Source organism: Streptomyces sp. NPDC049887, from assembly GCF_040656535.1.
Classification (GTDB): Bacteria; Actinomycetota; Actinomycetes; order Streptomycetales; family Streptomycetaceae; genus Streptomyces.
In genome coordinates, this window is the sequence record NZ_JBFAMM010000012.1 from 171,507 (window position 1) to 212,716 (window position 41,210).

A 41,210-nucleotide genomic window follows, 5' to 3' on the forward strand; every position below is an offset into this window, starting at 1 on the left:
TGGCCTGCTGCTCGCTGTCGATCAGCATGATCTGACGCGGCGGCAGCCCGCTGAGGTCCTTGATCCCGCTCGCGTCGGTGGTCTCGTCCGCCATGAGCCGGCCCGTGACGGTGACCTGGCCCTTCGGTGCCGGCGGCACGGCGGGGTACGCGGTCTGGTCGGCCGCCGCGGGCACCCAGCCCCGGTTGACCAGGACGGCACGGCCGTCGGCGAGGACCAGCGGGGTGAGGACGTGCACCCCGACGCGCTCGTCGTTGTCGGTGCGGCGGCGCACGACGACCTCGTGGGCGGTGTCGTAGGTGCCCGTGGCCGTGGCGTGCCGCCAGTAGTCCGTGCGTGGGACGGTGTGCCCCGGGGAGGTCAGCTCGGTGACGGGTACCGGCCGAGCGGCGAGGTTGTCCGCGATCAGCTCGTTCTGCGCGACGCGGCGCTCGTGCCGGTGCAGCTGCCAGTAGCCCAGCTCGACCATCACGGGGATGAGGACGAGGCTGACGAGGGTGAGGATCACCCACTGCCGGGACAACAGGAAGCGGTACACCCCACGACGGTACAACTCGGTCGTGGGGTGTCCGGCGGCAGGGTCCCGGGCGTGGCCGGGGAACGTGCCTGCAGTGGAGGAGGGGGAGCGGGGCGGGTGCCGGGAAGCCGGCGTCACACCTTGTCGACGATGCCCGTCCTCCCCTCGGCGCGGGCGCAGTGCCCGCCGCAGTACCAGTGTCCCTGGACCTCGACGCCCTGGCCGATGATCTGGACCCTGCAGTGCTCGCAGATGGGGGCCATCCGGTGGATGGCGCAGGAGAAGCAGTCGAAGACGTGCACCGCGCCCTGCGCGTGCACCTCGAAGGACATGCCGTAGTCGTTTCCGCAGACCTCGCAACGTGCCATGGGCCGCATGGTCCGGAGGGCGGCGGACCGGAGCAAGATCCCTCCGGGCGGGTCGGGGCGGCTGCACCCGACCGGCGCACGGGCCCGGACGGTGGCGGGGGCGGCCCGGCCCGTGCGCCCGGGGTCCGTCCGCCGCGGGAGGTCCGGTCGGCCGAAGGCCGCCGGCGGGGCGTCACCCCTCGGCCGGCGCGACGTCCCTGAGGAGCTGGGTGAACGCGGCCTCGTCGATGATCGGCGTCCCGTACGACCTCGCCCTGACCGTCTTCGAGGTGGGGGCCTCCGGGTCATTGGTCACCAGGAGGCTCGTCAGCCGGGAGACGCTCGTCGCGACATGGAGCCCGGCCTCGACGGCACGGTCCTCCAGCAGTTCGCGCTCGACCGAGGTGTCGCCCGAGAAGGCCACCCGCATGCCCTGTACGAGTGGCTTGTCGGCCTGGTAGCGCCCCGGATTCGGGTAGGGGCACGGCGGTCGCTTGCGTGACGGGCGCCAGCCGTTCGGCCGGTACGAGGGCCTCGACGCCTGCCGGCCGATCCGCGGCGCGGAGGGGGCCGTGGACCACTCCGTGAGCGGACGGCACTCCAGCAGCGGCAGCCGCACGCCCCGCTCGGCCGCCGTGTGCAGACTCGGCCGGAACGCCTCCGCCAGCACCCGGGCGTCGTCCAGGGCGTTGTGCGCATGGCGCTGGACCACACCGAAGTGTGCCGCGAGCGACTCCAGCTTGTGGTTGGGCAGGGGCAGCGACAGCTCCTTGGACAGCGCGATCGTGCACAGCCGCTGGCGCACGGGTGCGACGTGCTCCGCCCGCGCGTACTCCCTGGCGATCATGGACCAGTCGAAGACGGCGTTGTGCGCGACGAGCACCCGGCCGTCCAGCCGGTGCGCGAACTCCTGGGCGATGTCCCCGAAGAGCGGCGCGCCCTCCAGCATGTCGCTCGTCAGCCCGTGGATCCACACCGGACCGGGATCCCGCTCGGGGTTGACCAGGGAGTACCAGTGGTCCTCGACGTTTCCCTGTGCGTCCAGGCGGTAGACGGCAGCCGACACTATCCGGTCGTCACGGGCGAGGCCGGTGGTCTCCACGTCGACGACCGCGTACCCCTGTGGATACGCGGCCGGCCACGCCGCTGCTGTCGTACCGTTGTCGAGCATGGTCACAGAGCTTACGGGCCGCCACTGACACGGTGGCTCCGGCCCGTGCGCGCCCCGGCCCGGCCACGGCCGGCGGGACACACATCTGGGGCCCCGTCAGGCCCGCACCGGAGCGGTGGAATTCACCATGACCGGCTGGTGCGGATCTGCCGGACATGTGCGGAATTCTCCGACGGGCGGTGTGCGGCCCGCTCGGGCCTCAGGGGTTCCCCTGGGCCAGCAGGGACTTGACCAGCGCCCGCAGGGACGCGGCGAACAGCCGCTCGGGGTCGGCGGGGCGCGCCAGCGCACGGGCCAGGGCCGGGTCCTTGCGCGCGCTCACGGTCTTCCGCGGCCGCTCCCGGCCGGGTTCCTCCGCCGGCGCCAGCCCCCGCGCGCACTCGACCAGGACGAAGCCGACCACCTGGAACTGCACCGCACGGACCGCCTCGGCGGCCCGTGCTCCCCGCAGTCCGGCGGTGTGCACCTCGCGGACGAGGGCACGCTGCGCGGGCAGGAACACCCGCTCGGTCAGGCCGCGTTCATGGACCATGGCGATCAGATGGGGCCGGGCGTGCAGTTCGCCGCGCAGCCGTCGGGCGACCGAGGCGATCCGGGTGGCCGGGGTGCGTCCGGTCGGCTGTATCGCCCCCATCTCCTCCACCGTCCGATCCACGAGCGCGTCGAGCAGCGACTCGCGATTGCCGACGTGCCAGTAGATGGACGTCACGGCCGTACCGAGCCGGGCGGCGAGCCCCCGCATGGTGAGTGCGTCGGGGCCGTGCTGTTTCACGAGGTCGTCCGCCGCCTCCAGCACTTGCTCGCGGGTCAGTACCGTACGTGACATGTAACCCCCATCTGCGGTCAACCCCGTTGAGGAAACGGCTTCTTGTTCTCCATCGGCCGACGGTGTAACCGTGTTACAGGCGGGCGCCGGGCGGTACGCCCCGCACCGGCACTGCCTCCGGCGCGCGTGTGGCGTCCGCCTCCGCGGCGCCGGGAGTGAGACCCTCCCTGGCGTGACGCAATCGACACCCCAGCACGAGCCCCACGACACGTCCATGGGCACCCGCCTCAACTGGCTCCGCGCCGCGGTCCTCGGCGCCAACGACGGCATCGTGTCGACCGCGGGCCTCGTGGTCGGCGTGGCCGGTGCGACGAGCGACCGCGCGGTGCTGCTGACCGCCGGACTCGCCGGTCTCCTCGCCGGATCCATGTCGATGGCCGCGGGCGAGTACGTCTCGGTCTCGACCCAGCGCGACTCGGAGAAGGCCGCCCTGGCCCTGGAGAAGCGGGAGCTCAGCGAACAGCCCGCGGCCGAACTCGACGAACTGACCGATCTGCTGGCGGCCCGCGGCCTCTCCCGCGAGGTCGCCCGCGCGGCGGCGGAGCAGCTCACCGCACGCGACGCGCTCCGCGCCCACGCCCGGGTCGAGCTCGGCATCAACCCCGACGAACTCGCCAACCCCTGGCACGCGGCAGGCGCCAGCTTCCTGGCCTTCACCGTGGGGGCCCTGCTGCCCCTGCTGGCCATCGTCCTGCCACCGGCCACCGCCCGGCTGCCGGTGACGGTCGTGTCGGTGCTGTTCGCCCTCGCCCTCACCGGCTGGTGGAGCGCCCGCCTCGGAGCGGCACCGGCCGGGCGGGCGATGGTGCGCAACGTGTGCGGGGGCGCGCTGGCGATGGGGGTCACCTACGCGGCGGGCTCGCTGCTGGGAGCCGCGGGAATCTGACGCCGCCGTCCGGGCGGCGGAGGTGACGCCGCGTCGCCGCGCGTCCCCGCACACTTGGTGGAAGTCGCCGAAACCTCCTGACAACCCGTCTCGCGAACTTGTCGGTGACACCATCTGGCCGCGCCGCCGCACCCGCCTCTACGGTGCCCGCATGCCGTCCAACCTGCCTGATGTCGTGCTGTGGTCGATCCCCGCCTTCATCCTGCTCACCGTCGTGGAGATGGTGAGCTACCGGCTCCGTCCCGACGACGAGGCCGCCGGCTACGCCCCGAGGGACACCGCCACCAGCATCGGCATGGGACTGGGCAGCCTCTTCTTCGACCTGCTGTGGAAGATCCCGGTCCTCGCGATGTACACCGCCGCGTACGAACTCACGCCGCTGCGGGTGCCAGTCCTGTGGTGGACCGTACTGCCGATGCTGCTCGTACAGGACTTCTGCTACTACTGGTCCCACCGCGGCCACCACGTCGTCCGCGTCCTGTGGGCCTGCCACGTGGTGCACCACTCCAGCCGGAAGTTCAACCTCAGCACCGCGCTCCGCCAGCCGTGGACCGCCTTCAGCTCCTGGCCGTTCTACCTCCCGATGGTCGTGTGCGGGGTGCACCCGGCGGCCCTGGCGTTCTGCTCCTCGGTGAACCTCGTGTACCAGTTCTGGATCCACACCGAGCGGATCGGCAAACTTCCGCGCCCCGTCGAGTACCTGCTCAACACCCCGTCCCACCACCGGGTCCACCACGCCTCCCAAGGCGGATACCTGGACCGGAACTTCGGCGGGATCCTCATCGTCTGGGACCGCCTCTTCGGGTCCTTCGCGGCCGAGACCGAGCGACCGGTGTACGGACTCACCAAGAACATCGAGACGTACAACCCGCTGCGGGTCGCCACGCACGAGTACCTGGGGATCGCCCGTGACGTACGGTCGGCGGCCGACTGGCGCGAGCGGGCCGGGCGGTTGTTCCGCGGGCCCGGCTGGCAGCCGCAGGGCGCCTCCCCGGTGGCGGCCGCCGACGCTCCGGGACCCGCCGGTGCCACCGGGCCCGCGGGCACGACCGGTGCCCCCGCCGCCGCGCAGCGCCTCGCGTGAGCACCGCCGACCGCGCGCTCGGCGGCCGCTTCCGGCCTCGCCGCCCGGCCCCGGCTCCCGGCCGCCGACTTCCGGATCATCCTCAGCCATGCCGTGGCGCAGTGCCTGCTCACGCCGGGTGCCCTCGGGCGGCGTCCGTCCGGGACGGGGCGTACGGTGAGGCGCGTACCGACGTACGAGTAGTGAGGATCCGCCCGACATGCGCGCCACCACCATCCACGCCCCCTTCGACATGCGTGTGGAGGAGGTGCCCGACGCCCGGGTCCGGGAGCCGGGCGACGTGGTGGTACGGGTGGTGCGTGCCTGCATCTGCGGCAGCGACCTCTGGGCCTACCGCGGCGAGGCCGAGCGGCAGCCCGGCCAGCGCATCGGCCACGAGTTCCTGGGCGTCGTCGAGGAGGCAGGCGCCGAGGTGAGCGCCTTCGCACCCGGCGACCTCGTCGTCGCGCCCTTCGTCTGGTCCGACGGCACCTGCCGGTTCTGCGCCGAGGGGCTGCAGACGTCCTGCCCGCGGGGCGGCTTCTGGGGATCGCCCGGCAGCGACGGCGGCCAGGGCGAGGCCGTGCGCGTCCCGTTCGCCGACGCCACCCTGGTCGGGCTCCCCGCCGCGGCGCTCTCCGACGAACGGCTGCTGACCGCGCTCCTCGCGCTCTCCGACGTGCTCGGCACGGGCCACCACGCCGCGCTCGGCGCGGGCGTCACCAAGGGCAGCACCGTCGCGGTCGTCGGCGACGGCGCGGTCGGGCTGTGCGGCGTCCTCGCCGCCCGACGTCTCGGCGCCGAGCGGATCGTCGCGCTCGGCCGCCACCGGGTCCGCACCGACATCGCCCGCACCTTCGGCGCCACGGACGTCGTCGCCGCACGCGGCGACGAGGCCGTCGCCGCCGTGCGCGAGCTGACCGGCGGTCACGGCGCGCACGCCGTGATCGAGGCGGTCGGCACGGAGCAGTCGATGCGCACCGCCGTCGGGATCACCCGCGACGGCGGCGCCATCGGCTACGTCGGAGTGCCGCACGGCAGCGGAACCGGACTCGACCTCGGTGTGATGTTCGGCCGCAACATCGCGCTGCGCGGCGGTGTCGCCCCCGTCCGCGCCTACATCCCGGAACTGCTCCCGGACGTCCTGGACGGCACGGTCGACCCGTCGCCCGTCTTCGACATGACGGTCGACCTGGACGGCGTCCCAGAGGGCTACCGGGCCATGGACGGGCGCTCGGCCCTGAAGGTACTCGTCAAGCCCTGAGCCCCGGGGGCCCGCGCCGGACATCCCGGCCGGGCCGTCCGCTGACACCGCCTCAGCCGGGTCGGCAGTCACCGTCCGGCCGCCCGCGCCAAAGGGGCCCGGGCGTCTTGCCACCGCCCGGACCCCCTCGTCCGTGCCCGCGTCGGCCCGGTGGGCGGCGAGCCGCCCACCGGGCCGACGCGACCGGCTACCAGCGCACCGCGTCCAGCGCGTCCGCCATACCGGCTCCGTAGAAGCCGTTCTTGCTCTTGCCGCCCTCGCACACCGCGTCGACCGTGCCGTCGCCGTTGATGTCGTACGGGTTGGTGCACGGACGGTCGTCGGCCTGTGCGTACAGGAGGGCCTTCACTCCGGCCGCCGACATCCTCGGGTGCTTCGACTTGATCAGTGCGACGACGCCCGCGACGTGCGGGGACGCCATGGACGTGCCCGCCTTGTAGTTCCAGGTGTGGCCGCCCCTGAACGTGGTCGAGAGGATCAGCCCGCTGGTGGCGGGGGCCTCCGGCGGCTGGAGGGCGGTGGAGTCGCCGCCCGGTGCCGTGATGTCCACGACCCCGTTGCCGTAGTTCGAGTACGACGACTTGATCCCCTTGGCCCCGGTCGCCGACACCGTGACCACACCCGGCAGCATGGCCGGGATGTCCGGGCACTCGCGCGGGCTGACGACCCGTGAGACCGGCGTGGTGTCGTTCGGGCTCGTCGTGTCGGTGACCTCCTCGGAGGTGAGGTCGGTCCGCGAGTTGCCGGCCGAGGCGACGTTCACCACGCCCTTGCGCTCCGCGTACCGGGTGGCCCGGGTGAGGGTCTCGACCAGGGCCTTCTGGTCCTCGTCGGCCTTGCAGTTGTAGAGCCACGGGTCGACGTAGTAGCTGTTGTTGGTCACGTCGGCACCGTGGTCAGCGGCCCACATGAAGCCGCAGAGGACCGCCTCGGTGTAGAAGAACCCGTCCGGGTTCGCCACCTTCAGGCTGGACACCTTCACGCCGGGCGCGACACCGGTGACGCCGAAGCCGTTCTTCGCGGCGGCGATGGTGCCCGCCACGTGCATTCCGTGGTCGCTCTCGCCCGCCGCCGGACGCCACGCCTCGTTCTCGGTGACCGGTACGCCACTGACGCAGTTCGCGGACGCCCGGCGGTCGAAGTTCTGCTCGATGTCCGGGTGGGTGTCGTCGATCCCCGAGTCCAGGACGGCGACCGTGACCTTGCTGCTGCCCAGGGAGCGCTGGTGGGCCTTGTCGGCCTTGATGGCCGGCAGGTCCCACTGCAGGGGCTCCAGCGGGTCCTGCTCGCCGGTCGCCCTGGCCGCGGCGGCCTTCGCCTGCTCGGCGGTGAGCGGCTGCTCGGCGTCGATGGCGTCGTCCCGCTGGGGGACCAGCGGGTTGGTGCGCGTGGCGCCCGCCGAGGCGACGCCCTTCACCGTGCGGATCTGCTCGGCGAAGTCAGGGTTCTGCGAATGGACGACGACGACGCCGATCCGGTCGTAGGCGATCACCACCGTGCCGCCGGCCTTCGCGATCGCCCGCTTCACCTTGGTGACGGCCGATCGGCCGCCGTCCACGTTGACGACGTACGACAGCTTCGGGCCGTCGGTCGAGACGGCGGCGGGCGTGTCGTCGGCGGGGGCGGCGGTCGCCGCGCCCGCGGGCAGGAATCCGAGCGAGGCCGTGAGCGCCAGACCCGCGGGCAGTGCTATCGCGCGCGTCCGTCTGGGTCGCAGATGAGCCATGGGATCTCCACATCATCCGGTTGGCCGCCCAGACACCCCGTGCGTATGGGCGGGTACATGACGAGTGAAGCTATCGCCGATCATCCGGGCACATCAACGACTTCGGGAACCCGGTTCCGAAAATCGGGCGGAAAAGCGAGCGCGAATGCACCCGGAGGTGAACCACCTCTCGGTGTGCGCCGTGCCGTTGTCAGAGGGAGGGGCGAGCCGCCCCGCACCCCTACGAGACCCCGTCCGTCCATGTCTGCCGCACCCGCGGCGCGAGGAGAGTCCGTGACCACCGAAGCACCGCCGCCCGCTGGGGGCAAGGACCTCGGTCCCGCCCAGCCCACGACCGAAGCGTTCGTCGAGGTGCAGGAGAGCGCGGAATTCGCCGAACTGCGCCGCACCTACCGCTCCTTCGCCTTCCCCCTGACCGTCGCCTTCATCGCCTGGTACCTGCTGTACGTTCTGCTGTCCAACTACGCGGGCGGCTTCATGGGCACCAGGCTCTTCGGCAACATCAACGTGGCCTTCGCCCTCGGCCTCGCCCAGTTCGCCACCACCTTCCTCATCGCCTGGTTCTACGCGCGGCACGCGGCCGAGAAGCTCGACCCCAGGGCGGATGCGCTCAAGTCCCGTATGGAGGCCGACGCATGAGCAGCACCACACTCCAGGCCGTCCGGCTCGCGGCGGCGAGCGACGCCGGTGAGCACCGCCCGCTGATCATCACCTTGTTCGCGGCCTTCGTCGTCGCGACGCTCTTCATCACCGTCTGGGCCGGCCGCCAGACCAAGGACGCCGCCGACTTCTACGCCGGCGGACGCCAGTTCACCGGCTTCCAGAACGGACTCGCCATCTCCGGCGACTACATGTCCGCCGCGTCGTTCCTCGGCATCGCCGGCGCCATCGCCCTCTTCGGGTACGACGGCTTCCTCTACTCCATCGGCTTCCTCGTCGCCTGGCTGGTCGCCCTGCTGCTCGTCGCCGAACCGCTGCGCAACTCGGGCCGGTTCACCATGGGCGACGTCCTCGCGTACCGGATGCGGCAGCGGCCGGTGCGCACCGCCGCCGGCACGTCCACCATCGTCGTCTCGATCTTCTACCTGCTCGCCCAGATGGCCGGCGCCGGCGTGCTCGTCTCGCTGCTGCTCGGCATCACCAGCGACGCCGGGAAGATCGCCATCGTCGGCCTCGTCGGCGTGCTGATGGTCCTTTACGTCACCATCGGCGGGATGAAGGGCACCACCTGGGTGCAGATGGTCAAGGCCGTGCTGCTGATCGCCGGCACCCTGCTCATCACCTTCCTGGTGCTGTGGAAGTTCAACTTCAACATCTCCGACCTGCTCGGCACCGCGGCCGCGCAGAGCGGCAAGGGCGCGGCCTTCCTGGAGCCGGGCCTCAAGTACGGCGCCACCGGCACCTCCAAGCTGGACTTCCTCTCGCTCGGCATCGCCCTGGTGCTCGGCACCGCCGGTCTGCCCCACATCCTGATCCGCTTCTACACCGTGCCCACCGCGAGGGCCGCCCGTAAGTCGGTCATCTGGGCCATCGGCATCATCGGCGGGTTCTACCTGATGACGATCGCGCTGGGCTTCGGCGCGGCCGCCCTGGTCGGTCCGGAGGAGATCACGGCATCCAACAAGGCCGGAAACACCGCGGCACCGCTGCTCGCCCTGCACATCGGCGGCGCCGACTCCGCCGGCGGCGCGGTCCTGCTGGCCGTCATCTCGGCGGTCGCGTTCGCCACCATCCTCGCCGTCGTCGCCGGGCTCACCCTGGCCTCCTCCTCGTCGTTCGCGCACGACATCTACGCCAACGTCATCCGCAAGGGACGGGCCACCGAGAAGGAGGAGGTCCGCGCGGCCCGCTGGGCGACCGTCCTCATCGGCGTCGTCTCCATCGGGCTGGGGGCCATGGCCCGCGATCTGAACGTGGCCGGGCTCGTGGCGCTCGCCTTCGCCGTCGCCGCGTCGGCGAACCTGCCGACGATCCTCTACAGCCTGTTCTGGAAGAGGTTCACGACCTCGGGCGCCCTGTGGTCCATCTACGGCGGTCTGGTCTCGTCGGTGGTGCTCGTGCTGTTCTCCCCGGTCGTCTCCGGAAAGCCCTCGTCCATGTTCCCCTCGGTGGACTTCGCCTGGTTCCCGCTGGAGAACCCCGGACTCGTCTCCATCCCGCTGGGCTTCCTGCTCGGCTGGATCGGCTCCCTGCTGTCCGGGGAGGAGCCGGACCGGGGCAAGTACGCGGAACTCGAGGTCAAGTCCCTCACGGGCGTCGGCGCCCACTGAGGAACCTCACGGGCGCCGGCGCCCGCGGAGGAGGAGAACGTCATGCGCCCGTACGCGGCCGCGTCGTAGGGTCCTACGACGCGGCCGCGTCGTACCTCGTGGCAAACGGCCCCTGCCGTTGTCGGAGGTCTCGCGTAGGCTCGCTGGTAGGACGAGTTCCTCACTCACGAGACGAGTGCACAGTAAGACTTCCGAACACGGGGAGGGGGCCGACAGTGCTCATCGACACCTACGGCCGTGTGGCCACCGACCTGCGGGTCTCGCTCACCGACCGGTGCAATCTCCGGTGTTCGTACTGCATGCCGGAAGAGGGGCTGCAGTGGCTGTCCAAGACCACCCTGCTCACCGACGACGAGATCGTCCGGCTCGTCCGCATCGCGGTGACGCGGCTCGGGATCACCGAGGTCCGCTTCACCGGCGGTGAGCCGCTGCTGCGGCCCGGCCTCGTCGGCATCGTGGAGCGCTGCGCCGCGCTGGAGCCCCGCCCTAAGCTCTCGTTGACCACGAACGGCATAGGACTGAAGCGCACCGCCACGGCCCTGAAGGCCGCCGGGCTGGACCGGGTCAACGTCTCGCTGGACACGCTCCGCCCCGAGGTCTTCAAGACCCTCACCCGCCGCGACCGCCACCACGACGTCGTCGAGGGCCTGGCGGCCGCCCGCGAGGCCGGGCTGACCCCCGTGAAGGTCAACACGGTCCTGATGCCGGGACTCAACGACGACGAGGCCCCCGAACTGCTCGCCTGGGCCGTCGAGCACGCCTACGAGCTGCGCTTCATCGAGCAGATGCCGCTGGACGCCCAGCACGGCTGGAAGCGCGACGGCATGATCACCGCGGGTGACATCCTGCAGTCCCTGCGTACCCGTTTCGAGCTCACTCCCGAGGGCGATCAGGCCCGTGGCTCCGCGCCCGCGGAGCGCTGGCTCGTGGACGGCGGCCCGCACCGCGTCGGGGTCATCGCCTCCGTCACCCGGCCCTTCTGCAGCGCCTGCGACCGCACCCGCCTCACCGCCGACGGGCAGGTCCGCACCTGTCTGTTCGCCCGCGAGGAGACCGATCTGCGCGGCGCGCTGCGCTCCGGCGCTCCGGACGAGGAGATCGCCCGGATCTGGAAGCTCGCGATGTGGGGGAAGAAGGCGGGATCGGGCCTGGACGACCCGGAGTTCCTCCAGCCGCAGCGCCCCATGTCAGCGATCGGCGGCTGAGCCCCGTCCATCGCCGGAGGCCGGGCCCTCCCACTCGTCGAGCGTCACGACGTCCTTCAGGAAGCCACGCACCCCGAGGAAGCCGGACAGGTGCTCGCGGTGCTCCTCGCAGGCCAGCCATGTCTTGCGGCGCTCCGGAGTGTGCAGCTTCGGGTTGTTCCAGGCCAGCACCCACACCGCGGCGGCTCGGCAGCCCTTCGCGGAGCAGACGGGGATTTCGGCGCTCACCGGGTCAGTACTCACCGGATCATTCTCCACAACGAGGCGACGCCGAGCAGCCACGGGGGGAGCTGCCCGGCGTCGGTCCGTCGCTCCGACGGGGGATGCGGAGCGCACTGGCAGTATGTCACGCGGAACGGGCCGCGGTGCACCGGAACTTCATGATTGATCTGAGCTTTTCCTGAGCTTGCCGGCGCGCCTGCCGCCGGCCCCGCCGATCCGCGGCTCAGCCCTGCCGGGATTCCCGCTCCGGGGCGTGATCCGCACGGCCTTCCGCATCGCCCTTCGCCCGCTCCGCCCGCACCGCGCGCCCGGTGTTCGCCGCGTCCTCCGGTGCCGGCCGCGGCGCAGGCGTACCGCTCTCGAGTGCGGGCCTCGTGGGTGCCGGTACGAAGGTGGCGAGCGGCTTCGGGGCGCTCTCCCGGCCCGCGTTGGCGATCACCACGGCGATGTAGGGCAGGACCGCACCCAGCACCAGCGCCACGATCGCCACATGGCGCTCGACGTTCCACAGGACCGCGGCGAGGACCACCGCGAGGGTGCGGACCGACATGGAGATCACGTATCGGCGCTGGCGGCCGCGCACGTCCTCGGCCAGCCCCTGACGGGCGCCGGTGATCCGGAAGACCTCGGTCTCCTTGTGCTTCCGCATGTCGTTCCGCCGCTCAGCCCCCGCGCCGGGCCCTCCCCGGTGCGAACCTGCTTCCACGGTACGCCGCGGCTGGGCCGCATGCGGGACCGGGGCCTGGTGCCGGGCCCGAGGCGGCATCGCGCAGCCCACTGCACCGTTGTCCGACATGCGCTGTATGACGGATGCCTCGAAACTGTCCGTAACTGCTTGCGTCGATCCGAAAGCGGGAGGCAGCGATGGGCTGGTTGTGGGCGATCATCGTCGGATTCGTGCTGGGGCTGATCGCCAAGGCGATCCTGCCGGGGAAGCAGCACAGTCCTCTCTGGCTGATCACGATCTTCGGCATCATCGGCGGCATCGTCGGCAACGCCCTCGCGGGAGCCTTCGGGATCGCGGAGACCCCCGGTGTCGACTGGGGCCGTCACGCCCTCCAGATCATCGCCGCCCTGGTCGTCGTCGCCGTGGGCGACATGCTGTACATCGCCGTCCGCGGCAGGAAGAAGGTGGCCTGAGGGGTCCCGCGCCGCGCGGCCGGACTCCCGCGAGCGCGAGAGCGGTGGACCCGGGCAGCACGGCGGCCGGGCGGGAAGAACCCGCCCGGCCGTCGCCTCGCTTCGCGTACCGCCGTGTGCGTGCGGCGCCGTGCCCGGAGTCCCGGGCACCGGCTCAGCCGCCCGTGACCTCCACCGCGGCCAGGTTCTTCTTGCCGCGCCGCAGCACCAGCCAGCGGCCGTGCAGCAGTTCGTCCGCGGCCGGGACCGCGTCCTCCGCGGCCACCTTCACGTTGTTCACGTAGGCGCCGCCCTCCTTGATGGTGCGGCGGGCGGCCGACTTGCTCGCCACCAGCCCCACCTCCGCGAAGAGGTCGGCCACCGGCGCCGGCTCCGGCACCCGGGCCCGCGGCAGCTCGGACAGTGCCGCCGCCAGGGTCGCCGCGTCCAGGTCCCCGAGCTCGCCCTGGCCGAACAGCGCCTTCGACGCGGCGATGACGGCGGCGCACTGGTCGGCGCCGTGCACCAGCGTCGTCAGCTCCTCGGCCAGCGCACGCTGCGCGGCGCGGGCCTGCGGCCTCTCCTCGGTGAGCTTCTCCAGCTCCTCGAGCTCCTCACGGCTCCGGAAGCTCAGGATCCGCATGTACCCGGAGACGTCGCGGTCGTCCACGTTCAGCCAGAACTGGTAGAACGCGTACGGCGTCGTCATCTCAGGGTCCAGCCAGACCGCGCCGCCCTCGGTCTTGCCGAACTTGGTGCCGTCCGCCTTGGTCATCAGCGGGGTGGCGAGCGCGTGCACGCTCGCGTGCGGCTCCAGGCGGTGGATCAGGTCCAGACCGGCGGTCAGGTTGCCCCACTGGTCGCTGCCGCCCTGCTGCAGGGTGCAGCCGTGGCGGCGGTACAGCTCCAGGAAGTCCATGCCCTGCAGCAGCTGGTAGCTGAACTCGGTGTAGCTGATGCCCTGGTCGGACTCGAGCCGGCGGGCGACCGAGTCCTTGGTCAGCATCTTGTTGACGCGGAAGTGCTTGCCGATGTCCCGGAGGAACTCGATGGCGGACATGCCCGCCGTCCAGTCCAGGTTGTTGACCACGACCGCCGCGTTCTCGCCCTCGAACGACAGGAACGGCTCGATCTGGGCACGGACCCGCTCCACCCAGTCCGCGACGGTCGCCGGGTCGTTCAGGGTGCGCTCGGCCGTCGGCTTGGGGTCGCCGATCTGGCCCGTCGCCCCGCCCACCAGCGCCAGCGGGCGGTGTCCCGCCTGCTGGAGCCGGCGCATGGTGAGCGCCTGCACCAGATGACCGACGTGCAGGCTGGGCGCGGTCGGGTCGAAACCGCAATAGAACGTGACGGGACCGTCCGCGAGCGCCTTGCGCAAAGCGTCCTCGTCGGTGGACAGGGCGAACAGCCCGCGCCACTTCAGCTCGTCGACGATGTCCGTCACGGTTCCGGTTCTCCTCGAACAGTGGAAGGAAGGTGATCCGCCCCGAGGGGCATCCAGCAGTCTATGGCTTCGCCCGAAGGGTCAGACGCCCTGGCTGACGGAGCTCATGTTGAAGTCCGGGACGCGCAGCGCCGGCATGGCCGCCCTGGTGAACCAGTCGCTCCACTCCCGCGGCAGCGTCTTCTCCGTCCGTCCCGCCTCCTGGGCCCGCGACAGCAGGTCGACCGGCGACTCGTTGAAGCGGAAGTTGTTCACCTCCCCGGTGACCTCGCCGTTCTCCACGAGATAGACACCGTCTCTGGTCAGCCCGGTCAGCAGCAGCGTGGCCGGGTCGACCTCCCGGATGTACCACAGGCAGGTCAGCAGCAGCCCCCGCCCGGTCGACGCGACCATCTCCTCCAGCGACCGCTCGCCGCCCGCGTCCATGACCAGGTTGTCGGCGGCGGGGGAGACCGGCAGCCCGGTGAGCCCGGCGCTGTGCCGGGTGGTGATCAGCCGCTCCAGCGCGCCGTCCCGAACCCACTCGGTCGAGGGCACCGCAAGACCGTTGTCGAACACCGACGCGTCGCCGCCGGAGGAGTGCGCGATCACGAACGGTGCGCACTCGAGCCCCGGCTCGTCCGGGTCGCTGCGGAGCGTGAGCGGCAGTTCGGACAGCCGCTCGCCGATGCGGGTGCCGCCGCCGGGCTTGGAGAAGACCGTGCGGCCCTCGACGGCGTCCCGGCCCGAGGAGGACCACAGCTGGTAGATCAGGAGGTCCGCGACGGCCGTCGGCGGCAGCAGCGTCTCGTAGCGGCCCGCGGGCAGTTCGATCCGGCGCTCCGCCCAGCCCAGTCGGGTCGCCAGCTCGGCGTCCAGGGCCGCCGGGTCGACGTCCTTGAAGTCCCGGGTCGAGCGTCCCGCCCAGGCCGAGCGGCTGCGGTCCGGCGACTTGGCGTTGAGTTCCAGCGTCCCGTTGGGCTGGTCGTGACGCAGCCGCACCCCCGTTGACGTGCCGAGGTACGTCGAGGTCAGCTCGTGGTTGGCGAAGCCGTACAGCTCGCGGCCGCCCGCCCGGGCGCGGGCGAAGGACTCGCCCAGCGCGGGCGCGAAGTCGGCGAAGACGGCCGAGGAGGTCTCCGCCGGGGCGTCGGTGAAGTCGCCCGCCGCCGGGACACCGCTCACCAGTGGCTGGGCGTCCTCGGCGGGACCCGCGGCCCGGGCGGCCGCCTCGGCCGCCCGCACCAGCGGCTCCAGGTCCGCGGCCGTCACGGCCGACCGGGACACCACTCCCGACGCGGTGCCCTGAGCCCCGTCCAGGGTCGCGATCACCGTGAGCGTACGGCCCCGGGTCACGCCGTTCGTGGTGAGGGTGTTCCCGGCCCATCGGAGATTGGCCGAAGAGTGCTCGTCGGCGATGACGACGCAGCCGTCTGCGGTGGACAGTTCGAGGGCACGCTCGACGATCTCGTGCGGCTTGCTGACGGGGCTCATCGACCGGCCTCCTGGGTGGTGTTCAAGATGTTGACGCCGCGGAACAGCGCGGACGGGCAGCCGTGCGAGACGGCCGCGACCTGGCCCGGCTGGGCCTTGCCGCAGTTGAAGGCGCCTCCCAGGACATACGTCTGCGGGCCCCCGACCTTCTCCAGCGACCCCCAGAAATCGGTCGTCGTCGCCTGGTAGGCGACATCGCGCAGCTGCCCGGTCAGCCGGCCGTTCTCGATGCGGTAGAAGCGCTGGCCGGTGAACTGGAAGTTGTACCGCTGCATGTCGATCGACCAGGACCGGTCCCCGACGACGTAGATGCCGCGCTCCACCCCGCCGATCAGGTCCTCCGTCGACAGCCCGCCCGGTTCCGGGCGGAGGGACACGTTCGCCATCCGCTGCACCGGGACGTGCGACGGCGAGTCGGCGAAGGCGCAGCCGTTGGAGCGTCCGAGGCCAGTGAGGCGCGCGATCCGGCGGTCGAGCTGGTAGCCGACGAGCGTGCCGTCCCTCACCAGGTCCCAGCTCTGGGCCTGCACGCCCTCGTCGTCGTACCCGACCGTCGCCAGCCCGTGCTCCGCGGTCCGGTCCCCGGTCACGTTCATCACCGGCGAGCCGTAGCGCAGCTTCCCGAGCTTGTCGAAGGTGGCGAAGGACGTGCCCGCGTACGCGGCCTCGTAGCCCAGCGCCCGGTCCAGCTCGGTGGCGTGCCCGATCGACTCGTGGATCGTCAGCCACAGGTTGGACGGGTCCACGACCAGGTCGTACGTCCCCGCCTCGACGCTCGGCGCGCGCATCTTCGCGGCCAGCAGTTCCGGGATCTCCTCCAGCTCGGAGTCCCAGTCCCAGCCGGTCCCGGTCAGATACTCCCAGCCGCGGCCCACCGGCGGCGCGATGGTGCGCATGGAGTCGAACTCGCCGGTGGTCTCGTCCACGGCGACCGCGGTGAGCTGCGGGTGCAGCCGGACCCGCTGCTGGGTGGTGACCGTGCCCGCGGTGTCCGCGTAGAACTTGTTCTCGTGCACGGTCAGCAGCGAGGCGTCCACGTGCGCCACGCCGGCCGCCCGCAGCAGTCGCGCGCTCCAGTCCGCCAGCAGCGCGGACTTGTCCTCGTCCGGGACGGCGAACGGGTCGGTCTCGTACGAGGAGATCCAGGTGCGGTCCGCGTGCACCGGCTCGTCTGCCAGCTCGACCCGCTCGTCCGAGCCGGCGGCCGTGATCACCTTCGCCGACAGCTTCGCCATCGCCACGGCCTGGCCCGCCACCCTGGCGGCACCGTCCATGGTCAGATCGACCCCGGACGCGAACCCCCAGGCCCCGCCGTGCACGACCCGCACCGCGTACCCCAGGTCGGTGGTGTCGGACGAGCCCGCCGGCTTCGCGTCCCGCAGCCGCCATGCGGCACTGCGCACGCGCTCCAGCCGGAAGTCGGCGTGCGCGGCGCCGAGCGCGCGCGCCCGCGCGAGCGCCGCGTCGGCGAGCGCCCGCAGCGGCAACGCCGTGAAGGCTTCGTCGATGGAATGAGCCACGAATGTCTCCTGTCATGGTGGGACCCGTCGGCACAGGACCGGTCGCCCCGATCATGTCGCGCCCGGATGCCCGCTGCCTACCGCTTTCTGTAGGGACCCGACAGTGCATCCGTGACGCCACTGTCAGGGGTCGATCCCCTGCACAGGGGGCTGTACCGATAGGTTTTCGCAGTGTCAGACCGCTATCGAAAGGGTGATCCGTTGAGCCGCTCGGTTCTCGTCACCGGAGGAAACCGGGGCATCGGCCTCGCCATCGCCCGCGCTTTCGCCGAGGCCGGAGACAAGGTCGCGATCACGTACCGGTCGGGTGAGCCGCCGGCGGAGCTGGTGGAGCTGGGCTGCCTGCCCGTCCGCTGCGACATCACCGACGCCGAACAGGTGGAGCAGGCCTACAAGGAGATCGAGGACAGGCACGGTCCCGTGGAGGTGCTCGTCGCCAACGCCGGCGTCACCAAGGACCAGCTGCTGATGCGGATGTCCGAGGAGGACTTCGTCACCGTCCTCGACACCAACCTCACCGGCACCTTCCGCGTCGTGAAGCGCGCCAACCGCGGCATGCTCCGCGCCAAGAGGGGCCGCGTCGTCCTGATCTCGTCCGTGGTCGGTCTGCTCGGCTCGGCCGGCCAGGCCAACTACGCCGCCTCCAAGGCCGGACTGGTGGGCTTCGCCCGGTCCCTCGCCCGCGAGCTGGGTTCGCGGAACATCACCTTCAACGTCGTCGCGCCCGGCTTCGTCGACACCGACATGACCAAGGTGCTCAACGACGAGCAGCGCGCGGGCATCGTCTCGCAGGTCCCGCTCGGCCGTTACGCGCAGCCGGAGGAGATCGCCGCCGCGGTGAGGTTCCTCGCCTCCGACGACGCCTCGTACATCACTGGAGCCGTCATCCCGGTTGACGGCGGATTGGGCATGGGTCACTGATCACATGAGTGGAATCCTCGCCGGAAAGCGCATCCTCATCACCGGTGTGCTGATGGAGTCCTCCATCGCCTTCCACGCCGCGAAGCTGGCCCAGGAGCAGGGTGCGGAGATCATCCTGACGGCCTTCCCCCGGCCCACCCTGACCGAGCGCATCGCCAGGAAGCTCCCGAAGCCCACCAAGGTCATCGAGCTCGACGTCACCAACGAGGAGCACCTCGGGCGTCTGGAGCAGGTCGTGCGCGACGAGCTCGGCGGTCTGGACGGAGTCGTCCACTCCATCGGCTTCGCCCCGCAGGACGCGCTCGGCGGCAACTTCCTGAACACGCCGTTCGAGTCGGTCTCGACCGCGATGCACGTCTCGGCGTTCTCGCTGAAGTCGCTGACCATGGCCTGCCTGCCGCTCTTCCCGCAGGAGGGTGCCTCGGTGGTCGGTCTGACCTTCGACGCCCAGTTCGCGTGGCCGCAGTACGACTGGATGGGTCCGGCGAAGGCGGCGCTGGAGGCCACCTCCCGCTACGTGGCCCGTGACCTGGGCAAGCAGAACGTCCGCTGCAACCTGATCTCCGCGGGCCCGCTCGGTTCGATGGCCGCGAAGTCCATCCCGGGCTTCAGCGACCTCGCGGACGTGTGGAACCACCGCTCCCCGCTGGAGTGGGACATGTCCGACCCGGACCCCGCCGGCCGCGGCATCGTCGCCCTGCTGTCCGACTGGTTCCCGAAGACCACGGGTGAGATCATCCACGTCGACGGTGGCGTGCACATGATGGGTGCATAACGCAGCGTCACCCACGGACGGCTGTCACCCGGTCGCCTTCGATGCCCCGGTCACCCGCTGTGCGCGGGGGGCCGGGGCATCGCCCGTTCGGGTCAACGCAGCGGGCGGGCCGGCGTCCGGCCGGGGGACCCTGGAGTCGCAGTCCCTCCCTTGTGGTGCAGCAGCGGCGCGAGCCGCAGTACGGCCGAGGAGGTCCTGGTTGTGCGTACGTCGTGGCGATCCGCGTCCGTGCTCGGGGTGCTCGGGGTGCTCGGGGTGCTGGTGTGGCCCGCCTCCACGGCGGCCGTCTCCGAGCCGCCGGGCGAGCCCGCGCCCCGGCCCTTCGGGGCCGCCTGCAGCGTCTACGTCGAAGGCTCCAGGGCCACGGCCCACTGCCACAATCCGTACCTGGACACCGACCGGGTGCAACTCCATGTCGAGTGCGAACGCTGGTGGGACGTGGATTCGGACAGCAGGCCCGTCGACCTCGGCCCCACCGGCCGCGCCACGCTCAGCGAACGCTGCTGGAAGGAGATCCGCAGCGTGTGGGTGAGCCATCTGCGGCGCTGAGACGTACGGGCGGCGCCCTCCGGTGCGTCCACGCCGTTCGACCGGCCCGGTGCCTCCCGGGTGGAGGCCGGCGGGCCGGCCGGCTCCGCGCACACTATGCCGCTCGCCCGGCGACGGCCGCGGGGCGGGCGTGCCGTGCATCCCGCCCGTACCGGTTCACGTTCCGCCGCGCAGGCACTGGAACGGATAGCCCGCGGCCTCCGCTGCCGCCGTATCCCCGTCGTGGGCGCGGATCGCCTCGAGCAGCCGGCCGTGGTCCATGTGGTTCTCGGGGCGCAGCTCCCGGCCCACGTCGTCCCGCAGCCAGTCGCGCAGCAGATCGCCCAGGTCGGCGTAGAGCGCGGTCAGCACGTCGTTGTGGGAGGCCGCGACCACGGCCAGATGGAAGGTGGCGTCGGCGGTGACGAACCGCTCGGCGTCGCCCGACTCCCACGCCTCCTCGCGCCTGGCCAGCAGCGCGTCCAGTTGCTTCAGGTCCTTCGCGGTGCGTCGTTCCGCGGCGAGCCGCGCCGCCGAGGACTCCAGCGTGGAGCGCAGCTCGGCGATGTGGCGCGGATCGGCGTCGGCGAATCTGCGGTGCATCACCCCGGCCAGCTCGCTCGTCGCCACCACGTAGGTGCCGGAGCCCTGTCGGATGTCCAGCAGCCCGTTGTGCGCCAGCGCCCGGACCGCCTCACGGACGGTGTTGCGGGCGACGCCCAGCAACTCGACGAGCTCCGGCTCGGTCGGGATCCGTGAGCCCACGGGCCACTCGCCCGAGGTGATCTGGTTCCGCAGCTCGGTGATGACCTGGTCCGAGAGGACGGACCGCCGGGGAGAGGTCAGCGCCATGGTGCTCCTTGTCCGGGGGGAGGGTCCACGGCCCGGCCGTCCCGCGACGGCCCCGGTGCTCCCGCAGCCGGGCCCTCGCGCGATCGTCCGGGATTGGACAACCAATCATCCCATGATTCTATGATGGGGCCATGCCGGACGAGACCCAGACCCTGAGCCCCGCCGCCACGGCGGTCCGTACCACCACCGATTCTTCCGCGTCCCCCGCCGCGAAGCCGCCGGCCTGGGTCCTCCGGCTCGTCGTCGCCGGTCTCGTGCTGGCCGCACTCAACCTCCGGCCCGCCATCACCAGCCTCGGCGCCCTGCTGGAGGAGGTCCAGGAGGGGCTCCGCATGAGCGGCAGCGTGGCCGGAGTGCTCACCTCCGTCCCTCCGCTCTGCTTCGCCGTCTTCGGACTCACCGCACCCGGGCTCGCCCGCCGCTTCGGGCCCGCCGCGGTCGTCTGCGCGGGGATGGCGGCCATCACCGCGGGCCTGGCGCTCCGCCCCCTCGCCGGAGGCACCGCGGCGTTCCTCGCCGCCAGCGCGCTGGCCCTCATGGGCATCGCCGTCAGCAATGTGCTGATGCCGGTGGTCGTCAAGCACTGGTTCCCGGACCGCATCGGCAGCGTCACCGGTCTCTACTCCATGGCGCTCTCCCTCGGCACGGCCGTCGCGGCGGCCGCGACCGTGCCCATGACCCAGGCGTTGGGAGGCGGTTGGCGCACCGGCCTGGCCGTCTGGGCCGCGCTCGCGGCCACCGCCGTACTGCCGTGGGTCCTCCTGGTCCGCGACCGGGGTACGGGCGGCTCCGCGGCCACCGCGCCGAACCCCCGCCCCGCCACCGGATCGCCCGCGCCGGTGCCCGCCGGGCGGCCGGCCCAGGCCGCGCCCGACCGCGCCGGAGCCGGCCGGGCGTCCGCGCCGCGCATCGCCCGCAGCCGTACCGCCTGGGCCCTCGCCTGCTTCTTCGGCCTCCAGGCCACCGGCGCCTACATCACCATGGGCTGGATGCCGCAGATCTTCCGCGACGCCGGCGTCCCGGCCGGCACCGCGGGCGTGCTGCTCGCGCTGACCATGGTCATGGGCGTTCCGCTCGCCTTCGTGATCCCCCGGCTCGCCGCCCGGCTGAGGACACAGGGCCCGATCGTCCTCGTGCTCGGCCTGTGCGGAATGACCGGATACGCGGGCCTGTTCCTCGCCCCCGCCACCGGTGCCTGGGCCTGGGCGCTGCTGCTCGGCATCTCCAACTGCGCCTTCCCTCTCGCGCTCACCATGATCGGTATGCGCTCCCGCACCGGCACCGGGGTCGTCCGGCTGTCGGCCTTCGCGCAGAGCACCGGCTATCTGATCTCCATCCCCGGCCCGCTGCTCGTCGGCGTCCTCCACCAGCACAGCGGTGGCTGGGGCCTGCCGCTGGCGCTGATGGCGGGGCTGATCGTGCCGCAGACGGCGGCCGGTGTACTCGCGGGCCGGGACCGCACGATCGAGGACGAAGCCGGGATGCGACACTGACCCCATGCCTGTGCTCGACCCGAACCCCCCGAACGGCCAGAAGAAGCTCCTGCTCGTCTTCGGCACGATGATCGGCATCACCGTGATCATCGGAATCATCGCCTCGATCGCCTCGCCCTGAGCACGGCGACGGGGGTTCTCCCAGCGCCCCCTAGGGGGCGAGTGTCAGGGGGAAGTGGGTGGCTCACCGGATGGGCGGCCCGGTCCATGATCCGTAGGTTGGAAGCAGCTCAGCAGGAGCCGGGCTTCGGACCTCACGGAGGCGGCCATGTCGGCCCGTACGCACCCCCGCCACCCCACCGCGCACCGGCGCCGGCCGACGGTGGCGATGCCTGCGCGGGGAGCAGTGGCACCGGCCCGCGCAAGGCCGGGATCGGCCGGTGGGGAAGCGTGACCGGTCCGGGGACCACCGGCGGCCCGGAGCAGCGCGTGGGCGTCCGCCCGTGGGGCGCCGGCACCGGGCTCAGGTGGTGGGCCCTCGTCCTGCCGGTGATCGCCTTCTCCGCTCTCTTCCTGCTCGTGACCGGCGCGGGCCAGGCGCAGGCCGCCGCCCATTCGCCGGTGGCGTTCCTCGGCTGGATCCAGCTGGTGCTGAGCGGTCCCTGAACCGGGCGCCACCACCGTCCCGCCTGCCGCCGCGGACGTGTTCCCGCTTCGTGCGGTGACCCCTCAACACCCTGCGCCTGCTGGCTGATTTCATGCGAAGCTGGGGAGCATGAGCGCCGATACACCGCGAAGGATCGTCCTACTCCGCCATGCGAAGGCCGACTGGCCCCAGGTGTCCGACCACGAGCGGCCGCTCGCCGACCGGGGCCGCATCGACGCCCCCGTCGCCGGCCGCAAGCTCGCCGACACCGGCATCCCCTTCGACCTGGCCCTGTGCTCGACCGCCACGAGGACCCGCGAGACCTGGAAGCTCGCCGTCCAGGAGTTGCCCGAGCGGCCCAGGACCGTGTACGAGGAGCGGCTCTACGAGGCATCCCTCGGCGATCTGCTCGCGCTGCTCAACGAGACCCCGGACGAGGTCACCGACCTGCTGCTCATCGGCCACAACCCCGGGATGCACGCCCTCGCCGACGCCCTCGCGGGCACGGCGGAGGGCGACACCCTGCAGCGGATGAGCCGCGGCGGCTTCCCGACCGCGGCGTTCGCCGTGGTCGGCTTCTCCGGTTCCTGGAAGTCCGTCGAGCACGGCGTGGGCACTCTCGTCGACTACTGGGCCCCGCACGACTGACCCGGGCACGCCGCCGGGAAACCGCTCCGGTGCGCGCTCGGCGCACCGGAGCCCGTCCCCCCTGCCACCGGTGTCGACCCTCGATCGGCCCGCACCCTCGGAGGGGGCCGTCGGCGACGGCGGTCCCGGCCGGTCTCAGTCCTCGTGGGCGTCCGCGGCCTCGACCTCTTCGCGGGTGATCCCGAGCAGATACAGCACCGTGTCCAGAAAGGGCACGTTGACGGCCGTGTCGGCGGCCCTGCGCACCACGGGCTTGGCGTTGAAGGCGACGCCGAGCCCGGCCGCGTTCAGCATGTCCAGGTCGTTCGCGCCGTCGCCGATCGCCACGGTCTGGGCGAGCGGCACCCCGGCCTCCGCCGCGAAGCGCCGCAGCAGCCGCGCCTTGCCGGCCCGGTCCACGATCTCGCCGGTGACGCGTCCGGTCAGTCTGCCGTCCACGATCTCCAGGGTGTTGGCCGAGGCGAAGTCGAGACCCAGACGCTCCTTGAGGTCGTCCGTGACCTGGGTGAACCCGCCGGAGACCACGCCCACTTGGAAGCCGAGCCGCTTCAGCGTACGGATCAGGGTGCGCGCACCCGGGGTGAGCCGCACCTCCGTGCGCACCTTGTCCACGACCGACGCGTCCAGCCCCGCCAGCAGCGCGACCCGGGCGTGCAGCGACTGCTCGAAGTCCAGCTCCCCGCGCATCGCGGCCGCCGTGACCTCGGCGACCTCCGCCTCGCAGCCCGCGTGCGCGGCGAACAGCTCGATGACCTCGTCGGTGATCAGGGTCGAGTCGACGTCCATGACCACCAGGCGCTGCGCCCGGCGGTGCAGTCCGGCCGAGACGACGGCGACGTCCACCCCGATCTCCGCCGCCTCGGTCGCCAGCGCGGTCCGCAGCGGTTCCGTCTCGCAGCCCGACACCGCGAACTCCACGGCGGTGACCGGGTACTTGGCGAGCCGGTGAATACGGTCGATGTTGCCGCCCGTGCCGGTGATCCTGGCCGCTATGGCGGCCGTGGACTCCGCGGTCAGCGGATGCCCGAGCACGGTCACATGCGAACGTCCGCTGCCCCGGGGCCGGTTGTCCCCGAGGCCCGAGATGATCTCGGCCTGCAGTCTCAGTGACTCGGCCCAGCTGTGCACGGTGGCCCGCAGTTCGCCCTCGGTGCCGGAGGTCGGCTCGGTGACGAGTGCGCAGAGGGTGATGCGCCCCCGCGTGACGACCTGCTCGATGTCGACCACGTCGACCGAGAAGGCGGCAAGGGTGTCGAAGAGACCGGCCGTGATACCGGGACGGTCCTTCCCGAAGATCTTCACCAGCAGAGTGGGGACGTCGGGCGTCTGCGGGGGCTGCGATGCGCTCATGGTGCTCCCACCGTATCGGGCACTCCGTGCCGGGCGCCGCCCCGTCCCGCGTACCGGACAGCTGCGGCCCTCCCAGGCTACGTGCAGGTGGCGCCTGGGTTGCCGCAGGGCCGACGGAGCCGAACGGGTCGCACGGACGAGCGGTGACCGCGCGCCCGGCGGGGGGCGGGACCGCGCCCGCCGGGGCCGAGGACGGGGCTCCCTCGCACCCCGCGCGGAGCAGCCCGGCCCCGCGGCCCCGTGCGCCGGACCGTGGTGCGCCACCACTCGGGCCGTCCCGTGCGCCGGACCGCCGGTGCGCCACGCGCTTCGGCGGGCACTCCGTGCCCCGGTCCTCGGGGTGCCGCGGTTCCCGTCGGCGACCCGCGCCCGGGCACCCCGTGACGCCCCCGTGCATCCGCCGGCCCCGCATGCCTCGTCGCCCGGAGTCCGCCGGCGCCGGCCCCGCTCCGTTCCGACTTGCCACGTTCCCGCCCGATCCGTGGGTACTCGTGGGCGCATACCACGCTCCGGGCCTTTTCCCCCACCCTCAACGGCGCACGGGCGGAACGGCGGTGGCCGTCGGCGCGCGGCCCGACTTTCGGATACACGACCGTGCCTGGAATAGTTCCTCACGATGTTCGCCATCCCTGGACTCCCGTTGGCGGGGGTAGCTCGGGGGACAACTAGTGGGGCATGGAGTGCCGGAACTCGTACTGGAATTGAACGGAAGGACCTGGACCCTCGATCCGTCCAGGTCGTACACCCTGGGCCGGGATCCCCAGGGTGACGTGGTGATCGACGACGCCAGGGTGTCGTGGCGCCACGCCACGATCAGCTGGGGCGGCCGGGGTTGGGCCATCGAGGACCACGGCAGCACCAACGGCACGTATGTGCAGGGCCGGCGCATCCACCACATGGAGCTCGGCCCCGGCTCCGCGGTGCACCTCGGCAACGCCACCGACGGCCCGCGGTTGAGCCTGTCCGGCACCGAAGCCGGCGGGTACAGCGAGCGGGGAGCCGTGTCGCAGCAGGCCGCCCAGGCCCAGTCGGCTCCGCAGGCGCCCGCCCGGCAGGGCTGGGCCCAGCAGCAGGCGTCCCAGGCCCAGGCCCAGCAGCAGTGGCAGCAGCCGGCCGCCGCCCAGGTGCCGCACCAGCAGGGCCCGCGCGACCACTACGTCCAGAAGACGCCCGGCGGCGCCGCGGGGGCCCCGCCGGTCCACGGCGACCGCAGCCCCACCACGTTCCACCAGCTGTCCCTGGGCCGTGTGATGCGCATCGGCCGCGCGCTGGAGAACGACCTGGTCGTCTCCGACCTCCAGGTCTCCCGCCACCACGCCGAGTTCCACGCGACGCCCGACGGCCGTTTCGAGATCCGCGACCTGGGGTCGCACAACGGCACGTACGTCAACGGACAGCCGCTCGCCAAGTCAGGCACCGCGCTCATCGGCCCGAACGACACCGTCGGTGTCGGTCACTCGACGTTCCGGCTCGTCGGCGACCGCCTCGAGGAGTTCGTCGACACCGGTGAGGTCTCCTTCTCCGCGCGCCACCTGACGGTCACGGTCGACGGTGGCAAGCAGATCCTCAAGGACGTCTCCTTCGGAGTCCCGGAGAAGTCCCTCATCGCGGTCATCGGCCCCTCCGGCTCCGGAAAGTCGACCCTCCTCAAGGCGCTCACGGGCTACCGCCCGGCCAACGAGGGCGATGTGCTCTACGACAACCGGAACCTCTACAAGCAGTTCGCCGAGCTGCGTCAGCGCATCGGTCTGGTCCCGCAGGACGACATCCTGCACAAGGAGCTGACCGTCAAGAAGGCGCTCACGTACGCGGCCAAGCTGCGTTTTCCGGCGGACACCACGGCGGCCGAGCGCGAGGCCCGCATCGACGAGGTGCTGCGCGAGCTCAAGCTCGACATCCACAAGGACAAGAAGGTCACCTCCCTCTCCGGCGGCCAGCGCAAGCGCGTCTCCGTCGCCCTGGAGCTGCTGACCAAGCCGTCGCTGATCTTCCTGGACGAGCCGACCTCCGGCCTCGACCCGGGCATGGACCGCGATGTCATGCAGCTGCTGCGCGGCCTCGCCGACGACGGGCGCACCGTCCTCGTCGTCACGCACTCGGTGGCCGAGCTGGCGCTGTGCGACAAGCTGCTGGTGATGGCCCCCGGTGGCTCGGTGGCCTACTTCGGCCCGCCCGAGGAGGCACTGAACTTCTTCGGCTACGACACCTGGGCCGATGTGTTCTCCGCCTTCGAGAACTACCGCGACTACGACTGGGCGGGCCGCTGGAAGGGCTCGCAGCACTACCAGATGTACGCCGCGGACATCGACGCCGTCGCCCCGCAGTCGGTGCACATGCCGCCGCCGCAGGCGATCAGACCGCCGAAGCCGCAGGGCTGGTTCTCCCAGCTCGGCACGCTGGTCCGGCGCTATGTCTCGGTCATCGCCTCCGACCGGGGCTTCCTCGCGCTGATGGTGGTCCTGCCCGCCGTCCTCGGCGCGGTGAGCCTGCTGATCGACCCGGACAAGGGCCTGCTGCCCAACGGGGTCAACTCGCAGAGCGGGAGGATCATCCCGAACGGCACGGCGACGACCGTGCTGCTGATCCTCGCGGTCGGCGCCTGTTTCGCCGGTGCGGCCAACTCGGTGCGCGAGTTGATCAAGGAACGGGTGATCTACGAGCGGGAGCGGGCGACCGGTCTGTCGCGCTCCGCCTACCTGATGTCCAAGGTGATCGTCCTCGGCATGATCACGGTGTTCCAGGGTGCGCTGGTCGGCGTCATCGGCTTCTCCAGCCGGGAGATCCCGGAGGAGGGCCTGGTCCTGGGTTCGGCCACCCTGCTGGAGCTCTCGCTGCCGATCATGGCGCTCGGGTTCACCTCGATGATGTTCGGCCTGATCATCTCGGCGCTGGTGAAGACCGCCGAGAAGACCATGCCCCTGCTGGTGATGTTCGCGATCGTCCAGGTCGTCTTCACCGGCTGTCTGTTCACCCTGAACGGCACCGTGGGCGTGAACGAGTTCTCGTACCTGATGCCGTCCCGCTGGGCGGTCGCCGCGGCCGGCGCCACCCTGGACTTCAACAGGATCAGCCCCAACCAGGACGACCCCGGCAACACGGACCCTCTCTGGGACCACGAGGTCGGCGCCTGGGGCCTGGACATGGCCGCCCTGCTGGCGCTCGGCGCACTGTGCGGTTTCTTCGTGGCCCGCTTCCTGCGCCGCCACGAGCCGGAGGTCATGCGCAAGTAGCGGCTCCCTCCGCCCGTCCGCCGGGTGGTACGGACGACGCCGGAGGGCGGCACCCGCACGGGGTGCCGCCCTCCGGCGCATGTGTGTCCTGCTCGCCGCGTCCGTCAGTAGGCGCTGTTGACGTTGTCGATCGTGCCGTAGCGGTCGGCCGCGTAGTTGCAGGCGGCGACGATGTTGGCGACCGGGTCGTACTGGTCCTTGGCGGTGCCGGGGACGTGGTAGGCGTCGAAGGTCGGCTTGATGACCTGCAGCAGGCCCTTCGACGGGACGCCGTTGACGGCGTTGATGTCCCAGTTGTTGATCGCGCGCGGGTTGCCGCTGGACTCGCGCATCACGTTCTTGTAAATGCCGTGGTAGGTGCCCGGGATGTTGTGCTTCTTCATGATGTCCAGGGCCTCGCGGATCCAGCCGTCCAGGTTGTTCGCGTAGACGGGCTTGCGGGCGGCGGCGCGGCTGGCGGCCTGCTCGACGGCGCGCTTCTTGGCGGCGGCCTCGGCCTTGGCGGCGGCGACGGCCTTCGCCTTCGCCTGGGCGGCGGCCCGGGCCTTGGCGGCGGCGGCCTTGGCGTTCGCGGCGGCCTGGGTCTTCGCCTGGGCGGCGGCCTTGGCCTGGGCGGCGGTGAAGGCGTTCTGCTCGGCGATGCTGGTCTGCAGCGCGGTGGCCTTCGCGGTGTCGACGGTCGCCGACCAGGCGACCTCGGAGGCGGGCGCGGCCTGCGTCTCGGTACCGGCGACGGCGTTGCCCGGGACGAGCGAGAACGCGAGGGCGGAGGCGCCAACGGCGGCCACACCGGCAATCGAGAACTTGTGGGTCTTGGACATACGGCGGGGGCCGGGGGTGCGGGACGCGGACATGCGAGACGTACCTCTTCGAATAGCGGGAGTCGCTTCGGCCGGGGCGGCGCAGCGCCTGCTCGGCGGCGACGGACGCAATTCTTAGCGGCCGCAAAATGCTGTGGCAAAGGTGTGACATACGATCCTGGGTAGTGGACCGGGAACCCCCAAAATCGGACAAGTCGCTCACCATGGCCTGCTCACATGTCCTTTATGTATCCACTAGCGCGCTTCGTAAGTGATGTGCGTCCTATGTGCGGGCTCACATCCCGCCATCGCAGCGCTCACGATCCGTTGCTTCAGCAATGCACTCGGTGAGTGTCCTGGTCCGGAAGGACGAGGTGGACGTCCCCGAACTCGTGCCAGAGGTAGAGACGCCGTACCGCCTCGGTGTAGCTCCTGCTCAGCGCCTCACGCCCGGCGACCGCCGCCAGCATCAGCAGATGCGAGGCCGCCGGCTCGTGCAGGCCCGTCAGCAGGCCCTCCACCGCGCGCACCCCCCGCGCGGGGGTGACGACGAGATCCGTCCAGCCCGCCGCGGGACGCACCGTCCCGTCCGGTCCCGTCGCCGACTCCAGCGCCCGCACCGCGGTCGTCCCCACCGCCACGATCCGCCCGCCGCCACCGGCCCGGCGGCGAGCACGGGCCGCGTTCACCAGCCACGCCGTGGCCGCCGGTACCTCGAAGCGCTCCGGGTACGGCGGCTCGTGCGCCTCCGACGAGGCCACCCCCGTGTGCAGCGTGACCGGGGCGAAAAGCACCCCGCGCCGCGCAAGCTCCGCCACCAGCGGCTCCGTGAAGGGCCGCGCCGCGCTCGGCATCTCCGCCGAGCCCGCCCCGTCCGGCGCGGGCAGCGCGAACACCGTCTGATACGCGGACAGGGGCTGGTCCCGCTCGGTGTACCCGTACCGGATCGGCCTGCCGTACCGCGCCATCAGCTCCGGCACGTCCACCGACACCGCGGCCCACCACAGCCGGGGCGAGCCCTCCACCAGCGGCTCCTGCGGCACGAGCACTCCGCCCCCGGGGAGCCGTATCCGCGCGCCCGCGGGTCCTCCCGCCCGCGGCAGCGTGCTGCCCGCCCCGTCCGGTGACCGCAGCTCCACCGCCCACAGCCCCCCGCCACCGGACGCCGTCCCGGAGCGTTCCCGGTCCGCGCGTGTGGAGAAGTGGACGACCAGCCGCTCCCCGCCCAGCCGCGCGTTCACGGCCGCCGGCAGGGTCGCGGAGGTGTTCACCACCAGGACGTCCCCGGCCTGCAGCAGCCCCGGCAGCTCACGGAACGCGTGGTGCGCCACGTCCGTACCCCGCGACACCATCAGCCGTACGTCGTCCCGCCCGTCCCCGCGCTCCTCCGCCGGGACCCGGGCCGACAGCCCGTCCGGCACCCGCAGTGTCTCCAGCACGTTCACCGGCCGGCCACCAGCGCCGGCGCGGCGTACCGCCCGCTCGCCGGGCGCTCGTCCAGCAGCCGCAGGAAGCCCGGCACCACCTCGCCGGGCGCCGGCCTCGGGGCGTCGTCGTCCGGCACCGCCGCCGCGTACAGATCCGTGCTCATGTCGCCGGGGTCGACCGCCCACACCCGCAGCTCGGGCTCCTCGACAGCGAGCACCGCCACCAGCCGGTCGAGGGCCGCCTTCGACGCCCCGTAGCCGCCCCACGTCCCGTAGGCCCCGGTCGCCGCGTCCGACGACACCGCGACCACCGCGCCCGGCCCACCGGCCCGCAGCAGCGGCAGCGCCTCCTGCACCAGCCCCAGCGCCGCCACCACATTGGTCTCCAGAGCCACCCGCAGCCCCTCCAGCGGCAGCTCCTCCAGCCGCACCAGCGGCTCCGAGCCGAGCGCGCCGGCATTGCTCACCAGCAGATCGAGGGAACCGCCCAGCGCACGGGCCGCGGCCACCAGCTCGGCGCGGTGCCGGGCGTCCGTGACGTCCCCGGGCAGTGCCCTCACCCTCGTCCCGTACCGGCGCAGCTCCTCCGCCGACGCCTCCAGAACCGGCGCCGTCCGCGCGTCCAGCACCAGATCCCAGCCGCGCCGCGCGAGCGCGGCCCCCAGTGCGTGCCCGAGCCCCTTCGAGGCTCCCGTGATGATCGCGACAGGCATGACGTCCGTCCCCTCTTGCAGTGCGATGCCGTTCCGGACGTGGCCAAGGCTGTCCCCGCGCCGGGGCCCGTCGCCTCGTCCCCGCGCCCGTACCGCGCAGGGCACTTCGACCTAGGCCCCGGGACCGGGTCCGCGGCCGTCCACAGGCCGATACGCACCGTCACCGCACCCCGGTACGGTGATCCCATGAGCCATCGACCGAGATCCGGCCTGGCCGCCGTCAGCACCGCGCTGCTCGCCATGAGCAGGCATCTCGAGGTCCGCGACGTCCTCAAGACGATCGTGGCCTCGGCCCGCGAGCTGCTCGACGCGGAGTACGCGGCGCTCGGTGTGCCCGACGACCACGGGGGCTTCGCCCAGTTCGTGGTCGACGGCGTCAGCGACGAACAGTGGCGGGCGATCGGACCGCTCCCGCGCCAGCACGGCGTCCTCGCCGCGATGCTGAGGGACGCGAGGACGGAGCGGCTCGCGGACGTGCGGAAGGACCCCCGCTTCGAGGGCTGGCCCGCCGCCCACCCGGAAATGGCCGACTTCCTGGGTCTGCCCATCAAGGACGGCGACGAGACGATCGGCGCGCTGTTCCTCGCCAACAAGCGGTGCCCCAAGCCCGACGGGGGCTGCGGATTCACGGAGGCGGACGAGGAACTGCTGTCGATCCTCGCCCAGCACGCCGCCATCGCCCTCACCAACGCCCGGCTGTACGAGCGCAGCCGCGAACTCACCATCGCCGAGGAGCGCTCCCGCCTCGCGCACGAGCTCCACGACGCCGTCAGCCAGAAGCTGTTCTCCCTCCGGCTGACCGCGCAGGCCGCGGCCCGCCTCGTGGACCCCGACCCGGCGCGGGCCAAGGGCGAGCTGCAGCAGGTTGCCGCGCTCGCGGCAGAGGCCGCGGACGAGCTCCGCGCTGCGGTCGTCGAACTGCGCCCCGCTGCCCTGGACGAGGACGGCCTGGTCGACACGCTCCGTACCCAGATCCAGGTCCTCGACCGCGCCCACACCGCACACGTCACCTTCGAAACCTGCGGGGTCCGCGCCCTGCCCGCCGCCCAGGAGGAGGCCCTGCTGAGGGTCGCCCAGGAGGCCCTCCACAACGCGCTGCGGCACTCCGGCGCGCCCCGGGTCGCGGTCAGCCTCACCCGGCGCGGCCAGGGCGCGGTCCTCAGCGTCACCGACGACGGCGGGGGCTTCGAGCCCGAGGCGGTCCGCAGGGCCGGCCGTCACCTCGGCCTGGTCTCCATGCGCGACCGGGCGAGCGGAGTCGGCGGGACACTCACGGTGGAATCGGCGCCCGGCAAGGGCACCACGGTCGAGATGGAGGTTCCCGGTGGCTGAGAGGGGAAGCGGGCGCGCGGAGCGACCCGCCGGCGGGGAGCCGGGGGAGGGGCGGTCGATCCGTGTGCTCCTGGTGGACGACCACCAGGTGGTCCGTCGCGGTCTGCGCACCTTCCTCGAGGTGCAGGACGACATCGAGGTCGTGGGCGAGGCGGGCGACGGGGAGGAAGGAGTCGCCCGTGCCGGGGAACTGCGGCCCGATGTCGTGCTGATGGACGTACGGATGCCCGGCACCGACGGCATCGAGGCCCTGCGCAAGCTGCGCGCGCTCGACAACACCGCGAAGGTCCTGGTCGTCACGAGCTTCACCGAACGGCGCACGGTCGTCCCCGCACTGCGCGCCGGTGCCTCCGGCTATGTCTACAAGGACGTCGACCCCGACGCGCTGGCCGCGGCGATCCGCTCCGTGCACGCGGGCCATGTGCTGCTCCAGCCGGAGGTGGCGGGAGCGCTCCTCGCCCAGGACGAGCCGGGCGGCGGACAGGGGAGGGGCACTTCGCTGACCGAGCGGGAGCGGGAGGTACTGGGCCTGATCGCCGACGGCCGCTCCAACCGGGAGATCGCCCGGGCGCTGGTCCTCTCGGAGAAGACCGTCAAGACCCATGTGTCGAACATCCTGATGAAGCTCGACCTCGCGGACCGCACCCAGGCGGCGCTCTGGGCCGTGCGGCACGGGCTCTCCGGTTGACCTCCGCGCCGCTCGGAACGTTTCGGCAGGTCGTCAGGACACGGAAGCGGATCGGTTCCCTCCGGTATGAGGTTCATACCGTCGTGTGTATGTCGCCCACACGGCGTATCCCCGGCGTGCTCCGGGCGTTCTCCAGGGCGAGCCGCGGCGGTCCCGCCGTGGTGACGCCTAGGAGGATCCTGAAGTGAAGAACCTGAAGAAGGCCCTCGCCGTCTCCATGGTCGCCGGCGGAATCGTCGCCGCCGGCGCCGGTGTCGCGTCCGCCACCAGCGCGCACGCGGACGGCCACGCCACGCACTCCCCGGGCGTCGGCTCCGGCAACCTGATTCAGGCGCCGGTCCACATCCCGGTCAACGCCGTCGGCAACACGGCCAACGTCATCGGCGCCCTGAACCCGGCCTTCGGCAACACGGGCATCAACGGCTGAACGAGCCGCCAGGCCCGCGGCCCGGCGGCACCGAGCGGACCCCGGCCCGTCCCGGGGTCCGCCGGCGTCCCCGGTGGCGTCGCGCAGACCCTCATCGAGCCGGGCGTCGGCGGGGGCGCAGTACGACGGCCCGTGCCGTCCGCGCCGGCGTGGTGGGTGCGGTCCGGGGCGGCGCCGCCGTCCGACGGCGGGCGGCGCGAGCGCGGCCCCCACCGCGGCGGCGCCTCCGGCACTCGCCCTCGGTCCGACCGCGCCCTGGCACCCACGGCGACGCCGGGCCCGCGAGGCGGGACCCAGCCCCCGCCCGGCGCACACGGCGATCCGTGCCGGACCGTCGTGACCCGCTCCGGGAGCGGGACCCGCTCCCGTCAGAGACCCGCGCGGCGCTCCTGGCCCTCCACGTACGCGTTGTACGCCGCCACCTGCGCGCGCCGCGCCACGCGCTCCACCGGCCGCAGCGCCGCCCCGCGGGCCGCCATCTCCGACGCGCTCATCGCCCCGCCGTGGCCGTTCTCGTAGGCCAGCGACAGCAGGAGCCCGATCCGCCGCGCCAGCTCCAGGACGCGCACCGCCCGGGCCGGATACCCGGGCGCCAGCACCTCGCGGGCCGACCTCGCCTCGGCCCGCGCCCGGTACGCGTCAAGCGCGGCCTCGGCCGCCGGCCCGGAAGCCGCCACGTCCAGCCGCGACAGCACCTCCGTCGCCTCCCGAAGCCCCTCCGCGAGTTCCCGTTCCGCCTCGCCGAGGGAGGGGACATCGGCGGGCGGGGCCTCCCGCACCGGCAGACAGCGCCAGACGACCTCGACGTGCACATCGCCGTCCGGCCCCGCCTCGTGCACCTCGGGCACCAGGCCGTAGCCGGCACCGTGGCAGAGGACCGCCTCCTCCGCCTCCAGTGCCCGCGCGTTGAACTCCGGCGGTCCGCTCAGGCCCAGCGGGTGCCCCGGCGCTGGCAGGGCCACCCGGAACCCCCGCGCCCCGGCGGTACGCAGCCGTCCCAGCCCGAGCGTGAGGCCGACCGGACCGTCCTCGCCGGGGAGTCCTTCCACGCGGTGCACCGCGTCGTCCCCGACAATCGCGGTCACGGCGTCATCGGGTGATACAAGTCCGGCCAGAAGGGCATTCCCCCAAGCGGCCAGGCGTCCTGAGCGTGGTTCCGAGAGCATGGACCCAGCCTAGGTACCGGACCCGGGGCGGGAGCACAGGGCGGGTGGCGTAGGTTTAACCGGGGAGCCGCGCCCACAGGCGCGCAGGGCCCGAGACTCGACGACTGCATGGGGAGACAACGCGCTCATGAGCGATGTACTGGAGCTGGTGGACGTATCCGTGGTCCGCGACGGACGTGCTCTGGTGGACGACGTCTCCTGGTCGGTCAAGGAGGGCGAGCGCTGGGTGATCCTCGGCCCGAACGGCGCCGGCAAGACCACGCTCCTCAACATCGCCTCCAGCTATATGTTCCCCACCACCGGCACCGCCACCGTCCTCGGCGACCGGCTCGGCGGGGTCGACGTCTTCGAGCTCCGCCCCCGCATCGGCATGGCCGGCATCGCCATGGCCGAGAAGCTGCCCAAGCGCCAGACGGTCCTGCAGACCGTCCTCACCGCCGCCTACGGCATGACCGCCTCCTGGCACGAGGACTACGACGCCGTCGACGAGCAGCGCGCCCGCGCCTTCCTGGACCGCCTCGGCATGTCCGACTACCTGGAGCGCAAGTTCGGCACCCTCTCGGAGGGCGAGCGCAAGCGCACCCTCATCGCCCGCGCGATGATGACCGACCCCGAACTGCTCCTCCTCGACGAGCCCGCCGCCGGCCTCGACCTGGGCGGTCGCGAGGACCTGGTGCGCCGCCTCGGCAGGCTCGCCCGCGACCCGTACGCACCCTCCATGATCATGGTGACCCACCATGTCGAGGAGATCGCGCCCGGCTTCACCCATGTCCTGATGATCCGTCAGGGCAAGGTGCTCGCCGCGGGCCCGATGGAGACCGAACTCACCTCCCGCAACCTCTCCCTCTGCTTCGGCCTCCCGCTCGTCGTCGAGCGCAACGGTGAGCGCTGGACGGCCCAGGGCCTGCCGCTCGCCTGACCGCCGCCGCTTCCCGATCGCACCCTGTCGGGGCGGCGTTCGCCGCCCTACCATGCCCCTGTGGACATCGACGCATGGGTGTGGTGGCTCGTCGCAGCGGTCGGCCTGGGGATCCCCCTCGTGATCACCGCCATGCCCGAACTCGGCATGCTCTCCGTCGGTGCGGTCGCCGGAGCCGTCACCGCGGGTCTCGGATTCGGCGTGGTCGCGCAAGTGGTGGTGTTCGCCGCCGTCTCGGTCGCGCTCATCGCCGTCGTACGCCCCATCGCGGCGCGTCAGGGCGCTCAGCGACCCCGACTCGCCACCGGAATCGACGCCCTGAGGGGCCGTCAGGCCGTCGTGCTGGAACGGGTCGACGGCGACGGCGGCCGCATCAAGCTCGCCGGCGAGATCTGGTCGGCCCGGGCCCTCGACGCCTCCCGGGTCTTCGAACCGGGGGAGCAGGTGGACGTGGCCGAGATCGACGGTGCGACGGCCGTGGTGATGTGACATACGGGTGACGGTTCGTCATGATCATGTGACGGAACCTCACTCACGACCGGCCGCGGTCTGGGAAACTCGATCATCAGAGACTCATCCGGCAGCGAAGGGCACGGGAAGCACGATGCCATCGATCATCATCGTTCTGGTCATTCTGGTGGTGCTTGTCTTCATCGCCCTGATCAAGACGATCCAGGTCATCCCGCAGGCAAGTGCCGCCATCGTCGAGCGGTTCGGCCGCTACACGCGCACCCTCAACGCCGGGCTGAACATCGTCGTCCCCTTCATCGACTCGATCCGCAACCGGATCGACCTCCGTGAACAGGTCGTCCCTTTCCCGCCCCAGCCGGTGATCACCCAGGACAACCTCGTCGTCAACATCGACACCGTCATCTACTACCAGGTGACCGACGCCCGCGCCGCGACCTACGAAGTGGCCAGCTACATCCAGGCGATCGAGCAGCTCACCGTCACCACCCTGCGCAACATCATCGGCGGCATGGACCTCGAGCGCACCCTCACCTCCCGCGAGGAGATCAACGCCGCCCTCCGCGGCGTCCTCGACGAGGCCACCGGCAAGTGGGGCATCCGCGTCAACCGCGTCGAACTCAAGGCCATCGAGCCCCCGACCTCCATCCAGGACTCGATGGAGAAGCAGATGCGCGCCGATCGCGACAAGCGCGCCGCCATCCTCACCGCCGAGGGCATCCGCCAGTCCCAGATCCTCACGGCCGAGGGCGAGAAGCAGTCCGCCATCCTCCGCGCCGAGGGCGAGGCCAAGGCCGCGGCCCTGCGCGCCGAGGGCGAGGCCCAGGCGATCCGCACGGTCTTCGAGTCCATCCACGCCGGCGACCCCGACCAGAAGCTGCTCTCGTACCAGTACCTCCAGATGCTCCCGAAGATCGCCGAGGGCGACGCCAACAAGCTCTGGATCGTGCCCAGTGAGATCGGTGACGCGCTCAAGGGCCTCTCCGGCGCCATCGGCAGCTTCGGCGGACCCCTGTCCGGCAACGGCGGCAACAACGCGGGCGGGAACAACGGCGGGAACTCCGGGATCCCCCGCCAGAGCGGTGGCACGGAGCGACGCGAGCAGCCCCCGATCGACTGACACCACCACCCGGTCGTGCATGATCGGTGCGGCCCCTCGACCTCGACGGCGGGGAGGCGACGCACCGACCATGTGAGGAGATGGCCTTGTCCGTCTGGGAAGCGGTCGCGATCTTCGTGGCCGGCACGGCAGCGGGCACGATCAACACGATCGTCGGCTCGGGAACCCTCATCACCTTCCCGGTCCTGCTGGCCACCGGACTCCCGCCCGTCACCGCGACCGTCTCGAACGCCCTCGGCCTGATACCGGGGTCGATCAGCGGAGCCATCGGGTACCGCGCCGAACTCACCGGCCAGAAGCGCCGCATCGTCCGTCTCGGCCTCGCCGCCCTCATCGGCGGACTCGCCGGCGCCATGCTCCTGCTCCTGCTGCCCCCGACGGCCTTCGAGACCATCGTCCCGGTCCTCGTGGCGCTCGCCCTCGTCCTCGTCGTCCTCCAGCCCCGGATCTCCGCCGGCGTCCAGCGCCGCCGCGAACGCCGCGGCACCGGCGCACCGCACCCCGACGGAGGACCGCTCCTCTTCACCGCCCTGATGCTCGCCAGCGTCTACGGCGGCTACTTCACCGCGGCCCAGGGGATCATCTACCTGTCCGTCATGGGCATGTTGCTCGACGACAGCCTGCAGCGGCTCAACGCCACGAAGAACGTGCTCGCCGCGATCGTCAACACCGTGGCCGCGCTGTTCTTCCTCTTCGTCGCCCACTTCGACTGGACCGCCGTCCTGCTCATCGCGGTCGGCTCCGCCATCGGCGGCCAGATCGGCGCCAGGATCGGCCGCAGGCTCTCACCCGTGGTGCTGCGGACCTTCATCGTGCTCGTGGGATCGGCCGCCATCGTCCAGCTCGTCCTGCGGTGACGGCCCGACTCCCGCACCCACGGCACACGAAAGGCCCGCCCCACGAGGGAGCGGGCCTCCACGTACATCCACGACTCACCGGCACTGCGGGACACAGCGCGGGCGCCCGCCGGTTCAGGCCGCCGAACGCACCGCGGGCTGCTCACCCGCGTACCCGCCGCCGTGCTGCCCGAGCCACTCCGGCAGTGACGACCGCTCTCCCGCCCGCAGCGCGAGCAGCATGGCGTCCGCCGGCGTCGGCACGAACGGCTCGTGCAGCAGAGGCATCCCGGCCTGCTCCGGCGTACGGTCCGCCTTGCGGTGATTGTCCTCCGCGCACGACGCGACCGTGTTCAGCCAGCTGTCAGCACCACCCCGGGACCGCGGCACCACGTGGTCCACGGTCGTCGCCCGCTTCCCGCAGTAGGCGCACCGGTGCTGGTCCCGCACCAGCACACCCCGTCTCGACCACGGCGCCTGTCTTCGGAACGGCACCCGTACGTATCTGCAGAGCCTGATCACCCGCGGCACCGGTAGTTCCACCGCGGCCGCACGCACACGGAGCGCGGGGTGGGCCTGCTCGACCACGGCCTTGTCCTGAAGCACCAGCACCACCGCACGGTTGAGCGTCACCGTCGAAAGCGGCTCGAAGCTCGCATTCAGTACCAGCGTGTCCCGCATTGTGCCCCACCTCCCGTGTGCCGGCCCGGCCCTAGTGGCGGGCTCTGGGCTGGGATCAACTCTGGCCGGGCACGCCGCGATGGACAACGCAATATCCGCGCAAACGAAAGATGCCCGCTCCTGATCTCTCCAAGACCAGGAGCGGGCAAACAACAGGCGAACTCCGGTAGTGGCTAGCCGCGGTTCTCGTACTCGCCGATCAGCTGCGCCCGCGCCAGCGTGTGGAACCGCAGATTGAAGCCCACGACGGCAGGAGACACGTCGTCACCCGGGCCCAGCTTCTCGGAGTCCACCGCGTACACGGTGAACACATAGCGGTGCGGACCGTCACCGGGCGGCGGCGCGGCTCCGCCGAAGTCCTTCGTCCCGTAGTCGTTGCGGACGTGGACGGCGCCCTCGGGCAGACCCTCGAACTTCCCGCCGCCCGCACCGGCCGGCAACTCGGTCACCGACGCCGGGATGTCGAACAGGACCCAGTGCCAGAACCCGCTGCCCGTCGGGGCATCGGGGTCGAAGCACGTCACGGCGAAGCTCTTCGTCCCCGCCGGGAAGCCCTCCCACCGCAGCTGCGGGGATGTGTTGCCCGCCGAGTGGACCTGGGCGTCGCTCAGGACGCCGCCGTCCTCGACGTCGGTACTCGTCACAGTGAACGACGGCACCTGCGGGTGGAAGTCATGAGGCAGCGGAGCTCTCTTCGCCTCGGACACGTCTGAACCTCCGTAATCGGGAGTGCTGCGCTTACGCTCGCGCGCTTACGGCACCGAGCCTAGAGCCCTACAGCCAGTTACGACGGCCGCCGACCTCTGCGAGCCACTGGTTGAGGTACCCGGCGTAGTCCGTCCGCTGGAAGTCGTGCAGGTCCACCGTGAACGCCCGGTACGAGTCACTGCCCTCGCTGAACAGCCCCGGCTTCTTGTCCATCTCCAGGACCACGTCCATCTCGCGGTCGTCGGCGACGAACGTGACCTCGACCTGGTTCAGCCCCCGGTACTGCTGCGGCGCGAAGAACTCGATCTCCTGGTAGAAGGGCAGCCGCTGGCGCGTCCCGCGGATGTGCCCGCGCTCCATGTCCGCGCTCTTGAAACGGAAGCCCAGTTGGATGAACGCGTCCAGGACCGCCTGCTGCGCCGGCAGCGGGTGCACGTTGATCGGGTCCAGGTCGCCCGAGTCCACGGCGCGGGCGATCTCCAGCTCCGTCGTCACACCGATGTCCATGCCGCGCAGCCGCTGTCCGGCGATCGTCGTGACCGGGGTCTCCCAGGGGATCTCCAGCCCGAACGGCACCACGTGCACCGCGCCGGCCTGAACCTCGAAGGCGCCCCCGAGCCGCTGCTTGACGAACTCGACGTCCTGCTTGACCTCCTGGTCGCCGCCCTCGACCTCGACCCGCGCCTGCAGCCCGACGGACAGCCCCTCGATCTGCTGGTTGACCGAGCCGCCCTGGATGCGCACCTCGCCCTGGACGACTCCGCCCGGCACGACGTTGTCCTCGGTGAGCACCGTCTCGACCGACGCCCCGCCGGCCCCCAGGCTCGCGAGCAGCTTCTTGAAGCCCATGTTCCATCCCTCCTGTGTACTGACCTCTACATACGCGCGACGACGGTAGCCGGTTCCCCCGACGGGACGAGTACCCTCGTACGGCATGATCGAGAGCCCCGACCGTACGCCGCTGTCCCGGGACTTCTTCGACCGGCCCGCCCTGGAGGTCGCCCCCGATCTCCTCGGCCGGACGCTGGTGCGCCGCACCGAGGACGGCGCCATCGAGCTCCGGCTCACCGAGGTGGAGGCATACGCGGGGGAGGCCGACCCCGGCTCGCGTGCCCTCCGCGGCCGCACCGCCCGCAACGGAGTCATGTTCGGGCCGCCCGGACGTGCGTACGTCTACTTCACCTACGGCACGTCAAGGCGGTCAGCATGAACGTCGATGTCCTCGCCCACCCTGCCGAAGAAGTCGCCCCCAAGCTGCTCGGGAGCCTACTCACCTGCAAGACCCCGGAGGGAACGGTGAGCATCGCCATCACGGAGACCGAGGCGTACTCCGGCGCGGCGGACCCGGCTTCCCACGCCTACCGAGGCCGGACACCCCGTAACGCGGTCATGTTCGGACCCGCGGGACACCTGTACGTCTACCGGTCCCACGGCCTCCACTGGTGCGCCAACGTCGTCACCGGGACGGACGGCACCGCCTCGGCCGTCCTCATCCGGGCAGGCAGGGTCGTCGCGGGGGAGGACCTGGCCCGCAAGCGACGAGGGGAGAGGGTCGAGAGCGCCCGGCTCGCCCGAGGCCCGGGAAACTTGTGCCAGGCACTCGGCATCACGGCGGAGCACAACGCCGCAGACCTCCTGACGGGTACCTCGGTCGTGCTGTCCGAGGGCGAGCCGGTGACCACCGCGCTCATCCAGGCCGGCCCTCGGGTAGGCGTGAGCAAGGCTCACGACTGGCAACACCGGTTCTACCTCGCCGGTGATCCGACGGTAACGGCCTACCGGCTGAGCCCGCGAGCCAGACCGACCACCGAAGCCTGAGCCGCTGTGCGCCTTGCTGACGGCCCGCAGGTGGCTCGGTGCGGAGTTGCACATGTGCCGTGATCCGAGCCGGCGAGGACCTCGCCTTCCAACGCCGACTCCCGGCCCGCAACAGCAGAGAACTGGCCGAAGGCCCGGCCCGGCCGGCGACGGCCCTCGGCATCGACAGGACCCTCGACGGCGCGGACGTCTGCTCCGGCGTGAACGGGTCCCCGCGCCGCTCACCGTCCTCCTGGGCACCCCGCCCGTCCGCGACCAGGTACGGAACGGGCCGCGCACCGGCGTCGGCGGGGACGGAGCAACTCACCCTTGGCGCACTGGATCGACGGCGACCCCACAGTGAGTCCGTACCGGCCCCACTCACCACACCGTAGGGCGACTTGACTCGGCGTCGCGAGACGCCTAACGTAGCCCGAGCCGCATGAACAGGGACTGCTGTTCTACAGCCCCCGAAGCGGCCATCCACTACCTACGAGAACCCCAGCGGGTGCGTTTTCGGCATGCCGAAATTCGCCTCGATCGCCTCGATTATGAGTCGCCGGGAGAATCGGTTAACGTAGTGAGCACGCCGAAAGGCGAAAGGCCCTCCAACGGCCACTGGAAATGAATTCCGAACCGGGAACGGAACGGAAATCGGATCTGGTAGGGTTGGAAACACCGAAGGGAAGCGC

The 41,210-nt window shown here is 71.7% G+C and carries 42 protein-coding genes and 2 pseudogenes (1 of these 44 only partly in view); 25 read left to right on the forward strand and 19 right to left on the reverse strand.

Annotated features, from left to right (window positions below; translation table 11 throughout):
• From AB0J10_RS17395 to AB0J10_RS17410, 4 genes are all read right to left on the reverse strand, one after another.
• Positions 1-538: the 5' portion of an SURF1 family protein gene (locus AB0J10_RS17395; RefSeq protein ID WP_363062384.1), read on the reverse strand. It extends 266 nt beyond the left edge of the window; 538 of the gene's 804 nt are visible here — the first part of the coding sequence; it begins with the start codon at positions 536-538; its stop codon lies off the left edge, out of view.
• A 113-nt stretch (positions 539-651) separates the two neighbouring features.
• Positions 652-885, reverse strand: a complete 234-nt coding sequence (locus AB0J10_RS17400) for a hypothetical protein (protein ID WP_017948874.1) — start codon at positions 883-885, stop codon at positions 652-654.
• Positions 886-1,057: 172 nt separating this feature from the next.
• The gene (locus AB0J10_RS17405) at positions 1,058-2,041 is read right to left on the reverse strand and encodes a DEDDh family exonuclease (protein ID WP_363062386.1); all 984 of its coding nucleotides are present in this window, start codon (positions 2,039-2,041) and stop codon (positions 1,058-1,060) included.
• A 193-nt stretch (positions 2,042-2,234) separates the two neighbouring features.
• Positions 2,235-2,861, reverse strand: coding sequence for a TetR family transcriptional regulator (locus AB0J10_RS17410; RefSeq protein ID WP_363062388.1), 627 nt, complete (start codon positions 2,859-2,861; stop codon positions 2,235-2,237).
• A gap of 214 nt (positions 2,862-3,075) precedes the next feature.
• Between AB0J10_RS17410 and AB0J10_RS17415 the strand changes: the two genes are divergently transcribed.
• The 3 genes from AB0J10_RS17415 (at position 3,076) to AB0J10_RS17425 (ending at position 6,074) form a co-directional block, all read left to right on the forward strand.
• Positions 3,076-3,747, forward strand: a complete 672-nt coding sequence (locus AB0J10_RS17415) for a VIT family protein (protein ID WP_363062470.1) — start codon at positions 3,076-3,078, stop codon at positions 3,745-3,747.
• Positions 3,748-3,898: 151 nt separating this feature from the next.
• A complete protein-coding gene (locus AB0J10_RS17420) occupies positions 3,899-4,831 on the forward strand; it encodes a sterol desaturase family protein (RefSeq protein WP_363062390.1) in 933 nt (310 codons plus the stop codon).
• Positions 4,832-5,030: 199 nt separating this feature from the next.
• Positions 5,031-6,074, forward strand: coding sequence for a zinc-dependent alcohol dehydrogenase family protein (locus AB0J10_RS17425; protein ID WP_363062392.1), 1,044 nt, complete (start codon positions 5,031-5,033; stop codon positions 6,072-6,074).
• 187 nt (positions 6,075-6,261) lie between these two features.
• Here the strand turns inward: AB0J10_RS17425 and AB0J10_RS17430 are convergent, their stop codons facing one another.
• Complete coding sequence (locus tag AB0J10_RS17430) at positions 6,262-7,800, reverse strand: S8 family serine peptidase (RefSeq protein WP_363062394.1); 1,539 nt, start codon at positions 7,798-7,800, stop codon at positions 6,262-6,264.
• A 273-nt stretch (positions 7,801-8,073) separates the two neighbouring features.
• Here AB0J10_RS17430 and AB0J10_RS17435 point away from each other — a divergent pair, with 273 nt between their 5' ends.
• From AB0J10_RS17435 to moaA, 3 genes are all read left to right on the forward strand, one after another.
• Entirely contained in the window at positions 8,074-8,439 is a 366-nt protein-coding gene (locus AB0J10_RS17435) for a DUF485 domain-containing protein (protein WP_363062396.1), read from the forward strand.
• Entirely contained in the window at positions 8,436-10,070 is a 1,635-nt protein-coding gene (locus tag AB0J10_RS17440) for a cation acetate symporter (protein ID WP_363062398.1), read from the forward strand. Before AB0J10_RS17435 ends, AB0J10_RS17440 begins: the two co-directional genes overlap by 4 nt.
• A 215-nt stretch (positions 10,071-10,285) precedes the next feature.
• Complete coding sequence (gene moaA, locus AB0J10_RS17445; protein WP_363062400.1) at positions 10,286-11,275, forward strand: GTP 3',8-cyclase MoaA; 990 nt, start codon at positions 10,286-10,288, stop codon at positions 11,273-11,275.
• Here moaA and AB0J10_RS17450 read toward each other — a convergent pair.
• Both AB0J10_RS17450 and AB0J10_RS17455 read right to left on the reverse strand, forming a co-directional pair.
• On the reverse strand, positions 11,258-11,518 hold the full coding sequence (locus tag AB0J10_RS17450; RefSeq protein ID WP_363062402.1) for a hypothetical protein: 261 nt from the start codon (positions 11,516-11,518) through the stop codon (positions 11,258-11,260). The two genes, moaA and AB0J10_RS17450, sit on opposite strands and share 18 nt — an antisense overlap.
• A gap of 202 nt (positions 11,519-11,720) precedes the next feature.
• Entirely contained in the window at positions 11,721-12,146 is a 426-nt protein-coding gene (locus tag AB0J10_RS17455; RefSeq protein WP_363062404.1) for a DUF3099 domain-containing protein, read from the reverse strand.
• Between the two features lie 215 nt (positions 12,147-12,361).
• Between AB0J10_RS17455 and AB0J10_RS17460 the strand changes: the two genes are divergently transcribed.
• Positions 12,362-12,637: a GlsB/YeaQ/YmgE family stress response membrane protein gene (locus AB0J10_RS17460; RefSeq protein ID WP_363062406.1), complete on the forward strand. Its 276-nt coding sequence runs from the start codon at positions 12,362-12,364 to the stop codon at positions 12,635-12,637.
• A gap of 154 nt (positions 12,638-12,791) precedes the next feature.
• On the opposite strand, the gene tyrS is transcribed toward AB0J10_RS17460, so the two are convergent.
• The 3 genes from tyrS to AB0J10_RS17475 form a co-directional block, all read right to left on the reverse strand.
• Positions 12,792-14,060: a tyrosine--tRNA ligase gene (gene tyrS / locus AB0J10_RS17465; RefSeq protein WP_363062408.1), complete on the reverse strand. Its 1,269-nt coding sequence runs from the start codon at positions 14,058-14,060 to the stop codon at positions 12,792-12,794.
• Positions 14,061-14,141: 81 nt separating this feature from the next.
• The gene (locus AB0J10_RS17470; RefSeq protein ID WP_363062410.1) at positions 14,142-15,533 is read right to left on the reverse strand and encodes a metallopeptidase TldD-related protein; all 1,392 of its coding nucleotides are present in this window, start codon (positions 15,531-15,533) and stop codon (positions 14,142-14,144) included.
• Entirely contained in the window at positions 15,530-17,053 is a 1,524-nt protein-coding gene (locus tag AB0J10_RS17475; RefSeq protein WP_363062412.1) for a TldD/PmbA family protein, read from the reverse strand. The genes AB0J10_RS17470 and AB0J10_RS17475 overlap by 4 nt, the downstream gene beginning before the upstream one ends.
• 201 nt (positions 17,054-17,254) lie before the next feature.
• Between AB0J10_RS17475 and fabG the strand changes: the two genes are divergently transcribed.
• The 3 genes from fabG (at position 17,255) to AB0J10_RS17490 (ending at position 19,298) form a co-directional block, all read left to right on the forward strand.
• Positions 17,255-17,974, forward strand: coding sequence for a 3-oxoacyl-[acyl-carrier-protein] reductase (fabG, locus tag AB0J10_RS17480; protein ID WP_363062414.1), 720 nt, complete (start codon positions 17,255-17,257; stop codon positions 17,972-17,974).
• Between the two features lie 4 nt (positions 17,975-17,978).
• A complete protein-coding gene (gene fabI, locus AB0J10_RS17485) occupies positions 17,979-18,749 on the forward strand; it encodes an enoyl-ACP reductase FabI (protein WP_363062416.1) in 771 nt (256 codons plus the stop codon).
• Between the two features lie 201 nt (positions 18,750-18,950).
• Complete coding sequence (locus AB0J10_RS17490) at positions 18,951-19,298, forward strand: hypothetical protein (RefSeq protein ID WP_363062418.1); 348 nt, start codon at positions 18,951-18,953, stop codon at positions 19,296-19,298.
• 156 nt (positions 19,299-19,454) lie between these two features.
• Here the strand turns inward: AB0J10_RS17490 and AB0J10_RS17495 are convergent, their stop codons facing one another.
• Positions 19,455-20,129 carry a FadR/GntR family transcriptional regulator gene (locus AB0J10_RS17495; protein WP_363062420.1) on the reverse strand — a complete coding sequence of 225 codons (675 nt, stop codon included), beginning with the start codon at positions 20,127-20,129 and terminating at the stop codon, positions 19,455-19,457.
• A 131-nt stretch (positions 20,130-20,260) separates the two neighbouring features.
• Between AB0J10_RS17495 and AB0J10_RS17500 the strand changes: the two genes are divergently transcribed.
• The 4 genes from AB0J10_RS17500 to AB0J10_RS17515 all read left to right on the forward strand — a co-directional run bounded on the left by AB0J10_RS17500 (position 20,261) and on the right by AB0J10_RS17515 (position 22,856).
• Positions 20,261-21,622, forward strand: coding sequence for an MFS transporter (locus AB0J10_RS17500; protein WP_363062422.1), 1,362 nt, complete (start codon positions 20,261-20,263; stop codon positions 21,620-21,622).
• A gap of 4 nt (positions 21,623-21,626) precedes the next feature.
• Positions 21,627-21,743: an SGM_5486 family transporter-associated protein gene (locus tag AB0J10_RS17505; protein WP_267905275.1), complete on the forward strand. Its 117-nt coding sequence runs from the start codon at positions 21,627-21,629 to the stop codon at positions 21,741-21,743.
• Positions 21,744-22,012: 269 nt separating this feature from the next.
• Positions 22,013-22,228, forward strand: coding sequence for a hypothetical protein (locus AB0J10_RS17510; RefSeq protein ID WP_363062424.1), 216 nt, complete (start codon positions 22,013-22,015; stop codon positions 22,226-22,228).
• A 109-nt stretch (positions 22,229-22,337) separates the two neighbouring features.
• Positions 22,338-22,856, forward strand: a complete 519-nt coding sequence (locus AB0J10_RS17515) for a histidine phosphatase family protein (RefSeq protein WP_363062426.1) — start codon at positions 22,338-22,340, stop codon at positions 22,854-22,856.
• Positions 22,857-22,991: 135 nt separating this feature from the next.
• Here the strand turns inward: AB0J10_RS17515 and serB are convergent, their stop codons facing one another.
• Complete coding sequence (gene serB, locus AB0J10_RS17520) at positions 22,992-24,206, reverse strand: phosphoserine phosphatase SerB (protein ID WP_363062428.1); 1,215 nt, start codon at positions 24,204-24,206, stop codon at positions 22,992-22,994.
• Positions 24,207-24,886: 680 nt separating this feature from the next.
• Here serB and AB0J10_RS17525 point away from each other — a divergent pair.
• Positions 24,887-27,436, forward strand: a complete 2,550-nt coding sequence (locus AB0J10_RS17525; protein WP_363062430.1) for an FHA domain-containing protein — start codon at positions 24,887-24,889, stop codon at positions 27,434-27,436.
• Positions 27,437-27,540: 104 nt separating this feature from the next.
• Here the strand turns inward: AB0J10_RS17525 and AB0J10_RS17530 are convergent, their stop codons facing one another.
• The 3 genes from AB0J10_RS17530 to AB0J10_RS17540 form a co-directional block, all read right to left on the reverse strand.
• A complete protein-coding gene (locus AB0J10_RS17530; RefSeq protein ID WP_363062432.1) occupies positions 27,541-28,290 on the reverse strand; it encodes a transglycosylase SLT domain-containing protein in 750 nt (249 codons plus the stop codon).
• A gap of 278 nt (positions 28,291-28,568) precedes the next feature.
• Positions 28,569-29,681: an S-adenosylmethionine:tRNA ribosyltransferase-isomerase gene (locus AB0J10_RS17535; RefSeq protein ID WP_363062434.1), complete on the reverse strand. Its 1,113-nt coding sequence runs from the start codon at positions 29,679-29,681 to the stop codon at positions 28,569-28,571.
• Entirely contained in the window at positions 29,678-30,376 is a 699-nt protein-coding gene (locus tag AB0J10_RS17540) for an SDR family oxidoreductase (protein ID WP_363062436.1), read from the reverse strand. Before AB0J10_RS17540 ends, AB0J10_RS17535 begins: the two co-directional genes overlap by 4 nt.
• 186 nt (positions 30,377-30,562) lie before the next feature.
• Here AB0J10_RS17540 and AB0J10_RS17545 point away from each other — a divergent pair, with 186 nt between their 5' ends.
• The 3 genes from AB0J10_RS17545 to AB0J10_RS17555 all read left to right on the forward strand — a co-directional run bounded on the left by AB0J10_RS17545 (position 30,563) and on the right by AB0J10_RS17555 (position 32,823).
• Positions 30,563-31,708: a GAF domain-containing sensor histidine kinase gene (locus AB0J10_RS17545; protein ID WP_363062438.1), complete on the forward strand. Its 1,146-nt coding sequence runs from the start codon at positions 30,563-30,565 to the stop codon at positions 31,706-31,708.
• A gap of 58 nt (positions 31,709-31,766) precedes the next feature.
• The gene (locus AB0J10_RS17550) at positions 31,767-32,396 is read left to right on the forward strand and encodes a response regulator transcription factor (protein WP_363062472.1); all 630 of its coding nucleotides are present in this window, start codon (positions 31,767-31,769) and stop codon (positions 32,394-32,396) included.
• 184 nt (positions 32,397-32,580) lie between these two features.
• On the forward strand, positions 32,581-32,823 hold the full coding sequence (locus tag AB0J10_RS17555; protein WP_363062440.1) for a chaplin: 243 nt from the start codon (positions 32,581-32,583) through the stop codon (positions 32,821-32,823).
• Positions 32,824-33,191: 368 nt separating this feature from the next.
• On the opposite strand, the gene AB0J10_RS17560 is transcribed toward AB0J10_RS17555, so the two are convergent.
• Positions 33,192-33,989 (reverse strand): hypothetical protein, encoded by a 798-nt coding sequence (locus tag AB0J10_RS17560; protein ID WP_363062442.1) that lies wholly within the window; start codon positions 33,987-33,989, stop codon positions 33,192-33,194.
• Between the two features lie 127 nt (positions 33,990-34,116).
• Here AB0J10_RS17560 and AB0J10_RS17565 point away from each other — a divergent pair, with 127 nt between their 5' ends.
• From AB0J10_RS17565 to AB0J10_RS17580, 4 genes are all read left to right on the forward strand, one after another.
• Entirely contained in the window at positions 34,117-34,908 is a 792-nt protein-coding gene (locus AB0J10_RS17565) for an ABC transporter ATP-binding protein (protein WP_363062444.1), read from the forward strand.
• 60 nt (positions 34,909-34,968) lie between these two features.
• Positions 34,969-35,397: an NfeD family protein gene (locus tag AB0J10_RS17570; RefSeq protein ID WP_363062446.1), complete on the forward strand. Its 429-nt coding sequence runs from the start codon at positions 34,969-34,971 to the stop codon at positions 35,395-35,397.
• 115 nt (positions 35,398-35,512) lie between these two features.
• Positions 35,513-36,496 carry an SPFH domain-containing protein gene (locus AB0J10_RS17575; protein ID WP_363062448.1) on the forward strand — a complete coding sequence of 328 codons (984 nt, stop codon included), beginning with the start codon at positions 35,513-35,515 and terminating at the stop codon, positions 36,494-36,496.
• Positions 36,497-36,582: 86 nt separating this feature from the next.
• Complete coding sequence (locus AB0J10_RS17580) at positions 36,583-37,353, forward strand: sulfite exporter TauE/SafE family protein (protein WP_363062450.1); 771 nt, start codon at positions 36,583-36,585, stop codon at positions 37,351-37,353.
• Between the two features lie 114 nt (positions 37,354-37,467).
• Here AB0J10_RS17580 and AB0J10_RS17585 read toward each other — a convergent pair whose 3' ends face one another.
• From AB0J10_RS17585 to AB0J10_RS17595, 3 genes are all read right to left on the reverse strand, one after another.
• Complete coding sequence (locus AB0J10_RS17585) at positions 37,468-38,013, reverse strand: HNH endonuclease (RefSeq protein ID WP_363062452.1); 546 nt, start codon at positions 38,011-38,013, stop codon at positions 37,468-37,470.
• Positions 38,014-38,186: 173 nt separating this feature from the next.
• Positions 38,187-38,720 (reverse strand): YbhB/YbcL family Raf kinase inhibitor-like protein, encoded by a 534-nt coding sequence (locus AB0J10_RS17590; RefSeq protein ID WP_363062454.1) that lies wholly within the window; start codon positions 38,718-38,720, stop codon positions 38,187-38,189.
• A 67-nt stretch (positions 38,721-38,787) separates the two neighbouring features.
• On the reverse strand, positions 38,788-39,570 hold the full coding sequence (locus AB0J10_RS17595) for a sporulation protein (RefSeq protein WP_363062456.1): 783 nt from the start codon (positions 39,568-39,570) through the stop codon (positions 38,788-38,790).
• 85 nt (positions 39,571-39,655) lie between these two features.
• On the opposite strand from AB0J10_RS17595, the pseudogene AB0J10_RS17600 reads away from it, so the two are divergent.
• The 3 genes and pseudogenes from AB0J10_RS17600 to AB0J10_RS17610 all read left to right on the forward strand — a co-directional run.
• Positions 39,656-39,910 (forward strand): annotated as a pseudogene (locus AB0J10_RS17600) (DNA-3-methyladenine glycosylase); the annotation flags it as partial.
• Positions 39,911-39,927: 17 nt separating this feature from the next.
• Positions 39,928-40,539, forward strand: coding sequence for a DNA-3-methyladenine glycosylase (locus AB0J10_RS17605; protein ID WP_363062458.1), 612 nt, complete (start codon positions 39,928-39,930; stop codon positions 40,537-40,539).
• Between the two features lie 62 nt (positions 40,540-40,601).
• Positions 40,602-40,923 (forward strand): annotated as a pseudogene (locus AB0J10_RS17610) (DNA-3-methyladenine glycosylase); the annotation flags it as partial.
• Between the last annotated feature and the right edge of the window lie 287 nt (positions 40,924-41,210).

Excerpts from the sequence above, each read along its gene's own strand:
- AB0J10_RS17425 (WP_363062392.1), top strand. The coding sequence starts at position 5,031 with ATGCGCGCCACCACCATCCACGCCCCCTTCGACATGCGTGTGGAGGAG.
- AB0J10_RS17545 (WP_363062438.1), top strand. The coding sequence starts at position 30,563 with ATGAGCCATCGACCGAGATCCGGCCTGGCCGCCGTCAGCACCGCGCTG.
- AB0J10_RS17415 (WP_363062470.1), top strand. The coding sequence starts at position 3,076 with ATGGGCACCCGCCTCAACTGGCTCCGCGCCGCGGTCCTCGGCGCCAAC.
- AB0J10_RS17500 (WP_363062422.1), top strand. The coding sequence starts at position 20,261 with ATGCCGGACGAGACCCAGACCCTGAGCCCCGCCGCCACGGCGGTCCGT.
- AB0J10_RS17530 (WP_363062432.1), bottom strand. The coding sequence starts at position 28,290 with ATGTCCGCGTCCCGCACCCCCGGCCCCCGCCGTATGTCCAAGACCCAC.
- fabI (WP_363062416.1), top strand. The coding sequence starts at position 17,979 with ATGAGTGGAATCCTCGCCGGAAAGCGCATCCTCATCACCGGTGTGCTG.
- AB0J10_RS17430 (WP_363062394.1), bottom strand. The coding sequence starts at position 7,800 with ATGGCTCATCTGCGACCCAGACGGACGCGCGCGATAGCACTGCCCGCG.
- AB0J10_RS17595 (WP_363062456.1), bottom strand. The coding sequence starts at position 39,570 with ATGGGCTTCAAGAAGCTGCTCGCGAGCCTGGGGGCCGGCGGGGCGTCG.
- AB0J10_RS17455 (WP_363062404.1), bottom strand. The coding sequence starts at position 12,146 with ATGCGGAAGCACAAGGAGACCGAGGTCTTCCGGATCACCGGCGCCCGT.
- AB0J10_RS17605 (WP_363062458.1), top strand. The coding sequence starts at position 39,928 with ATGAACGTCGATGTCCTCGCCCACCCTGCCGAAGAAGTCGCCCCCAAG.
- AB0J10_RS17575 (WP_363062448.1), top strand. The coding sequence starts at position 35,513 with ATGCCATCGATCATCATCGTTCTGGTCATTCTGGTGGTGCTTGTCTTC.
- AB0J10_RS17560 (WP_363062442.1), bottom strand. The coding sequence starts at position 33,989 with ATGCTCTCGGAACCACGCTCAGGACGCCTGGCCGCTTGGGGGAATGCC.
- serB (WP_363062428.1), bottom strand. The coding sequence starts at position 24,206 with ATGAGCGCATCGCAGCCCCCGCAGACGCCCGACGTCCCCACTCTGCTG.
- AB0J10_RS17565 (WP_363062444.1), top strand. The coding sequence starts at position 34,117 with ATGAGCGATGTACTGGAGCTGGTGGACGTATCCGTGGTCCGCGACGGA.
- AB0J10_RS17400 (WP_017948874.1), bottom strand. The coding sequence starts at position 885 with ATGGCACGTTGCGAGGTCTGCGGAAACGACTACGGCATGTCCTTCGAG.
- AB0J10_RS17495 (WP_363062420.1), bottom strand. The coding sequence starts at position 20,129 with ATGGCGCTGACCTCTCCCCGGCGGTCCGTCCTCTCGGACCAGGTCATC.
- AB0J10_RS17410 (WP_363062388.1), bottom strand. The coding sequence starts at position 2,861 with ATGTCACGTACGGTACTGACCCGCGAGCAAGTGCTGGAGGCGGCGGAC.
- AB0J10_RS17470 (WP_363062410.1), bottom strand. The coding sequence starts at position 15,533 with ATGAGCCCCGTCAGCAAGCCGCACGAGATCGTCGAGCGTGCCCTCGAA.
- AB0J10_RS17440 (WP_363062398.1), top strand. The coding sequence starts at position 8,436 with ATGAGCAGCACCACACTCCAGGCCGTCCGGCTCGCGGCGGCGAGCGAC.
- AB0J10_RS17540 (WP_363062436.1), bottom strand. The coding sequence starts at position 30,376 with ATGCCTGTCGCGATCATCACGGGAGCCTCGAAGGGGCTCGGGCACGCA.
- AB0J10_RS17505 (WP_267905275.1), top strand. The coding sequence starts at position 21,627 with ATGCCTGTGCTCGACCCGAACCCCCCGAACGGCCAGAAGAAGCTCCTG.
- AB0J10_RS17585 (WP_363062452.1), bottom strand. The coding sequence starts at position 38,013 with ATGCGGGACACGCTGGTACTGAATGCGAGCTTCGAGCCGCTTTCGACG.
- AB0J10_RS17460 (WP_363062406.1), top strand. The coding sequence starts at position 12,362 with ATGGGCTGGTTGTGGGCGATCATCGTCGGATTCGTGCTGGGGCTGATC.
- AB0J10_RS17515 (WP_363062426.1), top strand. The coding sequence starts at position 22,338 with ATGAGCGCCGATACACCGCGAAGGATCGTCCTACTCCGCCATGCGAAG.
- AB0J10_RS17420 (WP_363062390.1), top strand. The coding sequence starts at position 3,899 with ATGCCGTCCAACCTGCCTGATGTCGTGCTGTGGTCGATCCCCGCCTTC.